This is a genomic window from Bradyrhizobium sp. 159, from assembly GCF_023073795.1.
Classification (GTDB): Bacteria; Pseudomonadota; Alphaproteobacteria; order Rhizobiales; family Xanthobacteraceae; genus Bradyrhizobium.
In genome coordinates this window covers 111,012-167,232 of sequence record NZ_JADPKE010000050.1, presented here as the reverse complement: position 1 = coordinate 167,232, position 56,221 = coordinate 111,012, and the positions used below count along the sequence as shown (strand labels likewise).

Below are 56,221 nucleotides of genomic sequence, written 5' to 3'. Positions count from 1 at the left end.
CAAGTGCGAGCGCCGCGTAAGCATTGAAGGCGGAGGTCATGAGCCTCTCGGCGTAAGAAAGATTCTGCGCGGTATACGTCGAGCCCCCTGGAACGGGCTTTTGCCGTGAGCAGGTAACACGCGTGAGTGACGAACCTGCGACACCGATTGGAATGCGGACAGGACGATGACGCCGCCGAGGCAACGAAGCCGCCGCGCGGTCCCTCGCGTGGCGGCTCGAGATGCCGCGGTGCGTCGACACGGCGTCAGTTGATCCGCACCGACAGCTCGACGTCTTCGGAAAAGGCGGTGGACATGTAGCCGTTTCCGGGCTTGCGCACACGCCCCAGATAGTCGGGGCTGTCATCGGCGTTGTCGGCGACGATGATCGCGCCCGGCCTGAGATGGCCTTCGAGCAGATCCAGGATATCCGAGTAGAGCGCCTTGGCACCATCGAGCAGCACGAGGTCGATCGTATCGGGCAGATCGGCACTGAGCGTCTTCAGCGCATCGCCCTCGCGGATTTCCACGAGGTCGATTACACCGGCGGCCGACAGGTTGTCCCGCGCCCGCGCTGCCTTGGACGGCTCGAACTCACTGGTGATGAGGCGGCCGCCGCCATTGTCACGCAGAGCTGCGGCAAGATGCAGGGTCGAGATGCCGAACGAGGTGCCGAACTCGACGATTGCCCTGGCGCGGGAGCTGCGGGCCAGCATGTAGAGCAGGCTGCCGGTCTCGCGCGAGACCGCGAGCGGAGCGTCCCTCAGGCGTCCATAGAGGTCGCGATAAGCGGTCTTGCTGCGCATCATCCGCGCCCGGTCGGCATCGGACAAGTCGGCGATAGCGGCTAGCGTTGCGCCGCTTGCAGCTTCGGCCTCGTCGAACAGTCGATCCAGCAGCGGCGTAAGCGATGTGATGGTTGGGGTGGTCATTTGGCGTCTCCAGAGTTCGCGGCGAAGTGCGTGCTTGCGCGGAGACCGAAATACGACTAATTCGTCGCATTTCCTATTCGCATTGCTCGCAGGCACCGTGGCCGACCGTCGAAGCCGTTCAATTTCCTCGCGAAAACAGCCGCAACAGGCCCGCTCCACCGGGCTGGTGGCGGCCATCCTAGATGCCGCTGTTCAGGTCTTGGCGAAGGAGGGGGCGCAGCGTTTCACGACGGCGCGGGTGGCGGAGCGGGCCGGGGTGAGCGTTGGATCGCTCTACCAATATTTTCCGAACAAGGCGGCGATCCTGTTCCGCCTCCAGAGCGACGAGTGGCGGCGCACCAGCGAGCTCCTGCGCGGCATCCTGGCGAACCGGGCGAGGCCCCCGCTGGCGCGGCTGCGCGCATTGGTCCATGCCTTCATCCGCTCCGAATGCGAGGAGGCTGCGATCCGCGTCGCGCTCAGCGATGCCGCACCGCTCTATCGCGACGCGCCGGAGGCGCAGGACGCACGGGCGGCCGGCGAGGGCATCGTCGCGGCCTTCATGCGGGAGGCGCTGCCCAAAGCCTCGGATGCGACGCGCACCCTCGCCGGCGAGCTGATCACGATGACGCTCAGCGAGGTCGGTAGGAGTTTTTCAGAAGAGACGCGGAGCGAGGCGGAGATCGCAGCCTATGCTGATGCCATGGCCGACATGTTCTGCGCCTATCTTACAAGGCTGGCGCGGCGCTGAGGCATTGCCGGCACGTGGTGCCGCAATCCTGTAGCTAGGATGGTGGTGCGCTCTATCTCGGCTATGATTGCTGCACTTGCCTTGCGTAGTATTTGCCCCTACGGACCTCTGATGCTCGTCATCTCCATTCAAAGTCAGGTGGTCCACGGCCACGTCGGCAACAGCGCGGCTGCCTACGCCGTGCAGGCGGAAGGTGTGAATGTCGCGGCGGTGCCGACGACGCTGCTGTCGAACCATCCACGCTATCCGAGCCTGCGCGGGCGGGTGCTGGAGACCGAGCTGGTCGCCGATCTTCTCAGGGGCGTAGAAGAGCGCGATCTCGTCGACGAGGCGGCCGTGGTCGTCACCGGCTATCTCGGCTCGCCCGGCAATGCCGCCGTCGTTGCCGATTTCGTCGAGCGGGCCTTGGTGCGCAATTCGAATCTCGTCTATCTCTGTGATCCCGTGATCGGAGACGATGGTCGCGTCTATGTCGCCGATGGAATTTTGGACGTGCTCCGGCGCCGGCTGCTGCCGGCCGCGAACCTGACCACGCCAAACCGGTTCGAGCTCGAGCTGCTTGCGGGCCTCACGATTGCCGATGCGCAGGACCTGCGCGCGGCCTGCGCGGCACTCGCGGGACAGGCCGGCCTCGACGTCGTCGCCACCGGCTGCACGCTGGCGGACACGCCCGAAGGACAGTTGGAGACGATCCTCTGCGCCGAGGGCCATTTGTCGCGCTTTGCCACGCTGCGTCTGCCGATCCGGCCCTATGGCACGGGCGACCTTCTCACCGGCCTGATCGCGGCGCATCTCGCCAAGGGGCTGACGACGGAGGTGGCAGTGCGGCTGGCAGTCGAAACCATCTTTGCGGTGCTGGTGCGCACGCAGGAGGCCGGCACAGCCGAGATGCGTCTCGTGCCGCTGCCCACGCCGGCCCGCAAGCCGTAGCTTCAGGTCGCGCGTTTGCCGGCCGATTGCGCCGCCTTCTGCGATTTTGCCGGGCTCTTCTGCTCACGCATGGCCTGTGCTTTGGGCGGCTTTGCGTGGGCCGCAGCGCGCACTTTGCTGGGCTTCGCGTTGGCGGCTTCCTTGCGCTCCGCCGTGCCCCGGCGCGAGATGTATTCCTGGCCGTCGATCGGGCCGACATGCGGCGGATCGCGGCCGAGATAGGGCCGGCCGATGCCGAATGCCTTGCCGTTGGCATCGACCCACTTCCACAGGATTTCAGTCGAGACCCAGCGCTGCGCGCGATTGCTACCCTGGGTGCTGACGATGTCGGCGGCCATGCCGTGCCCGTAACCACCACGCGTGCTGCCGCCGTGATAGGAGCGGTCGGAGGCGGCCTTCAGGCCGCTCGCGATCGACTGGCGATAATCGTCACGGAACGCGCTGGTGATGCCCGGCGAGAGGCCGGCGGCTTCGGCGGCGAGCAGCGTCCGAAACAGCTTTCGCTTGAAGCTCTTGTCCATGCCGCCGATGACGTAATCCATCATCGACATGCCGGCATGCTCGGCCGCCTTGGGATCCTTCCAGCCGAAATCCTCGTCGACCAGCTTGGTGAAGCTGCGCATCACGGTCACCGTCTTGCCCTTGCGCTTGACGGTGACGGCGCGGCGTTCCTGCACCTTGATCGAATCCTCCTTAGGCGTGCGCTGGTAGAGCGCCCAGAGATAGCGATCGATGCAGGCGTCCACGACGAAGCATTCGTCGAGCACGGCGACGGTGTCCGCGGGTGGCGACGCCTTGCTTGCAACGGGGGCGGATCCGCTCGCGATCGTGGCGGGGGACAATGCGTCCGTGGTCACGATCTCGGTCGGATCGGCAGATGCGAGTTTGAAGGGCTCTGGCGCCGGCGCAGGCGGAGCCTCGCTGACGCTCGGTGCTGGTTCAAGCGAAATTTGAGGCGCGGGCGGCTCCGCCGACAATATCAGCGCGGGATCGGCCGACGCGAGCTGGACGGCGGGGGCAGGTACCTCCGCCTCCGGCGTGGCTGCCGCTTCGACCGTTACGAGGCTCGCCGCAGCCGCCGCAATGTCGGCGGTCAAGGCGACACCGTTCTCGATGGTCGCAGCGCGCGGGACGTCGGCGAGGTCGAGGCGACCGAGATCCTTCGCGCGCGAGACGGCAGCCGCATTGGCGCCGCTGTTCTCGATAAGCGCTGGCGCGTAGGCCGACAGGGAGAGCACCAGCCAAGCAGCGAGAACGGCCGAGGGGCATGAGACCGCCACAAGAAGAGACCGCCGATCATTCATGATCCCTGCCTCCAAACGTTCTGTTCGAACCAGTCTTGTTCGAACAGTCATGATGCAAACAGACTTGATGCAAACAGTCTTGCACGGAAAGGCACGCAGCGCGTCAATTGTTCGGAAGAGGGTGTGGCGGCGCAATGGCGTAAATCAACGAAAACGGGCTTTTCGAAGAGGTGTTGCGAAGTTGCAACGCGGGTTCCCTGGCGGTTCCATGTGCGGCTTCGCCGGAAAATCCGCAACCAGCCGGTTTGTCTTCAAATTGAGTGATCCGTATTTACTCAATCTTGGATTGCCGTAAGGCACTTTTCGCGCGCCCGCAATTTCTGGTAGCAATAGGAAGGCACGTCAGTGAAGTTGAAATGCAAATGGGCCGAATTCGTCGCCGATGAATCCGGCGCCACTGCGATCGAGTACTGTCTGATCGCGGCCGGCATCGCATTCGCGATTATCGAGGTCATCTATGCGCTCGGCACCAACCTTGTCGCAAAACTGCAATCGCTCGCGACCGCGCTGAAATAGGCGGTGAGGGGCTTTCGCGATCGGCTGTTGACAAGACGCCCTGACGCTTCGCGGCAACTTTGCGCACGGCCGTGCGTTGATCGGCCCATGAGCACGCATTCCTCGCTTCGTCCCATGGACGACTTCGATCCCACCGAGCCCGCCATCCTGCACGATCGTTTGTCCGACACGATCATCACCTGGACCGCCGAACAGGCCGATGACTACCGGAAGGCCAGCCGGCCACGTGAGGATGGAACCGTAGCTTGGAAGGCCTACCTCTTCGATGGTTGGGGCAACGTGCTCGGCGGCTGACCTCCGCCCGCAAAGCGCGATGGCCCGGCCGGCGTGATTCGGCCAAGGCTTTGTACGCATTAAGCATATCGCCATGCGCTGCGTGCGCTGTTGCAATGCAACAGCGGATGTCGCAATGCAGCATGACGCGCTTAAATGTGCTCTGAATCTTCCATCAGGAGCATCACCAATGAACAAGAAGACTTTGACGATCGCCGCCACCGTCCTGACGATCGCGGGCGCGACTTCGGCTTTCGCCGCTGAGCTGCCGACCTATGAGGCCAACGGATTTCCGGTCTCGCCCTTGCAGGTGCGCGTCCTCGGTGCGGCCCATGTCGAGCAGCAGGTCGCGGCGCCCACGACGGTTGCTTCAGCGCACCAAGTGAAGGTGCTCAGCCCCCGCAAGGTCAAGACCGCGGACGTCACGACGGGCGCAGCCCGCTGAGTTGACATCGCATGAAGGGCAGGCGGGTCTCGCCGCGCGCGCCATCCGCCCCCTCGTGCGACCATGAACGACGAAACTGGACGCGCGCGCAGGCTCGACGGCGAGCGGCCGTAGAGCTCGGCGAACGCGGGGTTGAAGCGGCGCAGGCTGCCGAAGCCGGCCTGGAACGCGATCTCAGTTATAGTGTGATCACCGGCATCGAGCAGGCGCTTGGCGCGTTGCACGCGTAGCGTCTTGGCAAGCGGATGCGGCGTGGCGCCGACCTTGCGCTCGAACAGCCGCGCCAGATGGCCGCGACGCAGCACGCATCGCGGCGCTGTTCACCGATGACGCCGAATGGATCGCGCCGCAGGGCAACGCCACCGCAATCGCGCTCGGTCACACCGACCACTTGGTGGGCGCGCGAAGCGATAGCGGCGGGGATGGGGAAAACAAGGGAAATCCGGCCTTTGCCGGGCTCGGCAAACTCCCATCATCGTGACGCAGCAATTGACGACGATGGCTTGCGCTCCTCCTTACCCGGCATAGGTAATCGGAAAGCGGATGTCCGCGTCACCCCCTTCCATGTAACATCACGGCATGAGCGAGATCGAAATCCTGTTCGGTGTCCTGCGCCAGTCGGCCGACGCGCCCGTCGTCGACATGCTCGAGCGCATGGTGCGGGAGGGGCCGGACCATGCCCTGTGCAAGATCAATGCGCTGCATCTGGCAAGGATGGCCAATCTCGGCGAAGAGCAGGTGATCGCGGGGCTGCTGCATGCGGTCGGGCTCGGCATCCTCGAGATGACCTGGAGCGTGATGTGCCCGAGCTGCGCCGGCGTGCTCTCGGCCAACAAGAGCCTGAAGACGGTCAACAGCCCGCAATATCACTGCGCCTTCTGCGCCGCCGGCTATGAGACGACGCTCGACAATCTGGTCGAGGTGACCTTCGCGGTCAGCCCGCGCGTGCGCAGGATCGCCGCGCACAATGCTGAGGACTTGCCGCTTGCCGAATATTACCGCCAGGTGTTCTGGAGCTCGGCGATCGAGCTTCCGCCCGACCTCGACGGCTTGCTTCGCGAGCTGACGCTGGAATCCGTCGACCTGCCGCCGGGCGAGCGCGCCATTCTCTCGCTGCAAGTGCAGCCGGGCATGCTGATCGTGTTCGATCCCGTGACCCACACCGCGCAGTACATCGAGGTGAAGGGCGAGGAGACGGCCGAGCGCCAGACCCTGTCGTTGATCTTGAACAGGACCGAGGTCCCGGTCGACGCCGTGATCCTGCGCCCGGGACCGCTGCGGCTGACGCTGGAGAACCGCACCGACGGCCGCGTGCTGCCGGCGGTGTGGGTGATGAACCAGCGGCTCGACGATCTCCTGACCCGGCGCAAGCCGAGCCTCACCGCAAAGCGCCTGCTCACCAACCAGACCTTTCGCGATCTCTATCGCACCGATACGCTCGCGATCGGCCAGCGCCTCAAGATTCTCAGCCTGACCTTCCTGTTCTCGGACCTGAAGGACTCCACCGGGCTTTACGAGCATGTCGGCGACCTCGTTGCCTTCGATCTCGTCAACGAGCATTTCCGCCTGCTGCAGGAGATCATCGCCTCCGAGCAGGGCGCGGTGGTCAAGACCATTGGCGATGCCGTGATGGCGACCTTCGAGACCCCCGATCGCGCCATCGCCGCCGCGATCCGCATGCGCGAGGCCATGAGCGAGCTCGGCGCCCAGCGTCAGCACCAAGGCCTGCTGCTCAAGATGGGCATTCACGAGGGCTCGTGCCTCGCCGTCACCCTCAACGGCCAGCAGGATTATTTCGGCCAGACCGTGAACATCGCCTCCCGCATCCAGAGCCTCGCCGCCTCGCGCGCGATCGTAGTCACGGAGGCGGTGGTCGACAACGCCGAGGCGCGGACGCTGCTGGAGGCCGGCGGCCTCAACCCGACGCGTCGCAGCGTCGCGCTGAGCGGGATCGCGGACAAGGTGTCGGTGTACGAAATCCCGTAAGACCGTCGCCCGGCGCGCAAGCGAAATCCGGGACTGCACCTGCGGCGCCATCCCGGATTGCGCGACGCTCCATTCGGGCTACGCTCGCTGCGCAACCGCGCAACGAGTCCATCATGACCTTCCTCCTCAACATCGACGTCCCCGACGTCGCGCAAGCGACGACCTTCTACACCGAAGCATTCGGCCTGACGGTCGGCCGCCGCTTCGGCGCCGACTTCGTCGAGCTCTTGGGCTGGCCGGCGCCGGTGTATCTGCTCACCAAGCAGGCCGGCACAATGGGCGCCGGCGGCGATCGCCGCCGCTACGCGCGGCACTGGACGCCCGTGCATATCGACGTCGTCGTCGATGATGTCGATGCCGCCGTCGAACGCGCGCTGCGCGCCGGCGCGATTCTCGAGGTTGTCGCAAGCGATGCGCCCTATGGGCGGATCGCGATGCTGGCCGATCCGTTCGGGCACGGCTTCTGTTTGCTGGCTTTCAGTGAGCGCGGATATGACGCGCTGCTCGGGGCTTAGGTCGAGCGGGGCGGGGCCGGTCAAAGCAAAGTTGTGAAAACAACCCCATGCACAGTAGAAAACATGAGGGATTTCAGAGTTCTGCGAGTCCGAATATTTTTCCCATCGGGCGAGCAGGGCACGTGCCACCGATGCTCCGGACTGACTTCGGCGATCCCGAATAGAGTTTGACTCGTCGGGCAAAACAGGGGCAGACTGGCATGATGGCGCCGGTGCGACGGAAGCTGGTGCGTCGCCAGGCCGTGGGGCGAGATGCCAAAAAAACTCAAAAGAAAACTGAAGTCCTATCAGACTTCGCTCGGCTTCTACGACCAGGCGGTCGCCGCGCCCTCGATGAAGGCAGCGCTGGAGGCGTGGGGCGCCAGCTCCAACCTGTTCCATCAAGGTGTGGCGAAAGAGACCGACGACCCCGACATCGTCGCCGCGACCATGGCAAGCCCCGGGGTTGTGCTCAGGCGTCCGGTCGGCTCGGACGGCCCGTTCACCGAAAGCGCCGAACTGCCGACTGACCTCGGCGACGGCGAGGCCAGGCCGAAACGTAAACCCAAGCCAAGCAAGCGTCCGGCCAAGACGGCAAAGACACCGTCCCGCAAGATTGACGATCGACAGGCGCGCGAGGCCGCCGCGGCGTTCGAGAAGGAAGAGCGGCGGCGCGAAGCCGAGCGCAGGAAAGAGGAGACCGCCCGCGCCGAGGAGCGCGCACGCCGCGACAAGGCGGTCGCGAGCACGCAGGCGGCGCTGGACAAGGCGAGGCGCGAGCACGAGGCTCGCACCGAAGAGATCGAAGCCGAGCGGGCTGCCCTCGATGAACGTGCGGAGGCGGAGCAGAGCCGGTGGGACAAGCAGAGGATGAAGCTGGAGGAGGCGGTGCGTCGGGCGCGGGAGTAGGCGGCTGGTGGCGGAGCGGCCGGATTCGCCAAAGCCGGCAGCGGGCGTTCGAGCAGGTCGAAAACGAATTAGGCTTGCCTTGCTTTGCGTCCTTGCGCACTCTGGCGGGAAGGAGGCCAACGCATGAAGACAATGACCGCCGCGTGTGCGCTCGGAACGGCCCTGGTGCTGTGCAGCCTTGGAACGTCAGGTGCTGAAGCCCGGGCGCGGAAGGCGCAAGTCGTTCGTGAACCCCAGCAGAGACTTATCGTCACGGCGCCCGTGCTCAGGCCAACGCCGTGGGATTACTATATCGTTCCACGATATCGCTATCGTCCTGAAGACGACCGGGTCGATCCATACGGCCCGCCACTGGTTTCGTCGTGGGTCCGCTATGAGGGATGGCGGTGGCCATACTGGTGGTGAACAACCATCAGATTCTGCGGCATGTGGTGATCGGCCATCGACGGACGCAGAACTGACCGGCTTGCGGTCGGCGGAAAACGCCGGCCGATGATAGGCCGCGCGCCGCATGCGCGGGCACAACACCCGGATTTCGCCACGCGCGCTCCGGGCCACGCTCACACAACCGCTTATTTCTCGCTCGACAGCTCGAGTCCCTGCGCACCTCCCATCTCCGCCACCCGCGATCAGAACAGGTTGAGCACGTCCAGGTTCAACATCGCTGCGTGCGACGTCAGCGATTAGGAAAATGGCAAACCTGAGACTGTCAAGGATTCATTGAGGTAGAATGACATTTATCCCCGTAATAAACCCAATGCTGTTAAGGGTTCGGGGTGCGTATTGGGAGGATCAATCATGGCAAGTGTTGAACAATTGCGCAGACGGGACGGAGTGAATCTGGTCCAACTCGAAGCGGACATTGCGTCGGTACGCTCGGGAAGCTCTATTACTTCCATTGCTCTGCCTGATTACGTCGAGCACACCGCGGGCGTGTCGCGCGTCGGCGCGCTCAGTGCAGAGGCGGTCATCCGCGACTACGAGTCTGCTGCAAAAGAGATCGAGGCCATGGGCACCGAGTTGATCGACGCCGCGCACAAATGCGAGGCGCTGACAGCCCAGGTCCATGATGCGATCGCGTTCATGCGAGAGACGGCGGCGGGGTATCGTGAAGAGGGACGGAGGATCTTCAAGCGCATCGAAGAATGCGCGCTGTTCACCGAGGACGTCCGCAAGACTTGCGAACAGGTCAAGCGTAGAATGGCCGAAGTCTCGGTAGGCCCGTCTTCCGACGAGGAGCTTGCGCCGCAAGAGCCCGAGTTGAGCGGGATCGCCGGACAGGTGACGATGAGCGAGATACGGTGAGGCGCGCGTAGAGCGTAGTTCGTAGGATGGGTCGAGCTCTTGCGAAACCCGTCGTCGCGCGCAGCGTCGTTAGTATCGCTTCCGCTCGTCGAGTTACGGCGGACAAGTCGCTCCGCCCATCCTACGGTCTGCGAAACGCATCATCTAATCGCCGTCATCCGCCGCAAGGCGCTGAAACTGCCGCTTCATCGCGTTGACCCTGGCGACGTAGCTTGCGACGAGGTGATCGCCGCAGCGCTCGCCGGCCAGCATCTGAAACTTGCGGCGCGCATAGGCTGTGGCGGGACCTGCGCCGCAGAGATGGATGAAGGCGGCCAGATCCTGCTTCTGTTGCGCGCCTGCCTTGAGATCGCCCGCGAGGGTGAGAACCAAGGCCACTTGGCGGTCCAGATACACCGATGCCAGCTCGACGGCATGGCTCGGGATCGCGCGGATGTAGAAGCTGTTGAACCCGCAAGCCGTCTCCGTGACTGCGTTGCCGCGGACACAGAACCGGGCCGCTTCAGCGAAGGCGGGATCGGTCATCTGGTAGAGACCGACGGCGCTGGAGGCCGGCCGGTAGATCGCGAGCGGATTGAAGCTCCATCGCCAGCGCCAATAGGTGCGCGCGACGGGATTGCCGGAACTTTCGACCTGCGCCAGCGCAGCCAGCAATTCCGGCGTGACGACAGCCGTGGAATAGGTGCGGAAGAGCGACCCGTAATTCGCCCACGTCTCCGCCGGCTCCTTGTCGAGGGCATGTCCGAGAAGGACGAACAACTCGGTCGGCTTGCGGATCAACTGATAGGCCATGTTCAGAAGCGCGATGGCCGCAAGCAGGATTGCGACGCCAGCCGCGATCCGAACCATCCGCGGTGATCGCACGAACGTCTTGCGCATCCACCGGGCGCCTCGCCGGAGCTTGCGAAGGCGAGAGAGGAGGCGCTTGCTTTTCTTTGGCATGCCGTTTCGGGAGTGCGACCAGCGCAGATGATGGACTTGGTTAATGCAATCTAGGCTATTTGTTTGAGCATGATCTTTGCGGAAAACCGCTGCGCACTTTCGCTCGCGGCTCCATGGCGTCAACATCAGCAAGGCGGAGACCGTCAACGGATTCGGAATCGCATCCTCTCTGACATCCACGGTCGAAGCTACCGGATCATGAAGCGCAGCACAGGTACTCCGGCATCGCGATCGAGGACGACGATCGCCGGCACAGCGTGTCATACAAGGTGTTCTGGACCTTCAAATCCAATCGCGCCTTCGGGAAAAAAGCCCGCCCTGCGGGCTCACCAATCCGGATAGCCGTAAGGTTCGACCATGTAGGGCGGCGGAGGCATCCAGGGGCCTCGCGGCGGTCTGGGCCGTCGGGGTTCGGCCGCTGATACGTGCGGCCGGGCATGCGCAGCCGCATCGTTGTTCGTCACGCTTCGCACGACGGGCTTCGCGGCTGCAGACGCGGACGAAGCGGTGAGTTGCGTTTGCAGCGCCTGGACCTGCGCGGCGAGGCGCGCATTGTCCGCGGCATCCTTCTCCTGCGCCGCCTTGAGCTGTTGAATGGTGTCGGCCTGCTCACGCTGGGTCTGCTCGTTGCGGCTTTTCAGTTGTTCAAGCTTCCCGTTGATGCTCGCAAGCTCGCTCGTGATGGCCTTGAGCGATTGCGCAAGATCAGACGATGACGGGTCAGGCGCTGTGGCGCCAGGCTTTGGGGCGCTTTCCGTTTCCTTAGCTATCGGCGGCGCGGGCATCGGGCTCGACTCATCCGCAGCAGCCAGTTGCACTGCCGGCGGCTGCGCCGGACTTTCCACCGCGGGCGGGGGCTTGCTCGCGGCCGACGGAACCCATCGTGCCATGATCGACGTGCTGATCGATTTGGCCTCATCGCGATATTGCGACGCGAAGGCGGCACCGAGAAGGCCGATTGCCAGCACCAGGCCGACCAAAGCGCGCACCATGGTCCGGTCTCCCTTCAAGCCGTGATCGCGAACCTTGGCATCAGGCGCGAGCGCCTTGCTTTCGGAAGTTGCGGCTGCCGTCGCACCGGCCCTGGCGTGCGAGGCCCGCTGGCCTTCGCTGTTGCGTTCCATTCCGGAAACCAGCCGGTCCAGCCGCGCAAGGTCTTCCTCTGCGCTCTTGATCCGGTCATAGGCTCGCGCCAGCCCGCCGTCGGCGCGCGCCTCGTCCGGCTTGGCGGTGTCAGGCTTGTCGGCATCAGGCTTGTGGGTATCAGGGTTGGGGTCGCTCGTTTCGCTCTCCATCCGGTCGGGCGTCAATGGGAGGCGGTCCGATCACTGGAAGGATAGGTCTCGCCGCTGTCCAACACAACGCGTGTGCAAAGGAAAAATTATGGCGGGCTCGGGAGCCGGGCGGAGCGAGGCCGCTAGCGTCTCCGGCGCATGAATTACGGTGACAGTGCACTTAATTGACACCGACCAAGCGTGAATCGAGCCGCAGATTCGGCAGGGCGGCGATGGCGGACGAATTTAGTGCACTGTCACCGCGATTCCTGCGGGTTGTCACAGGAATTCCTGCTTCCCCACATGTTCAGCGCGGCTTACGTCCGCTGATCGCGTGCGCGCGGGCGCTGCAGGTGATGCGGCCGTCCGCATCAGTGGGCAGGCGCGCCCTCACGCGCTGCATGAGTGCGGCGACGTCGGCCGCCGGCATGACCGCGATCACGGGTGCGGTGGAGGGGGCCTTCGTCTCGACATTCCAGAACTCGTCAAAATCCGCAAACGTCCGCTGCACGGTGATCTCGCGGGCCTCGATCTGCTGCAGCCCGCCGCGCTCCAAAGGCCCTGAAGCGCCGCTAGAGTGGACACTTCCATATGCGGCGGACGCGTCGGCGACAGCCCCATCGCGTACATCTCATCGAGGATCGGATCGAGCGGAAATCCGCCGCCCAGCATGTCCCACATGTAGGTCGCAACGAGGCCGCCGGGACGAACGATGCGCGCCAATTCCGCGACACCTTTCGAGGGGATCCGCACGAACACGAGAACCAATGCCATGACTGCGGCATCGAAACTTTCCGCCTCAAAGGGCAGTGCCATGGCACCGCCCGTTTGAAACACGGCCCCGCGCGCGCCGGGTCGCGTGCGGGCAAACGCGAGCTGTCCCTCGGACGGATCGATGCCCTGCACGGTGCTGGGCGCGCAGCGTGCAAGAATGAGCTCAGTGAACGCGCCATTGCCGCAGCCGACATCGATCCAGCGCAGCCCTTGTGGTGGCCTAAGCCAGGCGAGAAAGATCTCGCCGACCGAACGGCTCCAGACTCCCATCACCTGCTCATAGGCGGCGCCGTCATCGAAGCGAAGCTCGGCCATGGAACGGCTCTCTCGGCGTTTTTCCACAGGGCAATGTGGGCGGCGGCGAGGTTAACACATTGGTTATTTCTTTGCGGTCATTTTCGCGACCTCAGTCAGCGAGGAGGCACCATGTCCGACATCACCATTCCCGGCGGCAAGATCCGTTCCTTCGTCGAGCGGATCGAGAACCTCGACAGCGAAATGCAGGAGTTGAGCGAACAGAAGAAGGAAGTCTTCGCGGAAGCCAAGGGCGAAGGCTTCGACGTGAAAATCCTCAAGGAGATCATCAAGCTGCGCAAGGAAGATAAGAACGAGCGCGATGAGCGCGAAAGCCTGCTCGATCTCTACATGCGCGCGATGGAGACGGCGTCGCCGGAGCAGGCGAAAGCGGCGTGAGAGGATCGCGGTAATGCAAGGAGAGATAGCCGCGGCTTGCGGCTATCGATGCCCCAGAACGACGACGAACTGATCGATTTATAATGGGGCATTTGGTTCAATCTCGCTGTAATCCCGGCCATCAATAGCGGCCGCCGCTGCCCTTTTGCTGCGTGATCCAGTCCGACAATGTCTTGGGTTTCGCTTTCGCAGTCCGGCCCTGCGATGCCCTCGAATTGTCGCGGTCGCCTTTCGTCGGACGGCTGCGCGGCGCTTCCGTTGCGCCAGCGCCCTTCAAGGCAGCCGTCGATGCCCCCGCGGCTTCTTTCTCCAGGCGCAACTGTTTCAATCGCGCCATCTTGATACGCTCTGCCTCGACTTCGGGTCGCTCGGCGAGCAGGGGCTTGTGCTCAGCAAACTCCACTGTGACGACCACGCCGAGAATGGTCGTCTCGCCGAGCGCCTTGCAGGCTTCGAGCCGATGCAGTCCCTCGACTAGAACGAGGCGGTCTCCGTCGCGCCAAACGGAAATGGGAGCCTGCTGTCCGATGTCCAGAATACTTTCGGCGATCTCCCCGACGACCTCGGGCTTGATGGCTTTCTTCTGCTTCGTGGGAACGAAGATCTTCTCGATCGGGAAGCTTTCCGGTTTGGGCATAACTTGACTCCGCTGCTACCGGGCCCGTCGGAACCTGTGCCGGTGGGGTCGGGAGTTTAGGGGGGAAGGGCTCGACGGCAAAGACAATTTCGGCGAGATGCCGTGTGAAATGAGGGGCGCATGCGAAAATTATCCGTTACTTCTTCGATGCGTTCCAAATCTCTTGAGACTTCTCGGTCTCAAGTTTCGACAAAGCGTCGAAGTAGTTCGCAGCCTCGCGGGTGTAGCCACCCTTCTTCTCGCTATCTGCGGCCTGTTTTAGAAGCTCAGCCTTGAATACAGCGACCGCCGCGAGTTCTTTGTCCGACAACCACCCTCCCTTCTCCGGCATCCATTCGTCGATGACTTCCACCAAAGTCTTGTTCCCAACCGGTCCATAGCCCTGAAGTCGGCGTTGGTCTTCTTTGACCACGGCGTGATCAAGTTCGAATGAGCCATTGCTGCCTCGTTGGCTTTTTGGCCATTTGTGGCGTGTATCGCAGCGACGAGTTCCTTGTTTTTGAGGGTGGCGATTCCGCGAATTACCCTCGTATAGAGAAAGAAGAAATCTGCTTTGATCATCTTCAGCCAAGGGCGAATGATGACCGCCCGCTCGTCCGGCGTAACCTTCAGCTCAGCAAGCTGGTCATCGATGTCATCAAGTACGGCCTGCTTCTCCGCCGCGGTGGGCGTGCCCAAGCGGTTGCCCATGCGATCGTCAAATAGCTTGCACGGGCGCTTATCGCTGCGAGCTTTCGCACCCTTCCGATAATTTCTTCGGCTCGATCCAACGTCTCACGAAGCTCGACTTGAACCTCCCAGACCTTGAACGTTTTTATCTGCGACCAGAATAGGAAGATCCCGCACACCACAAAAGCCGTTCCCAAACCGGCCGCCGACTTCATGTTGCCTGACCAGGCTTGGAAAGCTGCCAGCAGGAGACAGCCGACACCCACTAAAAAGGCCACGAAGATATAAATTTCTCTGAGCTTTTCCATGTTATCTGCCGCCAATGGAAGCCTCATAAAAAAAGCCGGAACACAATCCGGCAAACCCTAAGTAGTAGTCTTGACGCTCATAAGCTAAGTCTGACGTTGCTTACGCCTCAATCAACAATTAGGTGGCGCTTGAGTGGGGTATCAAAGAGCGGCCTTTTGGCCGCCCTTTTTGGTTGTCCAGGACGAGCCCGGGCCTGAGATCGCTGGTCTCTTGCAACTCACGAACACCCCGTAGTACTTCCGCACGTATCACACTTCATGCAGGTGCCATTCCTCACCAAGGTGAAGTTGCCGCACTCGGAGCACATCTCGCCCTCGTAGCCCTTGGCCTTCGCTTCCGCGCGGCGCTCGGCCTTGCTGGGGGCGGCGGTTGCGGCGGTGCCGGCCTTGCTCCACTGGAGCTGCTCGAGCTTCTCTGTTGGCGATAGATCGTGGCTCGCTTCCTGCTTCAGCGCGACTGCGCCTTCGAGGGCGTCGCCGGCGCTGCGGGCGGTGGCGCCGTGGGAGGCGAGCGAGGTGACGCGGCTGCCGCCGGCAGGCGCGCTGTCGTTGCCCTGCGAGACCGCGGTCGAGCCGCCGCGCATCACGACGAGCTTGTCCGTGCGCGAGCGGGTAAGGCCGCGCGAGACCAGCTTGGTCGCGTGGTGGCCGCCGTCCTCGTCCGGCTCCTTGCCTTCCTCGACGCCCTTGCCGAGCGCGTCAAAGCCGGTCTCGTTGGGATCGACATGGGCGAGATCGAAGCGGCTGAGGTAGCTCACCGCGAGCTCACGGAAGACGTAGTCGAGAATCGAGGTCGCGTACTTGATGCTGTCGTTGCCCTGCACGGGGCCCGCCGGCTCGAAGCGGGTGAAGGTGAAGGCATCCACATATTCGTCGAGCGGCACGCCGTATTGCAGGCCGAGCGACACCGCGATGGCGAAGTTGTTGATGAAGGAGCGGAGCGCGGCGCCTTCCTTGTGCATGTCGATGAAGATCTCGCCGAGACGGCCGTCGTCATACTCGCCGGTGCGCAAGTAGACTTTATGCCCGCCGACGACGGCCTTCTGGGTGTAGCCCTTGCGCCGATCCGGCATCTTCTCGCGCTCGCGCATCACGATGATGCGCTCGACCAGCTTCTCGACGATCTTCTCCGACACCTGGGCGGCGCGCGCCGCCATAGGCTTTTCGTAGAGCTGCTCGACCGCATCGTCCTCGTCCTCATCGTCGCTAATGAGCTGCGAGTTGAGCGGCTGGGAGAGCTTGGAGCCGTCGCGATAGAGCGCGTTGGCCTTCAGCGCGAGCTTCCACGACAACATGTAGGCGGACTTGCAGTCCTCCACCGTGGCGTCGTTCGGCATGTTGATGGTCTTGGAGATCGCACCCGAGATGAAGGGCTGCGCCGCCGCCATCATGCGGATGTGGCTCTCGACCGAGAGATAGCGCTTGCCGATCTTGCCGCAGGGATTGGCGCAGTCGAACACCGGATAGTGCTCGGCCTTGAGGTGCGGAGCACCTTCCACCGTCATCGCGCCGCAGATGTGGACGTTGGCCGCCTCGATCTCGCGCTTGGTGAAGCCAACGGCCTGGAGCAGGTCGAAGCCGGGGGCTGCAATGGCTTCAGCGCCGATGCCGAGCTGGTCGCGGATGAAGTCTTCGCCAAAGGTCCACTTGTTGAAGGCGAACTTGATGTCGAAGGCGGTCGGCAGGGCTTTTTCGACCTTGGCGATGGCTTCATCGGTGAAGCCCTTGGTCTTCAGGGTCGAGGCGTTGATGCCCGGCGCGTTGGAGAGCGAGCCGTGGCCGACGGCGTAGGCTTCGATCTCCGCGATCTCGCTCTCGCGATAGCCGAGCGCGCGCAGCGCTGCGGGGACCGCGCGGTTGATGATCTTGAAGTAGCCGCCGCCGGCGAGCTTCTTGAACTTCACCAGCGCGAAGTCGGGCTCGATGCCGGTGGTGTCGCAATCCATGACGAGGCCGATCGTGCCGGTCGGCGCGATCACCGTGGTCTGGGCGTTGCGATAACCGTGCTGCTCGCCGAGGGCAAGCGCCGCATCCCAGGCCGCCTTGGCATGCGCGACCAGGTCCTGCTGCGGGCACGAGGCGTGGTCGAGCGGCACCGGGTTGACGCTGAGCGCCTCATAGCCGGAGGACTCGCCATGCGCGGCGCGGCGGTGGTTGCGGATCACGCGCAGCATGTGCGCGGCGTTCTTCTTGTAGCCGGGGAACGTGCCGAGCTCGGAGGCGATCTCGGCCGAGGTCTTGTAGGTGATGCCGGTCATCACCGCAGTCAGGGCGCCGCAGAGCGCGCGGCCTTCCTTGCTGTCATAGGGCAGGCCCATGGTCATCAGCAGGCCGCCGATATTGGCGTAGCCGAGGCCGAGCGTGCGGAACTCATAGGAGAGCTCGGCGATCGCCTTGGACGGGAACTGCGCCATCATCACCGAGATTTCGAGCACGAGGGTCCAGAGCCGGCAGAGATGCTCGTAGCCCTCGACGTCGAAATGCTTCGTCGTGGTGTTGTAGAACGTCAGCAGATTGGCGGAAGCGAGGTTGCACGCCGTGTCGTCCAGGAACATGTATTCCGAGCACGGATTGGACGCGCGGATGTCGCCGGACGCCTTGCAGGTGTGCCAGTCGTTCATCGTGGTGTTGAAGTGCAGGCCCGGGTCGGCCGAGGCCCAGGCGGCGTGGCCGATCTTCTCCCAGAGGTCGCGCGCCTTCAGCGTCTTCGTCACCTTCTTGGAGGTGCGAGCCGTCAGATTCCAGTCGCCGTCAGTTTCCACGGCGCGCAGAAAATCGTCCTTCAGCGAGACCGAGTTGTTGGAGTTCTGGCCGGAGACGGTGAGGTAGGCTTCCGAATCCCAGTCGGTGTCGTAGGTGTCGAACTGGATGTCCTTGTAGCCTTGCTTGGCAAACTGGATGACGCGCTTGATGTAATTGTCAGGCACCAGGCTGCGGCGCGCGAGCTTGATCTCGCGGCGCAGGGCAGGGTTCTTCTCGGGGTCGAAGCAATCGTCGCCCGAGCCTTCGCAATTGACGCAGGCCTTCAGCACCGCTTTCAGGTGCTTCTGGTTGATCTTGGATCCCGTGACGAGGGCGGCGACCTTCTGCTCCTCCTTCACCTTCCAGTCGATATAGGTCTCGATGTCGGGGTGATCGACGTCGACCACGACCATCTTGGCGGCGCGGCGCGTGGTGCCGCCGCTCTTGATGGCGCCGGCGGCGCGGTCGCCGATCTTGAGGAAGCTCATCAGGCCGCTCGAGCGGCCGCCGCCGGAGAGCTTTTCGCCTTCGCCGCGCAGGCGCGAAAAATTGGAGCCGGTGCCGGAGCCGTATTTGAACAGGCGCGCCTCGCGGACCCAGAGGTCCATGATGCCGCCCTCGTTGACGAGGTCGTCACCGACGCCCTGGATGAAGCAGGCGTGCGGCTGCGGGTGCTCATAGGCCGACTTGGACTTGGTCAGCTTGCCGGTGAAGGGGTCGACGTAATAATGGCCCTGGCCGGGGCCGTCGATGCCATAGGCCCAGTGCAGGCCGGTGTTGAACCATTGCGGCGAGTTCGGCGCGACCATCTGCATGGCGAGCATGTAGCGGAGCTCGTCGAAGAAGGCCTGGGCATCTTCCTCGGTCGAGAAATACTTGCCCTTCCAGCCCCAATAGGTCCAGCAGCCGGCGAGGCGATCGAACACCTGTTTTGCGCTGAGCTCGCTGACATAGCGCTCTTTCTCAGGCAGGACAGAAAGCGCCTCGGTGTCGGGCACGGAGCGCCACAGGAAGGAGGGGACGGATTCCTCTTCGACCTTCTTCAGGCGCGCGGCGACGCCGGCCTTGCGGAAATATTTCTGGGCGAGGACGTCGGAGGCGACCTGCGACCATTCGGTCGGCACCTCGACGTTCTCCAGCTTGAACACGACCGAGCCGTCGGGATTGCGAATCTCCGACGTGGTCAGCCGGAAATCGATTCCCGCATAAGGTGACTGTCCCGAAGTGGTGTGGCGCCGCTCAATCCGCATGGTCTTGCCCCGTCCTTAATCTTTGACCGAACCGCCTCCGTTCAGGCGTTCCGGTCGACATTTCGCTTCGCGAGTCCTTTTGGCCGTTCGGCCTCGGGCATCGCAGTTCAGCCGGTGAACCCGGCCCTTGTTCTCCCGACGCGATTGTTCGGTGCGCGCACCTCACATCCGCCGGCATGTCCAGGCCCATCCGCCCCCAAGGGAATGAGCCCGACATGCGTTCAACGCCCCGCCGTCACTTCAACCGTTGCCATGCGAGCCTGTTGCCGGCCCGTTCTGGCGCCCGAAACGTCCTCCATCAAAGGGCAGACAAGCCCTCATCCGCTGCCTTTGGCTGGCGGGCGGAGTGTTGATTTGCGAGACCCTTTGGGGGAGTGCCGGCGGGACGCAAACTCACTCGCGCCGAACGGACCGAAAGCTAGGACTCTCCGTTGCGCCCGTCAAGAACTAGTGCGAGTTCCTGAATCAAATACTAAATATGGTGGATTGTGGGGGATAACAGGGGTCTCGGCCGCGCCTGCTGTGGAGCCAAGTATCAGTGAGTCCTCAGGGATTCCCAACCAAAAAAATTTGCATGCCGCACTGTTCGCAACTCTTCATCCCGCTGTTCACAGGGCAGGTATATTTTTGGCCGATGGGATTGCGTCAGCGGGACTCACGTAGCCCTACGGAAGGTGAGGGCAGGCATGCCCCCCGAGGTGGTGGTTTGCGCAGCGAATCCGCGCCAAGCTGACCTTCGATTTTGCCGGACCAACCCCATGCATGATTCGACCCGCCGGGATGCGCGGCCGCGCATCGCCCCGGCCGGACTGATGTTCCTCGCGATCACCTCGATCGGCTGGGGCTTCAACTGGCCGGTGACGAAATTCCTGCTCGCCGAGCTGCCGCCGCTGACGCTGCGCGGGGTCACCGGCGTGCTCGGCGCGGTGCTGCTGGCGCTGCTCGCGGTCGTGCGACGGCAGAGCCTGCGGGTCGAGGGCGCGGTCTGGCCGCGCTTACTTACCGCCGCGGTGCTCAACGTCACCGGCTGGATGGTGCTGATGGGTCTGGCGCTGCTCTGGCTGCCGGCGAGCGAGGCGGCGCTGATCGCCTACACCATGCCGGTCTGGGCCTCGATCATCGCCTGGCCGGTGCTGGGGGAGCGGCCGACCCTCTTGCGCACGCTGGGGCTGGCAATGGCCTTTGCCGGTCTTGCCTCGATCATGGGCGGCAATGGCATTGCCGCCAGCGCGGAAAAGCTGCCGGGCATCATCATGGCGCTGTGCGGCGCGTTCGGCTTTGCCGTCGGCACGGTGTTCTCGAAAAAGTACCCGATCCGCCTGCCGCCGATCACGGCGGCGGCCTGGCAGATCGGCATCGGCTGCCTGCTGATCTCGATCATCGGCCTCCTGGTCGAGACCACGCATCTGTCGCGGGTGACGCCGCTCGGCTGGTGGCTCTTGGTCTATTCGACCGTGGTGCAGTTCTGCATCGCCTATGTCAGCTGGTTCGCCGCGCTCGCGCGCCTGCCCGCCTCTGTCGCCGCGATCGGCACCATGGCCGTGCCGGTCATCGGCGTCGTCGCCTCGGCGATCGCGCTCGGCGAGCCGCTTGGCGCGGGCCAGATCGCCGCGCTGATCTTCACGCTGGCCGCCGTGGTGCTGGCGACGCGCTAATTTTGGTTGCCGCGATCCCGCCGCCCAGCGCCTTCCGGATCATCTCCGCGAGCTGGTTACGGCGGTAGGGTTTCGTCAGCAGCAACACGCCGTCGTCGAGCTTGCCGTGGTGGACGATGGCGTTGTCGGTATAGCCGGAGGTGTAGAGCACCTTCAGCCCTGGCCGGCGCTTGGCCACCTCCTCGGCGAGCTCGCGGCCGCTCATGCCGCCGGGAATGACGACGTCGGTGAAGAGCAGATCGAACGGCTGGCCGGCCTCGATCAATTGCAGCGCGGCCCGGCTGTCGGGCGCGGCCACCGTCTTGTAGCCGAGGCTCTGCAGCTGCGCGGTGACGAAGTTGCGCACCAAGGTGTCGTCCTCGACCACGAAGATGGTCTCGGCGCCGCCTTGGGCCTGCGGCGCGACGGGAGTGGCCACATCAACCGTGCCTTCACCCGGCGGCAGATAGAGCTTGATCGTGGTGCCGTAGCCTTCTTCGCTGTAGATCTTGATATGGCCGCCGGACTGCTTGACGAAGCCGTAGACCATGGACAGCCCAAGGCCCGAGCCCTTGCCGACTTCCTTGGTGGTGAAGAACGGCTCGAATGCCTTCTGCTGGACCTCGGCCGGCATGCCGGTGCCGGTGTCACTGACGGCGAGCATCACGTAAGGGCCGGGCCGGACGTCCGGATTGTTCTGCGCATAGGCCTCGTCGAGCTCGACCCGGTGGGCCTCGAACAGCAACTTGCCGCCGTTCGGCATGGCGTCACGAGCGTTGATCGCCATGTTGAGCACGGCATTGGTGAGCCGGGACGGATCGATATGCGCCGTCATCGGCCCCTGTTCCAGCACGGTCTCGATCTGGATCTGCTCCCCGAGAGTGGGGCGCAGGAGCTTTGCGATATCCGCGACCGCGGCGCTGATCTCGACGTTGCGCGGCTGCAGCGGCTGCCTGCGCGCGAACGCCAGCAGATGCTGGATCAGGTCGGCGCAGCGCTCGGCGGCATCGTCGATCAGCCGCGCCGTGCGCTGGAGCTCGGGCTGGTCCTTCAGGCTCGCCACCAGCGTCTCCGTGTTGCCGGAGATCACGGTCAGCATGTTGTTGAAGTCGTGCGCGACGCCGCCGGTCAGCTTGCCGATGGCATCCAGCTTCTGCGACTGATAGAGTTGGCGCTCTGTCTCGCGCGAGGTGGTGGCGTCGTGATAAACCAGCACAGCGCCGGAGATATTACCTTGCCCATCCCGCATCGGCCGGCCGCTGATCATGAGATGGCGGGGAGAATTGTCGCTGTGCGGGCGGACGATCATCTCCAGCTCTTCGAACTGCTCGCCGCGCAGCACGCGCGTCGACGGCAGCTCGTCGGCCCTCAGCGGCGTGACGCCGTCGCCGTGAAACACATCGGACAGCGCGCGCAGATTGCGCAAATTCATGCCGGCACGATGCAACAACATGCGCTCGGCGGCCGGATTGGATAGCAGGACGGTGCCCTCGGCATCGATAACCAGCACCGCCTCCGCCATGCTGCGAAACGTGCTCTGGAGCACGTTGACCGACAGGCGCAGCTCGTCATGGGCTGCGACCAGATGCTCGGTGCGCTCGGCCACCGCTGCCTCGAGCGCCTCCTTGGCGGCCGTGGTCTCGGTCAGCGTGCTCTGGAGCGCGACAGTGGTCCGCCGGCTCTCGCGCATCACCAGCGCGACAAGGAGCAGGATCAGCACGGCGCCCGCAACGTCGATGCCGAGCAGCACGATGCCGGTGCGGCGCGAATCCTGGGAGCGCGCGGTGAGCAGGCGTTCTTCCTCGGCGCTCAGATGGTCGAGATTGCGCATCACCGTGTCCATGAGGCCGCGGCCCTCGGCCTTGCCGTTAAGTGCGGCAATGCCGGCCTGGTCGTTCTCAGTGCGCAGGCGCATCGCCGCGGCGGCGATCTCGATCCGGCGCAGCGCCAGCGGCTCCGTGCCCTCCAGCAGCGCGACCTGATCCGGATGGTCGCGCACGTCGCGCTTGAGCTCGGCGAGGGCCGGCGCGATCCGGGCGCGGACTGCCTGGAACTCATCGCTGAAACCCGCGCTGCGATAGAGCTCGTAGCCGCGCGCGGCGCTCTCGGCACGGCGCAGCAGCACGCGCAGGTCGGAGATCTTCTTCTGCACCTGGACGGCGTGGTTGACCCAGGCCGCATCGGACCGCGACTTGAAGTCGAGGGCGATCGAGGCTGCGGTGATGATCAGGAGGATGGCAAGTCCAGCACCGAGAATGACGCGCTGCGTTGGGATCAAGGGGCTTCTTTCTTGTCCTTCGGCTGTGCGCTCTCGGCGGCACCGGCGAGGCATTCCCGGATCGTGGTCAGCAGCGCGTCCGGGGTGAACGGCTTGCGCAGGCAGCGGGTCGCGCCGAGCTCCAGCGCCATGCGGAGAAAGTCGGGGGAAGGCGAGGCGGATGAGGCGAAGGCGTAGCCGGACATCGCGATCAGCGGCGTGGCCGGCGCGCGCTCGTGAAAGATGCGGATGGACTCGAAGCCGCGCATGTGCGGCATGAAGATGTCGACCAGCATCACGTCGAAAGCCTGTGTTTCGAGCGCAGCCAATCCCGTTTCTCCGCCGTCGGTCAGCGTGACGTCGAAGCCCTGACGTTGGAGGAGGACTTCGATGGTCGCGCCGACCATCGGATCGTCATCAACCACGAGAATACGCGGCATGACACTTCCCAGCAATCGAGGTCCCCACTGTGATGGTGATATCCGCGAATCGTGGGTCGGGTCAATTTTGGATTGGATGGCAATTGATATGCACGGCGCGGTGAATAAAGGTCCATTTGAATGAAGCGTGATCCGAAAGTGGCGCGAAGCAAGTGAAGCGCACGACCAATACGAGAAAAGCGCCGCATCGCTGCGACGCCTTTTGCTTCAAATGCCACAGATCGGCTTACGGGCAGGGATGCCGCTGGCCGTCATAGCCGAGATACGTACCCGATGCCGGGTCGTACGACTTGTAGCGCTGCGCGCAATAAGCGTACGAGTCGCCGCCGCTGTCTGGCACCACGGCCACTGTCGGCTCATCATAATAGCTGTCGTAGTAATAGGGGTCGTCATAATAGCCATAGCCGCCGCCGTAATAGGCGTACGAGCCGAGGCCGCCGATCGCCGCACCTGCCGCGAAGCCGGGCCAGAAGCCGCCGCGCCGATGATGCCAGTGGCGACCGCTCCAGTTGCTCCCGCCCTGCCAGTTGCCCGCGGTTGCGACGCTGCGGCTGCCGCTGAAGGACGGCGACATCGCGGGGCGGCTCACCGTGCCGGCCGCGAAACTGCCACCGCTGGGACGCATCGCAGTGCCGGCCGCGAAACTGCCGCCGCTCGGACGAACCGCTGCACCGGCCCCGAAATTGCCGCCACCGCCATGGAACGCGGCGCCGCCGCCGCCCATACGTGCACCGCCTCCGCCGAAATGAGCACCGCCACCACCGCCGCCACCGCCGACATGGGCGCCGCCCGCTCCGACCACGGCGGCACGACTCTGCGCGAAACTCGGGCTCGCCAAGGGAAGAACCAACGCCATCGCCGCGGCAGCACTCAGGTATTTCAGACTGTTCATGGTCAAACTCCTTTCCCGGAAGCAAACCCTATGAAAGCGTTGGGGTTCCTGGGATCACGCCGGTTTGCGTGCGAAAGAGAGCTTCAGCCGCTGCCGCTGTACCCGGGATGAATGGATCGCGGCCGCTTTGCGGCAGATCTTGCTCGGTAGCCGGATCTGCGGAGGCACCGACGCACCCTCCGAACTGGACATTTCGCCGTTCGGATGGCATCAGGACCCGAGGAAGCAGGGCCTTGCCGCATGAAACAATTCTTTCTCAAGTTCTTCACCTGGTGGAATGGCCAGACGTTTGGCACCCAGCTCTGGACCAAACGGTACGGCGAGCTGGTCGGCCAGGACGAGCAGGGCAATCTCTATTATCGCACTCGCGGCGGGGCGATTGATCCGACGCTCGGCTTCGAGCGGCGCTGGGTCGTCTATAACGGCTATGCCGAAGCGAGCCGCATCCCGCCGTCCTGGCACGGCTGGATCCATCACGTCGTCGATGTGCCGCCGACCGAGACCAACTATCAGCCGCGCGAGTGGGAAAAGCCGCACCAGCCGAATCTCACCGGTACGCCGAAGGCCTACCGTCCTTCGGGCTCGACCCTTGCCAGCGGGCGGCGGCCGAAGGCGACCGGCGACTATCAGCCCTGGACCCCGGCCAACTGAGCGTCTGCCCGGACGCGAATCTTTATCGCGACATTGGATGCACGCGCATCCGTTTCGCGCCGCTGGGGACAACGGGAACAGCGGGGATGCCGCCTGCGCCGGCGTTGCGCTCACGCCAGCGATGCGGCTCAATGGTCCCATCTTACGGAGATGGGAGACCATCGCGTTCGGTTCGGGCAACAGTTCGCGACTGTCCCGAGATGCAGCGGCCGCCGACCAGGACTCGATCGCGGAGATAGGCCCCCGGTCTGGAAGTTCGAAATCGCCCGATGGAATGTGCAGCCGCCGTAAGACAGGAAAGGCCGCTTGGGAAACCGAGCGGCCTTTTTCTTTGGGGGACCAGCACGAAGGTCACGTGCCCCAGACGCAGCGCAGCGCTACATGTTGGCCGCGTCGGGGACGCGAGAGCGCAGGCTACGCCATCCGCTCCGCTGCGCGCTTCACCGCCTCGAGCCGCCGCGCCTGGTTTTGCGCGCCGCGTTCGCGGAGCAGGGCCAGCACCTCGGCAGGCGCGGTGTCGGGCGAGCCTGAATTGAACGGCGGGGCGGGATTGTATTCCATCTGGAGCTGGATTGCTTCCGCCGTGGTGCGGTCGACCAGGATCGAGACCAGGGTCAGCGCGAAATCAATGCCGGCGGTGACGCCGCCGCCGGTGATGCGGTTGCGGTCGATGCAGACGCGTGTCCTGGTCGGCGTTGCGCCGAACTGGCTGAGCATCTCCATCGCGCTCCAATGGGTGGCGGCGCGGTAGCCCTTCAACAGGCCGGCGGCGCCAAGCGCCAGTGATCCCGTGCAGACCGAGGTGACGTATTTGGCGCCTTCGGCCTGCCGGCGCAGGAAATCGAGCACCTCCTCGTCGTTGAGCAGGTCGTTGGTGCCGCCGCCGCCGGGCACACAGATGACGTCAAGTTGCGGGCAGTCGGCAAAGGTCGTGGTCGGCGTCAGCGTCAGCACGGAATCGCTCGGCACGGGCTCGATCCGCTTCCAGATCAGGTGCAGCCTCGCGCCCGGAAGCATGGCGAACACCTGCAAGGGCCCGGTGAAGTCGAGCTGGGTGACACGCGGAAACACCAGGAGTCCGATCTGGAGCGGTGACGACATGGGAGCCTCCGAGAATGAGCTTGACGCCGGCAGGATCGCATGGTGCCCTTCCGTCCGAAATGACGTAATTCCCTCAGTTTCGGACATGACCATGATCGGCATCTTGATCTTCCCGGATTTTCAGTTGCTCGACGCGGCGGGCCCGATCTCGGCATTCGAGGTCGCAGCGCGCTGCACCGGCATGGCCCCGGGCATTCGCGTGCTGGCGGCGAAAGCGGGCCTCGTGCGCAGCTCCTCCGGGGTCGAGATGATGACGCGCGATTTCAAGTCGGCGAATGCGATCACGACCCTGGTCGTGGCCGGCGGCGCGGGCGTCGCGGACGCCGCGCGCTGTGAGGTCACGCGCGCCTTCGTGCAGCGGCTGGCGCGGCGGGGCGTGCGGGTCGCCAGCGTCTGCTCGGGTGCCTACGTGCTGGCCGAAGCCGGCCTGCTCGACGGGCGCCGCGCCACCACTCATTGGGGGCGGACGCGCGATTTCGTCGCGCGATATCCCAAGGTGAAGTTCGAGCCGGACCAGATATTCACCCGCGACGGCAATGTCTGGACCTCGGCAGGCATCTCCGCGGGCATTGATCTCGCGCTCGCGATGGTCACCGAGGACCACGGCGAAGAGATCGCGCAGCAGACCGCGCGCCAGCTCGTGCTCTATCATCGCCGCAGCGGCGGCCAGTCGCAATTCTCCTCGCTGCTGGAGCTGAAGGCGCCGAACGGCCGCTTCGGCGCACTGTTGTCCTGGGCGCGCGAAAATCTCGACGCGCCGCTGACGGTGGAGGACCTTGCCGATCGCGCCGGCATGAGCGCGCGACATTTCGCCCGTGCCTTTGCCGCCGAGACCGGCACGACGCCGTCCAAGGCGATCGAGCGGTTGCGGCTCGAAGCGGCACGCGAGCGCGTGCAGTCCTCGCGTGAGGCGATCGAGCTCGTCGCGGAAGTGACCGGATTCGGCGACCCCGAGCGAATGCGCCGCGCCTTCATCCGCGCCTTCGGCCAGCCGCCACAGGCGCTGCGGCGCGCGGCACGGGCAGGTTAGGGCGCGCGAGGACGAGGCCTCGCCGTGCGGTCCAACGCCTCGGCATTTGAAAGGCGACGGATACCGTGCCTGAGACGTCGGCGCGAGTTCTCGAAGACGTGCGGAAAGTTTGCGGCCGTCACGCCGCCGGCGCTGCCTCGACCTCGAGATTGAGTTGCCGATCAGGCGACACGCCAGCCGCCAGTCCGCGCCGAACTGGGGCTCCTCCGCCTGGTGTGGCGCCAGGGCTTCGTTCCGTTAACTGCGCAACAGCACCGCTTCGCGCAGCACGCGGCTCGAGCTTAAGACAGAGCCGATTCCCAGGACCATCAGCAGCAAGCCCAGCCAGGTTGCTGTCCAGCCCTTTCCTCCATCGCCCGCCTCCGCAGGGGGCATGCCCACCGGAATAGCCGGTGGCACCGAGGCGGCGGCCGCGTCGCGTACCGCCGCGAGGGGCTTCTCCACGTCAATTTGGAACGGCACGGCATGTTCGGACGTGAACTGGCCGGTGGGAAGAGCGGTGAAAGGTGCGGCTGGCATCACGGCCGTCGTGCCCGTGCCGACAACGAGAGCGGCATCAGCTACCTTGACTTCGCGTGCAGGCGGCGGCGGCTGGACCCCCTCTGCCGGTGCGGAGCGTTGCAACTCCGCGCGTGCATCAACCACCGGGCTCCGCCTGAGCCGCGCGGCATCGTTCTGGTCGGGATTGGCGCCGCGGTTGGCCGCGCGACGATGTGCCGGCTTTTGCACCCTCGTGACACCCTCGGCCAGGAACCAACATTTGCGATGGCCGTCCCGCCGATAGACCCAGTGTTGGCCCGCGCCGGGCGAGTCGCCGGGCCGCGGCAAGCATTCCGCTTGCACGGGAGGGCTTGCTGCGGGCTCGCGCGAAGCGTTACCGAAAAAGTCGGCAAAAGGGTTGGAAAACGCAGGTGTCGCTGCAAGAGCTCCAACAAGAACTAAACTCGTCAAGCAAAGCCGCAAATAACCGGACATCGAAAACTCCCGGTGTTGCGCCCCCCTACCAGTTCGACCCTTCGCGGCAAGATGGGCCGCGATGCGGCTCAAATCTGGCAGCGCCATGGATTCATTGTGTGCCCGCTGCGAGATCCTGAGCCGAATCCGAACGCGCTCCCAGCAGCTCACGCTTGCAAAATGCAGTGGCTAGTTCATGTGGTTGAGCCCCTCTTGCCGCCAGGCGGGTGGGCTAAATAGGTCAGCGGAAATGGCGCACTGAAGCGCATCAGGATTTGATTGCAGCGCTTGCGGACAGGTCGAGAATGCCCCGGGCTCACCCAATCCACGGAGATGCGCTGTCTCATCCGAGACGTTTGTCCGTGCTTTGGATATTGCGAATTAATCTTCGGCTCACAGCAAATCGTTTGAAGGCTAATGATCGCCGGTATAGCATGAGCTTTTAAAGGGGTTTGAACGTGCCGCCTTCGTTAATGTGCACTCAGCCCGCGGCATGCCACCTCGTCCCAGAAGTCAAGGCATCATGTCATCTTCCAACCGGATTGCGCTCTTCATCGACGGAGCCAATCTCTATGCCACGGCCAAGACGCTCGGCTTCGACATCGATTACAAGCGCCTGCTGAAGGAGTTTCAGAGCCAGGGGACGTTGCTGCGGGCGTTCTATTACACCGCCATCATCGAGGACCAGGAATACTCCTCGATCCGTCCCCTGACCGACTGGCTCGACTACAACGGCTACACTGTCGTGACCAAGGCAACCAAGGAATTCATCGACGCCTCCGGCCGCCGCAAGGTCAAGGGCAACATGGACATCGAGCTCGCCGTGGATGCCATGGAGCTCGCCGAGCATATCGACCAGATGGTGCTGTTCTCGGGTGACGGCAATTTCCGCTCCCTGGTCGAGGCCGTCCAGCGCCGCGGCGTGCGGGTCACCGTGGTCTCCACCATTGCCAGCCAGCCGCCGATGATCGCCGACGAGCTGCGCCGCCAGGCCGACGTCTTTACCGACCTCCTCGAGCTGCAATCCAAGCTCGGCCGCGACCCGTCTGACCGCCCGGCACCTCGCGAGCGCGAGTTGCGCTATCGCCCGGCACCAGGTCAGACCATCGCGGGACCCAAGGGAAATGATAGCTTGCTCGAGGAGTGAGCCCCGAACGAAACCGCTGGTGGAATGGCCGCCGGTAAGGCTCGGGTGCCGACGCACGTGGTCGTTCTTCGAGCTGGGCGCAGAGATGAGCATGGCGAATAAGCCCGGCATTTGCGCCGGGCTAAATCGCCAATAAGATTCAGGTTCTCAGCAACGGATCAATTAGAAAGGAGTTCGCGGGTGGCAGTCGGTTCGGTTTCTGACACTGGGATGCTCGCTCACGAGCTTGCATAGCTGTGTTGCCGCCCGGCACGCTCCGGCGGGGAGGCGCGATTGGGCGGAGATGCGCAATCGGCGCGCAACACGACCTAGTACTGAAGCATTCGAAATTGATGTGAAGCCAAAAGCGAAAATAGTTCACGCGTGGCACGCTGTCGGAACCTAATTAACTGCGACAAAATAACAAATTTAGTTATGTTCGATAATCGTGATGACTCCACCATAAAATAAAAAAATATGTTGGGGAAAACACGGGAGGTTGGAATGGAAGCTGCCCGCCGCTTTCGCGCAATGGCGTCACTTTGCCGGCAAACTGCCGCGCTTTACCCTGAGAGAAGCTGGAAATTGCTCGCAGAGGCAGAGTACTGGGAGCATCTGGCGACTGCAGCTTTAGCTCACTGAGTTTCGGCCTCGCGAATATTCACTTCGTTGGTGTTGGTGTTTTCGTCGACTTCTGAGTTCAAATCATATTCTGAGGCAGCAATGTCCAGCACTGGTCAGGTTTATACTTGCGCTGTCCTGCGCGAACGTCTGCAAGCGATCGTGGCGGAGCTTAGAGAAGTGGAGACGCTTCGAAGAAGGCTCCGAAACGTAGAAGCGAGAACAATCAGCCGAAGACGGCGTGCCAAAGTGGGCCGCAGATCAAGAGCCGTTTGAGGACGCTCAGTCACCGCAACGTTGAGGGCCGCGGGATACGCTCCGCCGGCGGCCTGCGAATTAAACATCTAAGCAGGTTGTGTGCGATTTAAACACTTAAACAGTGATGCGCGTTAACCGGCATTGTACTGAATGCCGCACTGAACGTCTGCTTCAGGTAGAGGGGGTCATTCGCAGCTAGGACCTCCGTCCAATTACGCGCGAAAGCAGACATCCGGAATTATGCGTTGCTTAAGTAGCGCTACTTGCCGTCGCCCCGTCGGAAGTATTTGCGCGCGCGGTCAATCGCCGCGCGATCGGCATCAGCATGTACGGCGCAAGATGAATCGGAAACTGCGTCAGCGCGAAATAGAGCCAGGTCGTCGCCGGCAGCGCGCCGGCGGTTGCTGCCAGCATCAGGCCCAGATTGCGCTGGGAGACCATTAGGCCGATCGCGAAGGCGCGCTCGGTGCCGATGCGACGGAAGATCAGCGTCGTCACGGCGAGCAGCGTGAAGTAGACCATAAACGCGAGCAGCGCGACGGCGATCGTGAACAGGGGATCGGCGATGAGGTCGGTGGCGACGTCGCCCATCACCGCAGAGGCGAACACCAGCAGGATAACGATGTTGAGGCCGTCGATCGGCCGCTTGTGGCGCTGGATCGTCTCGGTGCCGAACAGGCGACGGATGATCGTCGCGGCAAGCAGCGAGGCAGCGAGGATGCCGAGCAGCTTGAGGCCGAGCGTCAGCGGCGAGATGCTGAGCATGCCGCCGAGAAAGAGGCTCGCGAACAGGGACGCCGTGAAGGGCACGAGCGCGGTCGAGGTCACCAGCGTGACCAGCACCAAGGTGGCATCAAGGCCCATCAGCGCGGCGAGCGCCGGCGAGGCCATCATCGGCGAGGCCGTGCCCTGGAGCATCAGTGCAAGCGCAAGGCCGGGCGAGCTAGTGGTGAGCCCGGTCACGTAAGCGGCGAGGGCGACGATCAGCGGCACGCCGATCGTGGTCCAGGCGGTGGCAGCCGCGACCAGCGCCGGCCGGCGCAGATGTCCGTACAGCGCCACGAGATCGACGCGCATGAAGGAGATGCAGAGCAGAAGGAAGATCGCCTCGGTAACATAGGGGCGCAGGAGCGCGCCGAGCGGCGGCACGGCGACGGCGATGAACACGATGGCCGCCACCGCGCGGGTGCCCTGGCCGCCGAGCCATGTCAGCCCGCGCAGGGGGAGGGCGAAGAGGGATCGAAGATGAGAGGCCATGCAAGCGGCGTTCAGCCCAATCCCTTCAACCACGCGCCGATCTCGCGCGCGGCGACATTGGCCTCTCGCAGCAATTTTCCCATGGTGAAGAAGCCATGGAATTGGCCGGGATAATGCTTGTAAGTGACGGGCACGCCGGCCTGCTTGAGGCGCGCGGCGTACTCGGCGCCTTCGTCGCGCAGGGGGTCGGCGCCGGCGGTGAGTACGTAGGCCGGCGGCAGGCCGGCAAGGCTCGTCGCGCGCGCCGGCGAGGCGCGCCAGTCATGGATGTCGGCGGCGCCATTGAGATAGTGGTCGCGAAACCAGCGGATCACCGAATGGGTCAACAGCACGCTGGTCTCGGGCTCGCTGTGGGAGCCGTGCGTCATGGCGAAATCGGTCGCCGGATAGATCAGCACCTGTCCTGCGAGGGCGGGACCGTTGCCGTGGCGCGCGGCGAGCGCCACGACCGCGGCGAGATTGCCGCCGGCGCTGTCGCCGCCGATCGAGAGGCGCGAGGCGTCGATACCGAGCTCGCGCGCATTGGCGGCGACCCATCCGGTCGCGGCGATAGCGTCCTCGGGTGCGGCGGGAAACTTGTGCTCAGGCGCAAGGCGGTAGTCGACCGAGATCACGATCAGCGCGCCGTCGACCGCGAGCTGGCGGCAGACAACGTCGTGGGAATCGAGATCGCCGATCACCCAGCCGCCGCCATGGAAGAACACGAGCGCCGGCGACAGGCCGTCGTGCCGGCGCGGCTCGTTCGGCACGTAGAGGCGCGCAGGGATCACCCCATGCGGCGCCGGGATCGCGAGTTCTGCGACGCGGGCGAGCTCCGGCGGCTCGGGGTTGGTGGCAAAGCGCGCCTGCGAATAATAGGCGCGCGCCTCCGGTGCGGTCAGGGTCTCGTAGGCCGGGCGGCCGGCCTCCTGGAAGGCCTTGTAGACGGCAGCAGCATCGGGATCGAGCACAACGGGCATGGTAGCGGCCTTCTGGGTTTCCAGTTCTGGTTGGACGTCGTTTTCGCACGGCGATGCCCGCCTGCCGGGAAGGGGGTGTCTTCAGACTATCCCATCCAGAAACCGATCTGGCCAGTCGGCGCCGGGGCGGGGCAGGGATGCCGCCCTTCCCCCGCCGTATTCGCCGTGTTAACCGGAGGGCCTGCGAGCGGCGGTATCCCCTATAAAATGTCCAACGAGCCCGATTCGCTGTTGAAGCCGCGCGAGATGTTCAAAACCTTTTCCCTGACAGGCCTTGCGGCACTGCTGGCCGCCACCGTGTTGACAGTTGCGACGCCTGCGCAGGCGCAGATCGGCACGATCTTCTCCGATCCGCCGCCGCTGCGGCCGCCCGGCAACATTCCGCGCGGCCAGCCGCAGCCGCAGCAGATCCCCGACGACGACGAAGAGGTGCCGGAGCTGCCGCCGCAGGGTCGCGTGCTCCCGTCGCGCCCGATGCCGCCGCCTCCGGGCCGGCAGGGGAACGTGATGCCGGGGCCGGTCGAGACCCAGCCTCTGGCGCCGCCGCCGGGCTCGACCGTGGCTCCGCCGAACCAGCCGCCATCCGCGGCGATCGCTCCGCCCGGTCCGCAAGGTGCCCCAGCTGGGCCCGGTCAGCGCCAGCCGCAGCAGAAGGGCGCAGTCCCGCAGGCGCCGGCGAGCCTCCAGCCGGGCGACGAGGTCGTCACCGAGCCGCCGGCCCAGAAGATCGTGAACAAGAAGGCGACCTTCTCCGGTCTCGACAAGATCACCGGACGCATTATCAATTTCGACGAGGAGATCGGCGAGACCGTCCAGTTCGGCGCGCTGCGGGTCAAGACCGACGCGTGCTATACGCGGCCGGCAACGGAGGCCACCAACACCGACGCGTTCGTCGAGGTCGACGAGATCACCTTGCAGGGCGAGGTGAAGCGCATCTTCTCGGGCTGGATGTATGCCGCAAGCCCCGGTCTGCACGGCGTCGAGCACCCGATCTACGACATCTGGCTCACCGACTGCAAAGAACCGCAGCAGACCATTGCGACCGCAGCGCCGGATCCCGCGGCCAAGCCGGCCGCGCCACCGCCTGCGCAGAAGAAGGCTGCGCCGAAGCAGGCCGTGCAGCAGCGTCCGCCGCAGCCCTTGCCGCCACCTCCGCAACAGCAGCCCGCGCCGCCGCCGCCGCCACAGCAGCAGCCGGGCCTGTTCAATTTCCCGGGCTTCAGCCGGTAAACTCAGTGATTATTGCCGCGAGGCGATGATATCGAGCGCGCGTGCGCCCGGGATCGGTTCGCCCGCAGAGAGCCTCAGGAAATCGCCGGGCTCGCCTGCGAGCGCCTTGTCGAGCAGCGCGGTGTAGCGCCGCCGCGAAATCTCGATCGCGCCGAAGCTCTTCAAGTGCTCGGTGACATATTGCGTGTCGAGCAGCTCGAAGCCGCCATGGATGAGCCGCGCGACCAGATGCACCAGCGCGACCTTCGAGGCGTCGCGCGCGGTGTGGAACATGCTCTCGCCGAAGAAGGCGCGGCCCAAGCTGACGCCGTAGAGCCCGCCGACGAGGTCGTCGCCTTGCCAAGCCTCGACGCTGTGGCAATGGCCGAGCTCGTACAGGCCGCCATAGAGGTCGCGGATGCGCTTGTTGATCCAGGTGTCCTCGCGCCCGGCCTGCGGCGCCGCGCAGCCGGCGATGGTCGCCTTGAACGCGGTGTTGACGGTCACGCGAAACGTATCCGAGCGCACCGTGCGGGCGAGGCGCGAGGCGACGCGAAATCCCTCGAGCGGGATCACGCCGCGCAGCTCCGGCTCGACCCAGAACAGGGTCGGATCGTCGGCGCTTTCCGCCATCGGAAAGATGCCGCAGGCATAGGCACGCAACAGCACGGCCGGCGTGATTTCAGACGAGGCAGAGTCGCGAGACGTCATGGCGCGCGACAATAGCAGGATCGCAATGCGGTTGCGATGGGTGACGCAAAGCCTCGCGCCCGTCAGCCCGCGGCGGCGTGGTTGGTCTTACCCGGGGCCGTGGGTACGCGGCGGAACCTGAGTACGATGCGGGTCCCGGAATGGGCGGGATCACGCTCGATGGAGGCGTCGAGCTTGGCGGCCATGGCCGCGACGATGCGCTGGCCCATGCCGGTGGAGCGCGGATCCGCCTTGCCGTTGTCGCCGACACCATCGTCGGTGATCGACAGCAGGAGATCGTCGTTGTGCGAGGTCAGCTCGACATGGATCGGGCCGGCGCCATCGGGATAGGCATATTTCACCGCATTCATCACCAGCTCGTTGACGATGATGCCGACGGCGACGGCGCGGTCCGGATCGATCTCGATCGGCTCGGCCTTCAGCGTCAGGCGCGACATCCGGTTGCCTTCGGCCGAGCGCCTGAGATCCTCGAGCAGCGAGTCCAGATACTGGTTCAGAACCACGCTCTTCAGGTCCTGCGAGGTGTAGAGGCGGCGGTGCACCTGCGCAACCGCGGCGACGCGACCCATGGCATTGGTCAGCGCCGCCTTGACCTCGTCCTGCGCGGCGGAGCTCGCCTGAAGGTGCAGCAGCGAGGCGATGATCTGGAGAGAGTTGCCGACGCGGTGATTGACCTCGCGCAGCAGCAGCTCGCGTTCGGCGGCGAGCGCCGCGTAGCGGTCGCGCGAGGCGTGGATCTCGGCTTCGGCTTCCTCGCGTGCCCTCTGCAATTCGGCCTGGCGCAGCGCGCCTTCGGCGGCGACGTGGAGGAGCGGGATGAAATCGCCCTGGACGTCCTTGACCAGGTAATCGGCCGCCCCGGCCTTCAGCGCGGTGACCGCGATGCTGGAATCCTGCGACGCGGTGACGAACACCACCGGGGGCGCGTCCGGGATCGCCATGATCTGCTCGAGCGTCTCCAGCCCGTCGAGGCCCGGCATGTACTGATCGAGTGCCACGACATCGATGCCGCCCTCGGCGCCCGCGCGGCGGATGCGCTCAAGGCCTTCCTCGCCGCTCGCGGCATGAACGACCCTGTAGCCGCGCCGCGTCAGGCCGCGATCGACCAGGCGCGCCAGCGCGTCGTCGTCGTCGATGTAGAGCAGTGTTGGCGTGTGCTGATTCATGTGGCGGCGGGCGGGACCTGGATGACCGAGAAGAACAGGCCGAGCTGCCGGATAGCATTGGCGAAGTTCTCGTAGTTGACCGGCTTAGTGACGTAGACGTTGCAGCCGAGCTCGTAGCAGCGCTTGATCTCCTGGGTATCATCGGTGGTGGTCAGCACCACCACGGGCGAAGCCTTCAGATATTTATTCTCCTTGATCTGCTTCAGGATGTCGATCCCGGTCATGTCGGGGAGGTTGAGGTCGAGCAGGATCAGCAGCGCATTGCCCTTCTGCACGAGCCCGGAGCCGTCGGCACCGAACAGGTGCCTCATCGCGTCCGTGCCGTTGGCAAAGGAGACGATCTCGTTGTTGACGCCGGACCTTCGGATATTGCGCTCGATCAGGCGGGCGTGGCCCTCGTCGTCCTCGATCATGATGATGGTAACTGGCTGAGTCATCGATCTGCGTTCCGGTTGCTCACGTTCCAGGCGATCGGCAGCGTGATCGTGAAGGTGCTGCCAGCGTTCAGTTCCGATGATACCGACATGGTGCCGCCGAGGCGACGCACAAGTGCACGCACATGTGCAAGACCGATGCCCTGGCCGGGCTTGTCCTGGGTTCCCGCGCGGCGGAACAGGTCGAATATCCGCTGGTGATCCTTCGGATCGATGCCACGGCCGTTGTCGCTGATCTCGAAGATCGCGTAGCCGAGTTTGGTGCGCCCGCGGATTCTGATCTCGCCGGGCACGCCGCTCTTCAGGTATTTGATGGCGTTGTCGATCAGGTTGGAGAAGATCTGCTCGAGCGCGAGGCGGTCGCTGACGAGGTTTGGCAAGGGCTCGACGTGAATCTCAGCCTGTGCCTCGGCGGCCTGGTGCGCCAGCGTCGACACGATGGCTCCGATCAGTTCGCTTGTATCGATTTTCACCGGCTCGAATTCGCGGCGGCCTTCGCGGGTGAGGTTGAGGATGGCGGAGATCAGCCGATCCATCTTGGCGATCGACGTCTTGATGAAGCCGAGCGCCTCGGAGAAGTCCTCCGAAAGCTGCTTGTCGGCGCCTTCGAGCACGATCTCGCCGGAAGCGGGCGGCGGCCCGTCGGCGGGGACATGGGTGAGACCGCCGATACGACGGAAAATGTCGCCGCCGAGCTCTTCGAGCTCGCTGGTAAAGCCCATGATGTTGACGAGTGGCGAGCGCAGATCATGGCTGACGATGTAGGCAAAGCGCTGAATCTCGTCATTGGCTTCGCGCAGGTCCGCGGTGCGCTCATCGACGACAGTCTCGAGGTTGGCATAGGCATCGCGCAGGCGGTTCTCGGCCTCGTCGCGGGCCCGCGCCGAACGCCGCACCAGCCAGATTGAGATCATCGCCAGCAGCACGACGAGGCCGGAGCCAATGCCGGTCATCGATGCGGCGAGGGTCTGGCTGCGGTCGGAATTGACCGTGCGGAGGCGGAACAGCCGTTCCTCTTCCTGAAGCATTCCGGTCGCGATTTCGGCGATCGCGGCCGTGGCGTCGGTAGAGGCGAACTCGCGAACCAGCGCTGTGGCCTTCTCCGGCTGATCCTGGCGGATGAAATCGATCTCCTGCGCCAATTGGCCGAGCCGCGTCTCGATCGCCGAGCTCAGCTTGTCGATGCTTTTGCGTTGTTCCGGATTATCGCCGATCAGGTGCGTAAGCCTGTCGAGGGCAGGTACGATGGCCGCTACGGCTTTGTCATGGTCGGCTTTGAAATCCGCCCCTCGCGTCAGCAGGTAGGCCCGGGCGGCGCTTTCGGCACGCCGGATTTCCAGCAGGAGGGCGTTAATCTGGTTCTCCGCCTCGATGGTGTGGATGACCCATTTGCTGTCATCCCTGGCCTTGTTGACGAGGTAAACGGAGCCGGCGCTGATCACGGTCAGCACCAAAAGGCCCGCCGAGAACAGCAGGATCTGCCAAAATGCGCGCCGTCGCTGCGCCCAAGCCTTCACGACGGTCTTAGGTTCAGCAGAAATCAAATCGCCCCCTTGGAACTGTCCCCGCGGTCCAGAACGCAATCAGGGCCAAACGGTTCCAGAGGCAGGAAGATTATCTGGGGATAGGTTCCGCCTTGCCGGCCAGGTACTGTTCCAGCCAGTGGATGTGATAGTCGCCGTTGATGATGTCGTCCTCGCGCACCAGCGCGCGGAACAACGGCAGCGTGGTCTCGATGCCCTCGACTACCATCTCGTCCAGCGCCCGGCGCAGTCGCATCAGGCATTCGGCGCGCGTCTTGCCGTGCACGATCAACTTGCCGACCAGGGAATCGTAATAGGGCGGGATCGTGTAACCCTGGTAGACGGCGGAATCGATGCGGACGCCGAGGCCGCCGGGCGGATGGTATTGCAGGATCCGGCCGGGCGAGGGGCGGAAGGTTTGCGGATTCTCGGCGTTGATGCGGCACTCGATCGCGTGGCCGATGACCTGGACCTCGTCCTGCCGCGCCGGCAGATCCCCGCCCGCGGCGATGCGAATCTGCTCCAGCACGAGGTCGATGTCGGTGATGCTCTCGGTGACGGGATGCTCGACCTGGATGCGGGTGTTCATCTCGATGAAGTAGAACTCGCCGTCCTCGAACAGGAATTCGATGGTCCCGACGCCGAGATATTTCATCTCGCGCATCGCTTTCGCGCAGGTCTCACCGATCTTGGCGCGCGCAGCCGCGGCAAGTACCGGCGAGGGGCCCTCTTCCCAGACCTTCTGGTGGCGGCGTTGCAGCGAGCAGTCGCGTTCGCCGAGATGAATGGCGCCGCCGCGGCCGTCGCCGAGGATCTGGATCTCGATGTGACGCGGCTTCTGGAGGTATTTTTCGAGGTAGACGGAGGCGTCACCAAAGGCGGACTTGGCTTCGTTGGCCGCTGTCGACAGCGCCACCTGGAGGTCGGTCTCGCTGTGGGCGACCTTCATGCCACGGCCGCCACCACCGGCCGCAGCCTTCACCAGCACGGGGAAGCCGATCTTCTTCGCGATCGAAAGCGCATCGTCATCGGGACCGACGGCGCCGTCGGAGCCGGGCACCACGGGGATGCCGAGGCGCTTGGCGGTCTTCTTGGCCTCGATCTTGTCGCCCATCAAGCGGATGTGCTCGGCTTTTGGGCCGATGAAATGCAGGTTGTGCTCTGCGAGGATTTCCGCAAAGCGCGCGTTCTCGGACAGGAAACCGTAGCCGGGATGCACCGCATCCGCGCCGGTGATCTCGCAGGCCGCGAGCAGTGCGGGCACGTTGAGATAGCTGTCCTTCGAGGGTGGCGGCCCGATGCAAACGCTCTCATCCGACAGGCGCACATGCATGGCGTCGGCGTCGGCGGTGGAGTGCACCGCCACGGTCGCAATCCCGAGCTCCTTGCAAGCCCTGAGGATGCGAAGAGCGATCTCGCCGCGATTGGCTATGAGGATCTTGTCGAACATGATGTCCTTATGGGGACGGAAAGCGACAGGGCGGCAACCGCCCTCAACGTTATTCGATGATGACGAGCGGCTCGCCGTATTCGACCGGCTGGCCGTCCTCGACCAGGATCTGTGTCACCGTGCCGGCGCGCGGTGACGGGATCTGGTTCATCGTCTTCATGGCTTCGATGATCAGCAGCGTCTGGCCGACCGAGACCTTGGTGCCGACTTCGATGAACGGCTTGGCGCCGGGCTCCGGCGCCCAATAGGCGGTACCGACCATCGGCGAGGTCACGGCGCCGGGATGTTTCGACAGGTCGGTCGCGGCCGTTGCGGGCGCGGCGGCGGCCGGCTGCAGCGTGGCGGGAGTGGCTGCCACTGGCATCGGCATGGTTGCAGCAACGCTGACATTGCGGGCGACGCGCAGGCGCAGGCCGGCACGTTCGATCTCGATTTCGGTCAGGCTGGTCTCATCGAGCAGCAGGGCAAGCTCGCGAATGAGCGCGGAATCCTCGCTGGAAAACTTTGCGGCTGCTTTGTCGTCTGGCTGGCGCGCCATGTTGTTTGATCCGAATGTTCTGTTGGAAAGGGGGCGTCAGGCTTTGGGTTTGATGCCGAGCTTGGCGGCAAGACCCTGGATGGCGAGGCGGTAGCCCTCGATGCCGAAGCCGCAGAGCGAGGCGAAGGCCGCGCGCGCGGTGTAGGAGTGATGACGGAAGCTCTCGCGGGCGTGGATGTTGGTCACGTGCACTTCGACCGTGGGAATCTGCACCGCGAGCAGTGCGTCATGGAGCGCGATCGAGGTGTGGGAGTAGCCGCCGGCATTGATGATGATGCCCTTCATCTTGCGCGCATGCGCCTCGTGGATGAAATCGATCAACTCGCCTTCGCGGTTGGACTGCCGGCAGTCGGCCTTGAGGCCGAAGCTCGCCGCCGTCTGTCGGCACAGTGCCTCGACGTCAGCCAGCGTCGCATGGCCATACTTTTCGGGCTCGCGCGTCCCCAGCATGTTGAGGTTCGGCCCGTTGAGGACGAGGATCGTGTCGGTTGCAGGTTCAGCCATTCCAATCCCGGGAGAGGTGCTTCGGCGTGGCGGGGTTATAGGTAACAAAGCGGGCGAGGGGAAGAGTTGAAGGGCCTCCCCGCTGGCTTCAAGGACCTCATCCAGTGCGCAAAAAGCTGTGCGGAAGCTGCGGAAATTGCTTGTTAACCAGTCCAAAGCATGGCTGCCGGCCGAACGCAAAGGGGCGGGCCTCGCTGCCCGCCCCTGAGGTTGCCGTGATCCGGTCTTAGACGTTCAGGACAGCCACGATCTCGTAGGTGTCCGGATTGATGATCACGATCTCATCGCGAACCAGGACGTACTTATAGGTCCGCCACTCCGGATAGATCGTCACGACCCGCGACGGCAGGGCGTGCAGCGTAATGCCCTCGCGCGGAATGCGGGTGCCGACCGACACCTGGAAGTTCACATTCGTCACGGGGGCGACACGCTCCTCGCGGATCACGGACGTGATCTGAGTCCGCTGCTCGGTCGAGAGTTTCGCAGCGGCGCCTGCCTGGCCGACCGTGGTCGAGGTCGAGCTCTGGCCCTGCGCGTTCTGGGTCGAGCTGGTGCCGGCCTGACCCTGCGCGTTCTGGGTGCTGCTGGTGCCGGTCTGACCCTGAGCATTCTGGTTGGTGCTCGTGCCGGTGCCCGGACGGTTCTCGGCATTGTTGGTCGAGGTGCCGCTCTTGCTGCCCTCAGCCTTCATGTCCTTCTGGTCCTTGCTGCCGGATTTCGTCGAGTCCTTGCTCGTGTCCTGGCTCATGCTCTTGGACTTGTCCTGCTGGGACTTGTCCATCTGGCCCTGCGCGCGTTCGTCGGTGCGCTGGCCCTTGGTCGCGCCAGACTTATCCTCGGCCGCGTTCTTGTTCATTGCGCCGCCGGAGTGCTCGTCCTTCATCGCGCCGGAAGACTTGTCCTCAGAGCTTCGATCGGACTTCATGCTGGAGCCGCCGGCCTGGCCGACAGTTCCCTTCTCGGCGCCAGAGGACTCCTTGCCCATGGAGCCGCGCTCAGCGGCGCCGCCCGAGGGCTGCGAGTGCTGCATCTGCTGCGAGCCACCAGCGCCGCTATCGCGGCCCGTGGTGTTTTGTGCGTTCGCCAGACCGGTGCCCGCGACGAGTGCGACTGCGGCAACCGAGATCATAAAGCGGTTCAACATCGAAATTCTCCTCACGTGTTCTTTGCGTCATTGCCCGCGCCGACAACGAAAGGAGATTTGAGTTGTTCCGGAACTTCGCCTGTTCCGCAGCATTTGTTTCTTGAATACCAGATGAATGACCTTGCACGAAGGCGCCACTGTTCGGCGCACGGAAAAGGCCGGCTTTTCAGCCGGCCTTATTCCGTGTGCGAGTTGTGAAGGGCGCGATTGGCAAGTCGCCTCTTCAACAAGTCGCCTTGCCGCAGCGGGCAATGCCGATCTTTTCCCTGAGGCTTTCGACCCCGACGGCGCCGATCACGATCTGCTTGCCGATCACGTAGCTCGGCGTGCCGTTCATGCCCATCGCTTCGGCGAGCTTGAAATTCTCCTCGATGGTGGCGCGCACTTCGGGGCTGGCGATGTCCTTCTCGATTCTGGCCGTGTCGAGACCAGCCTCCTTGGCGGCCTGAATCGCGCGCGCCTTGTCCGCCGCGCCGCGACCGCTGAGCAGTCTCTGGTGGAAGTCGAGATATTTCTTGCCGGAGGGATCTTGCATGCGCACGGCGACGGCGACCTGGGCCGCCTCGACCGAGCCTTGGCTCAGCACGGGAAATTCCTTCAGCACGACCTTCAGCTTCGGATCGCTCTTCATGAGGTCAAGCATGTCGCCCATGGCGCGTTTGCAATAGCCGCAATTGTAGTCGAAGAATTCGACGAAGGCGACGTCGCCGTCCTTGTTGCCGAGCACGACTTGGCGCGGCGAGTTGAAGATCGCGTCGGCATTCTGCGCGATGCTGGCCTCGTGCTTCTGGGTTTCGGCCGCGGCCTGGCGCTTGCCGAGCTCGGCCATGGCCTCCTCGAGCACCTCGGGATGGCTGACGAGATAATTCTTGATGATTGCCTCGATGTCGGTGCGCTGGGCATCGGAGAAGCTGTCGGCCGACGCGGGCGCGGCTGCGCCGAACAAGGCGAGCGCAAACAGCGCGGGAGCTAGCAGGCGCAGCGAAGGCATGGGCAAATCCTCTTATCCAAGGCAGGTTTCGGTAAAACGTCGCGGCGGACTAAAGCTCGATGTCGTGACGTCGTGGTGTCGGGCGTCGATTGCGTTGCGTCAGTTGCGGGGCGGCTTGGCCGCCAAGATGTCGTCGGCCTTGACCCAGCCGGGTGTGCCGACAGCGAAACGGGTTTTCGCGCGCGTGGCGAGCTCGCGGGCGGTCTTGTTGTCACCGCGCAAGTAGGCGGCCTGCGCCGACGCGAGATCCGCCTCGGCATAATCTCCCTTTCGCCCATAGGCCATCGCGAGCTGGGTATAGCCGAGCGCGGCCTCGGGCTCTCGTGCCACCGCGGCGCGGAGAATCCGAACGGCGTCGTCGGTGTAGGCCTTATTATCGGTTCCAACCAGAGCCTGCCCAAGTAACATCTCGATGAGGGGTGCATTGTTCGAAAGCTGCACCGCCTTGCGCAGGGGAGCTATCGCCTCGGCGGGCTTGCCGCTCTCCAGCAAGGCCTGCCCGCGCACCTCGTAGAAATACGGATTGTTCGGCTGGACCTGGATCAGCGCGTCGATCTGGGTGAGCGCGCTGCGCAAGTCCCCATGCAGATAGGTGCTGATGGCACGGGCATAGCGCGCCGGCATGCTGTCGTTGGTCTGGGGATAGCGGCGGTACACCGTCTCTGGCCGCTCCATGAACGCCGAGATCTTGGCGCGCACCATGTCATGGCGGAGCTGGAGCGCGGGATCGTCCTTCTTGTCCCAATAGGGGCTTGAGCTTGCGAACTCCTGGAGCGAGGCGACGCGCTCGGCCGGCATCGGATGCGACTGCAGATAGGGATCGGCGCCGCGCGCGGCGAACAGGCTCTCGCTGGTGAAGCGCTTGAAGGTCTCGTACATGCCCTTCGGCGACTGCCCCGTCGCGGTGAGGAATTTCACGCCGGCACGGTCGGCGTTCTCCTCCTGCTGGCGCTGATAGGACAGCAGCGTGCGGCGGATCATCTCCTGCGGGCCGGCGATCGCGGCCGCGCCGGCATTGGCAAGGCCGTTGTTGCCGGCGCTCGAGCTGCGGGTGCTGCCGGCTGCGATCGCGCCGGCGCCGAGCAGCATCGCGATGATCATCTGGGTCTGGGCCGTGGCGAGCTGCTCGCGCAGCTTGGACAGATGGCCGCCCGCCAGATGCCCGGTCTCGTGCGCGAGCACGCCGATGATCTGGTTCGGTGTCTCCGACTGGAGGATCGCGCCCCAATTGACGAAGATGCGGCGGCCGTCCGCGACGAACGCGTTGAACGAGCCGTCGTTGATGATCACCATCTGGATGTTGTGCTTCTCTAAACCGGCGACGCGCAGGATCGGGCGGGTATATTCGCGCAGGAGCTGCTCGGTTTCGGTGTCGCGTAGGACCGGCGGCCCCTTGACCTGCGCACGCGCAGCCGAGAACGGCGTCAGCGCGATCGCCGCGGCCGTGGTGAGGGCAGTGAGGGCGGAAGCCTTCTTGCGCGATGCGATCTGGAGCAACATCAAGCGGTCTGGGTCAACGGTCTTGGTCAAGCAGTTTCGTGATTGGTTTTTGGCGATTGGCGGCGGACCGGATACGCGATATGCCCTTGTGAACCGTACCCCTTATGAGCCGTACAATGCGGCTAGTCTGGGGCGCAAGCGCTCCGTTTTCCTGACCGGACGGGCCGGTCTGCCAGCGAAATAGCGGAAATCGATGCACGATGCGACATTGAGGAACCGGTTGGCGCAGTGGCTCGAGCCCTCCCGCCGCAGCGATGTTCCCCCGTTCATGGTGATGGACGTCATGGCCGCGGCGGCCCGAATCGAGGCCGCAGGTGGCCAGGTCATCCACATGGAGGTCGGTCAGCCCGCGGCCGGCGCGCCCAGGACCGCGATCGCGGCCGCCCATGCCGCGCTCGAAGCGGGACGGATCGACTACACCTCCGCACTCGGCATCCCCTCACTGCGCGAGCGCATCGCGCGGCATTATCGCGATGTCCATGGCTGTGACGTCAGCCCCGAGCGGATCGTGGTGACGACCGGCTCCTCGGGCGGATTTATCCTTGCCTTCCTGTCGATGTTCGAGCCCGGCGATCGCGTCGCGGTGACCGTGCCGGGCTATCCACCCTACCGCCACATCCTTACCGCGCTCGGCTGCGAGCCGGTGCTGATCGAGACCACGAACGAGACGCGCCACGCGCTCACCGGCGAGGCGCTGCTTGCCGCCCATCGCAAGGCGCCGCTGAAGGGCGTGCTGGTCGGCAGTCCCGCCAATCCGACCGGGACCATGATGCACCGCGAGGCGCTCGCTAGCCTGATCGCAGCCGCGCAGGATGCAGGTATCCGCTTCATTTCCGACGAGATCTATCACGGGCTCGATTATGCGTTTCCGGCCGTGACGGCGGCGGCGCTGTCGGAGCACACGCTCGTGATCAACTCGTTCTCGAAGTATTTTTGCATGACGGGCTGGCGCGTCGGCTGGATGGTCGTGCCTGAGATCCTGGTGCGGCCGATCGAGCGGCTCCAGCAGAACCTCTCGATCTCGGTGCCGTCGCTGTCGCAGATCGCGGCGGAGGCCGCCTTCGACGGCGCGGCCGAGATGGAGGAGATCAAGCACGGCTATCAGGAAAACCGGCGTATCCTGATCGATGGATTGCCGAAGGCTGGACTGACGAGATTCCTGCCGGCCGACGGCGCCTTTTATCTCTATGCCGACGTCTCCGACTTCACCGCCGACAGTTTCGAGTTTGCCAAGCAGATGCTGGAGCAGGCCCATGTTGCGGCGACGCCCGGCCTCGATTTCGATCCCATTCACGGACGCTCGTTCGTTCGCTTTTCCTACGCGCGTTCGCCCGAAGAGATGCAGGAGGCAGTTGACCGGATCGCCCACTGGCTTAAATAGCCGCGAGTTTTGACCAGCCTTCCGGAGTTCATCTTGTCTGAACGATCTGCCGCGCCCGCTGCCACGTCGCATTCTCCTCTCGCCGCATTGATGTGGCCGATCCGGCCGGGTGAAACCGTCGGCGCTTTGCGCGCCTTCGTGCTGATTGCGCTCGGCACCGCATTGATGGCGCTATCAGCCAAGGTCAGCCTGCCGCTGCCTTACGTGCCCATGACATTGCAGACGCTGGTGGTGTTGATGATCGGCGCTGCCTATGGCTGGCGCCTTGGCAGCGCAACCATGATTGCCTACCTCGCCGAGGGCGCGCTGGGGCTTCCCGTATTTGCCGGCCCGGTAGCCGGAATCGCTCCGCTGGTCGGGCCGACCGCGGGCTATCTGTTCGGTTTTGTTCTGGCAGCTTTCGTGACCGGCTGGCTCGCCGAGCGCGGCTGGGATCGCAGCGTGGTGCCGCTATTTGCGGCAATGGCCGTTGGCCATATCGTCATTCTCGCCGCCGGGTTTGGCTGGTTGGCCTTCGGCCTCGGCCTCGGTGCCGCGAAGGCCTGGCAGGTCGGAATTGTGCCGTTCATTGCGGCTTCGCTGGTGAAGAACGCGCTCGGCGCGGCGTTGATGCCGGCTGCGCGCCGGATCGTCGATCGCCGCGGGTAATACGCGCAGCAATGACCAGTTCCAATTGACAGGGCCGGCCAAGTTGATCTTGGCTGGTCCGATAGTTTGAGGGGGAGTGAAACGATGACGACGACAACGATCGCGGAGGCGCCGGTCGCGCCGCCTGCGGCCAAGCCGTGGTACAAAGTTCTCTATGTTCAGGTGCTGATCGCGATCGTGCTCGGCGCCATCGTCGGCTGGTTGTGGCCATCGCTCGCCACCAACGAGTGGATCAAAGCGCTCGGCGACGGCTTCATCAAGCTGATCAAGATGGTGATCGCTCCGATCATCTTCTGTACCGTCGTCTCGGGCATCGCCCACATCCAGGATGCCAAGAAGGTCGGGCGCATCGGCGTCAAGGCGCTGGTCTATTTCGAAATCGTCTCGACCTTCGCGCTGGTGATCGGACTCGTCATCGGCAACTTGGTGAAGCCCGGCGCGGGCTTCGGCAGTGGTGCAGCAAACGAGGCGGCTGTCGCAAATTACGCTAAGCAGGCCGCCGGTCAGAAGTCGGTCGACTTCGTGCTGCACATCATTCCCGACACCGTGGTCGGCGCCTTCGCGCAAGGCGAGATCCTCCAGGTGCTGCTGTTCTCGGTGCTGTTCGGCTTTGCTTTGATGAGCCTTGGCGAGCGCGGCCATACCATGCGCAGCTTCATCGACGATGCCGCGCATGCCGTGTTCGGCGTCATCTCCATCGTCATGCGTGCAGCACCGATCGGCGCGTTCGGCGCGATGGCCTATACGATCGGCAAGTTCGGCACCGGCGCCATCCTCAACCTGGTCGGGCTGATCGCCACGTTCTACCTCACCGCGGCGTTGTTCGTGTTCGTCGTGCTCGGCATCATCGCGCGCATGGCGGGGTTCTCGATCTTCAAGTTCCTGGCCTACATCAAGGACGAACTGCTGATCGTGCTCGGCACCTCGTCCTCGGAAAGCGCGTTGCCGTCCCTGATGGAGAAGCTGGAGCGGCTCGGCTGCTCCAAGTCGGTTGTCGGCCTCGTGGTGCCCACCGGCTACTCGTTCAATCTCGACGGCACCAACATCTACATGACGCTGGCAACGCTCTTCATTGCGCAGGCGCTCGGTTACGATCTCTCCTTCAGTCAGCAGCTCACGATCCTCGTCGTGGCCATGCTGACCTCGAAGGGCGCCTCCGGCATCACCGGCGCGGGCTTCATCACGCTCGCGGCGACGCTCGCCGTGGTCGATCCGCGGCTCGTCCCGGGCATGGCGATCGTGCTCGGCATCGACAAGTTCATGAGCGAGTGCCGCGCGCTGACCAATCTGTGCGGCAACGGCGTTGCCTGCGTGGTCGTCGCCTGGTGGGAGGGTGAGCTCGATCGCGACAAGCTCAACGCCAACCTCTCCAAGCAGATCGATCCGACCGACATGGAGACGGCGATCACGACGGACTGATCTGCGCGATGCGCCGCCGGGCTTCGAAGTCGTAGGGCTGGTCGAGACTCCTCGGTCAGCCCTTTTCCTTTCGGCGCATCCGAGTAAGGCGCCCGTCGACAGCTAGAACCGCTCTGGCCGGTAGGGCGCCGGATCGATCGCCGGCGTCTCGCCGCTCATGATTTCGGCGAGCAGGCGTCCTGTCGCGGGACCCAGCGTAAAGCCCTGGTGGCCGTGGCCGAAATTCATCCAGAGGCCCGGATGTCGCGGAGCTTGCCCAAGCACCGGGAGCATGTCGGGCGTGCAGGGGCGCGTGCCGAACCACGGATCCGGCTCGACCCGCTTGCCGAGATCGATCAGCTCGCGCGCGGAGGCTTCGGCGCTGGCGAGCTGCACCGGGGTTGCCAGCGCGTCCATGCCGGTCAATTCCGCGCCGGTGGTGATGCGGATGCCCTTGGCCATCGGGCCCATGGCGTAGCCGCCGCCCTTGTCGACGAGGGGCAGGTCGAGCGAGGCGCCGCCGCTGTAGTGCATGTGGTAGCCGCGCTTGCGGACCAGCGGAATGCGATAGCCGAACTTGTGCAACAGATCGGGTGACCACGGGCCGAGCGTCACGACGGCGTGGGCCGCGTCGAGACGTCCCTGGTCCGTATCGACGGACCAGCCGGTTGCGGTCTGCCGCAGGCTCTGGGCGTCACCGAGCACAACGGTGCCGCCGAGGCGCTCGAACAGCTCGGCATAGGCCGTGACGAGGGCACCTGGATCGGACACGGTCCAGGTGTCGAGCCAATGGATCGCGCCGGGGAGATCGTCGCGCAGGATCGGCTCGGCCTTGGCAAGCTCGCTGCCGGAGAGCACGCGGAAATTCACGCCGAATTCGCGCTGGTCTTCCTCTGCGGTCTTGATCGCGAGATCGAATGACGCAGGGTCGCGATGCAGCATGCGATAGCCGGCGCGGCGGATGAGATTGTCGGCGTGGGCCTCGCGAATGAGGATGTCGTGCTCAGCCGTCGCATAGGCGATCAGCCGGGCCCAGGCCTCGATTGCCTCGCGATGCCGCTTCGGCGCCGAATGCCACCAATAGCGGAGCAGGGGCTCGATATGGAGATGAAGCGACGATAGGCTGTAGCGCACGTCATTGGTGCGGCCGGTCGCAATCTTCAGCAGCGTGGCGAAGTCGCGCGGCATCGGATAGGGGCGGACCGCTTCCGCCTGGATCATCCCCGCATTGCCGTAGCTGGTCTCGCGGCCCGGCTCCCTGCGGTCGACCAGCGTGACGGACCAGCCGCGCTGCCGCAGGTGCAGCGCCGCGCTGACGCCGATCATGCCGCCGCCGAGAACGATCGCGCTTTGCATTGGCAGATTTCTCCTGTCAGGCTGGTTGTGGGCGAGGTCGGGTCAGTCCCAGGCGAGGAAGCCTGGTGCGGCCGACAGCGGCGGCGCCGCGGCGAGCCGCGCCGGATCGGTCACGTCGGTCGTTTCGAAGAAGCTCTGATTGGCGCGAGCACTGGAATCGCAAAGCTTTGACAACGCCATTCCCATTCAAAAAGCGATCTAGCATATCGGAAACGGCCGGGCAGGTGATCAGCGCGCATAGGAGCGCATCGAAACAAAAACGCCCGGCTGTGCCGGGCGTTTTGCATTGGATGCTCGGCTTTATTCGCCGCCACCGAAGCGGCGCGACCACCAGCCGGCACGGCGCGGGGCGGCCCGAGTTTCGTTTGCGGCTTGCGGTGCGGGCTCAGCTGCTGGGGCGGGCGCAGCAACCGGTTCGGTCGCCTGCGCAACCGGTGTTACGGGCTCGGGCTGGCTGTTCAGCAGGAAGCTGACCTTTTCCCGGACGGTGGAGCGGCGTCGCGCGGCCTTGTCGTCGGCGGGCTCTTCGACCGGCGCTGCAGTCGTCGCTGCGGGAGCGGGCTCGGCTGGTACCTCGCTCTGCGCGTCGGCGCGCGATGCAGGCTCCGCCGCCCGCGGTTCGGCCCTGTGTTCGGGCTCTGCGATCGAAGGCGCGGCCTCGTTGCTGAAGCCATCGAAATCGGCGACGGCGTCGGTTGCTTCCGGCGGCGCGTTGGCTGCGAGCTCGTCGCCGATGGAGCCGGCGAGACCTTCCTCATTGCCACCGCGACGACGGCGTCCGCCACGGCGACCACGCCGGCGGCGGCGATCGCCGCTACCCTGCTGCTCGCCGCGGGCCACCAGTTCCTCGCCTTCCTCGCCGTCCTGCTCGGACTCGGAGTCCTCTTCGCCTTCGCCGGCTGCCGTGGCGGCCTCAGGAAGCGTGTGTGCGCTATCCTCGCGCAAATCGCCGTCGCGCTGGCCACCGCGGCCGCGGCGGCGGCGGCGGCGCTTGCGGCGCTGACCGTCCTGCTCGACGGCTGCCTCGCCGGCAGCTTGTTCCTCGCTGAGACCTTCGGTCTCCTCGGTCTCGATCTCGGATTCCAGCTCCGGATCGAACTCCTCGTCCTCATAGGCCTCTTCGACCATGGGCGGCGGGCTTGCAGCCGCCTGCGCCGCGAGCAGCGCCTTGGCAGCTTCCAGCGTATGCACCTGCTCGCCGCGGTCGATCACATAAGCGTGAGGTCCGCTGACGCTGGGATCGGCGATGACCGACAGCGTGACCTTGAAGCCGTTCTCGAGGTCGCGCAGATGACCGCGCTTGTGGTTCAGCACGTAGAGCGCCACGTCGGTGCGGGTGCGGACCACGAGATTGTGGGTCGCGCCCTTCATCAGGATCTCTTCGAGGCCGCGCAGCAACTGGAGCGCCACCGAGGAGACCGAGCGGACATGGCCGGTGCCGCCGCAATGCGGGCACGGATCGGTCGAACTCTCCAGCACGCTGGCGCGAATGCGCTGGCGCGACATTTCCAGCAGGCCGAAATGCGAGATGCGGCCGACCTGGATGCGCGCGCGATCCTGCCGCAGGCAATCGGACAGCTTGCGTTCGACCGCGCGGTTGTTGCGCTTCTCGTCCATGTCGATGAAGTCGATGACGATCAGGCCGGCGAGGTCGCGCAGGCGGAGCTGGCGTGCGACCTCTTCGGCCGCTTCCAGATTGGTCTTGAGCGCGGTGTCCTCGATATGGTGCTCGCGGGTCGAACGGCCCGAGTTGACGTCGATCGAGACCAGCGCTTCGGTCTGGTTGATGACGATGTAGCCGCCGGAGCGAAGCTGCACGGTCGGCGAGAACATCGCATCCAGCTGGCTTTCGACCCCCATCCGCGAGAACAGCGGCTGGCCGTCGCGATACTGCTTCACCGCGCTGACATTGGCGGGCATCAACATCTTCATGAAGTCGCGCGCTTCCCGGTAGCCGGCCTCACCGGCCACCTGGATCTCGTCGATCTCCTTGTTGTAGAGGTCGCGCAGCGAGCGCTTGATCAGCGAGCCTTCCTCGTAGACGAGGGTCGGGGCCTGCGACTTCAGCGTCAGGTCGCGCACGGTCTCCCACATCCGGATCAGATATTCGAAGTCGCGCTTGATCTCGGGCTTGGTGCGGGCGGCGCCGGCGGTGCGCAGGATGATGCCCATGCCCTCGGGCACGTCGAGATCCTGCACCACTTCCTTCAGACGGGAGCGATCCTGCGCGCTGGTGATCTTGCGGCTGATGCCGCCGCCGCGCGCGGTGTTGGGCATCAAGACGGCATAGCGGCCGGCGAGCGACAGATAGGTCGTCAGCGCCGCCCCCTTGTTGCCGCGCTCTTCCTTGACGACCTGCACCAGCATCACCTGGCGGCGCTTGATGACTTCCTGGATCTTGTACTGGCGGCGCGGACGGAAGGTGCGCTCCGGCACTTCCTCCAGCACGTCGTCGCCGCCGACGGATTCGACGACTTCCTCTTCGGCTTCTTCGTCCTCGTCGTCGTCCTCGTCGTCTTCGCCGGCTGCTTCTGGGGCCTCGGCGTGCGGCGCCTCGACGCTCTCGCCGGCGGCGTAAACGGCATCGGCCGGCTCGGCAGTAGAGGTCACGGTCTCGGCCAGAGCCTCCGCGTGCACCTCGAAGGCGACGGCCTCCTGCGGCTCGGCACCGGTCTCGGCCGCAACTACGGGCTCGACGCCGACGGCCGCGACAGGCGCGGGCGTCGCCTCGGTATGATCATGGTCGTGATGATCGTGCTCACCGTGATGACCATGATCGTCATGATCGTGGGCGTGATGGTGATCGTCATCATGGGCATGATGATCGGCGTGATCATGATCGCCATGACCGTGTTCGTGATGATCGTGGCGGTCGTGCTCGTGATACTCGGCATCGGTGTGCAGGTGCTCGCCTTCGTGCGAGGCGCCCTCGCTCAGCGCCGGCTGGAGCTCGCCCTCGACCGGCTGGGCCGCGGGATCGCCGCCGGCATCGAGGCCTTCGACGATGTCGCTGCGGACGCGTTCGCCATGACCGCGGCGGCGGGCGTTGCGGTGGCGCGAACGGCGGCGGCCATGGGAGCGGTTCTCGCTCTCTTCCTCGGCCTCGCGATGGGCCTGTTCCTCGGCCTCGATCAGCGCCTGCCGGTCGGCGACCGGGATCTGGTAGTAATCAGGATGGATTTCGCTGAAGGCGAGGAAGCCGTGGCGGTTGCCGCCATATTCGACGAAAGCGGCCTGAAGCGAGGGTTCGACCCGGGTGACCTTGGCGAGGTAGATATTCCCGCGCAGTTGCTTGCGTTGTGCGGTCTCGAAGTCAAACTCTTCGACGCGATTGCCGCGGACCACGACGACCCGGGTCTCTTCCGGGTGGGTGGCATCGATCAACATCTTGTTGGGCATGTCTTAACTCTTGGCGGCGGCGGGCGCGATTCACCGTGGGCGCGTATCGCGCCGCCGGGTGACGCGACGGTCCACCTGATTCGGGGGTGAGGGGAAGGCCGAAACGCCGTCTCTTTCGCCTTGCCGAACCGGAAGCTTCAGGACCAATGCGGCGCGCGGGATTTTCAATCCGCAGCGTCGCGAATGGTCCTTCAGAGTTCGTCGGCACAGTCTGGCGCATCAAGCGTCGGCCCGTATGAAACATTGGGCGGCGAGGCCGCCCCTCAATCAGTTGCTGCTGGCCAGGCATGGCGCGAGCGCGCTCGCCTTGGGATCACGAACCGCTCCCTTGGGATCAAGGGCTCGGGTAATGGGTCACGTCGCTGTCAGAACCGCCCGGGTGACGTGAGTGGTAACCCAGGACCGTCCGCCGCCGGAGCTTGACCCGCTCCCTCTCGTTGCCGCGCACCGCGCTGGTCTTGGAGGGGAACGGAAAACGCTGGAATTCCCAAACGTTGAGAGTTCCGGCGCTGCACCGGGAGGCTGAATGCGACACAACCGGAAATATCGGCCGTCAGCAGTCCGTACATACGAGGAATGAGCCATCCGTGCAAGGGAGCGTCGCACGGCGGTCACAGTCAGCGAGTTTCGCGCATCCGTCATTAAGGATCGTTTAACCCTGTGGTTCTATTGCGTTAAAAGGGCTGCTCGGAGGCACGGAATCGGTGGCGAGCCGCACAAATCAAAGGGTTTTGCTGGGATGCGTGCTGCTGTGCGCCGCGGCATTGCCATGTGCTGATTCCTCCCGCCTGAGCGCAGCGGAAAGCCAGCCGCAACCCTCTGTTGCGGTGGCGAATTTTCCAATCGCCTCGGCCGCCCGTCTGGCCGGCGACGGGAAGCAGACCCGCTTCATCCTCGACATCGACCAGACCGTTACCTTCCGTGCCGTGACGCTCGCCGACCCCTACCGCGTCGTGGTGGACGTGCCGCAAGTCAATTTTCAGCTGCCCGCCGGTACCGGCAGCGGGGGCCGGGGGCTGGTCAAGGCCTTCCGCTATGGGCTCGTCATGCCGGGCGGCTCGCGAATCGTGTTCGACCTGACCGGACCGGCGAAGATCACCAATTCGTACGTGGTCGACGCAGCCAACGGCCAGCCGGCCCGGCTCGTGGTCGAACTGGAGGAGGTTGACCGGGCCGCCTTCGTGCCGTCACCCGCGCCCGAACACCGACCCGAGCTGCGGCCCGCGATCGCCGAAGCGCCGCCTGCCGCGGTTCCCGCTACGGCAACTCCGGATGCCGCACAGCAGAAGGCCGATGGCCGTCCGGTGGTCGTGATCGATCCCGGCCATGGCGGCATCGACAATGGCACGCAGTCGAGTGGCGAGAGCGAAAAGAACCTGGTGCTCGCGTTCGGCCTTGCACTACGCGACCGGCTGGAAAAGGCCGGCAAATATCGCGTGGTCATGACGCGGGACGACGATACTTTCATTCCCCTCAATGACCGGACCAAGATCGCCCGCAATCTCAAGGCCGCCTTGTTCGTCTCCATTCATGCCGATGCGCTGCCTCGTGCCGAGGGTGACGCGCAAGGCGCGACCATCTACACGCTCTCAGACAAGGCGTCCGACGCCGAGGCCCAGCGGCTCGCGGACGCCGAGAACCGGGCCGACGCGATCGCCGGCTTCAACCTCGCGGAGGAGCCGACCGACGTCGCCGACATCCTGATCGACCTCACCCAGCGCGAAACTCGCACCTTTTCAAACCGTTTTGCCCGTCTCCTGATGGGGGAAATGAAGTCGACGGTGCGGATGCACAAGCATCCCCTGAAATCCGCGGGCTTCCGGGTGCTGAAGGCGCCCGACGTGCCCTCGGTGCTGGTCGAGATCGGGTATGTCTCCAATAAGGGGGACCTTGAGCACCTGGTCTCCGAGGGTTGGCGGTCCCGCGCCGTGGGCTCCATGGCGCAGGCGATCGACGGGTTTTTGACAAAGCGGATGGCCACGGCCGGATCTTCGAATTGAAAGGGTTTTTCCGTCTCGCCGCAAAAGCCCTAGTTTGGCCACAGCGGGCGCTTTATAAAAATGCCGCAGGGGGGTCCGGAATCGGAGAGAATCCCGCTCGGCAAGCGTCTAAAATCCGGCACTGATGTGATTGCGTAAGCCGGTGAATGCGCGACGTAAGGTTGGCCCCTGTTTGGGGTGCCAAGGGCACTGATACTGGGCTGATCCAGAATTTGAACGGATAAACACATAATGCGCTTGCTGGTGCGGTTCATGGGCTTCCTGTTCGCCGCGGGAACAGTGGTGTTCCTTGTCGGTGTAGGGGCCGTGGCAGGCCTGATCTGGCATTTCTCCAAGGACTTGCCGGACTATTCTCAGCTTCAGGATTACGAACCGCCGGTGATGACACGCGTGCACGCGGTCGACGGTTCGCTGCTCGGCGAATACGCCAAGGAGCGACGGCTGTATCTGCCGATCCAGGCGGTGCCGAAGCTCGTGATCAACGCGTTCCTGGCAGCCGAGGACAAGAATTTCTACGAGCATGGCGGCATCGACTACACCGGCATGGCGCGCGCAGGTCTGGTCTACATCCAGAACTACGGCTCGAACCGGCGTCCGCAGGGCGCCTCCACCATCACCCAGCAGGTCGCCAAGAACTTCCTTCTGACCAATGAGGTCTCCTTCGCCCGCAAGATCAAGGAAGCCTTGCTGGCGATGCGCATCGAGAAGACCTACTCGAAGGACAAGATCCTCGAACTGTATCTGAACGAAATTTATCTCGGCCTTGGCGCCTACGGCATCGCGGCGGCGTCGCTCGTCTATTTCGACAAATCGGTGAACGAGCTCACCGTTGCGGAAGCCTCCTATCTGGCGGCACTGCCGAAGATGCCCGCGACCCTGCATCCGGTGCGGAACCGCGACCGTGCCGTCGAGCGCCGCAACTACGTGGTCGACCGTCTGCTGGAGAACGGCTGGATCAAGCAGGCCGACGCCGAGAAGGCGCGCAAGGAGCCGCTGGCCGTCACCAGCCGGTCCAATGGCGCCCACACGTTCGCCGGCGAATATTTCGCCGAGGAAGTCCGCCGCGATATCTTCGAACGCTATGGCGAGAAGAAGCTGTATGAGGGCGGTCTCTCTGTCCGCACCACCCTCGATCCCAAGATTCAGGTCATGGCGCGCAAGACCATGGTCGCCGGCCTCGTGAACTATGACGAGCAGCAGGGCTATCGCGGCGCCATGAGCAAGCTGGATATTTCGGGCGACTGGGGCGTGAAGCTTGCCGAGATCAAGTCGCTCTCCGACATCTCGCCATGGCGTATGGCGGTGGTGCTGGAGACCAGCGACCAGTCGGCGCGCATCGGCTTCCAGCCGAGCCGTGAACTCGGCGGCGCCGTGAGCAAGCAGCGCGAGACCGGCCTCGTCACACTCGACGGCGTTCGCTGGGCGCGGGCCGTGCAGGGCGGCACAAAGGGCAAGACGCCGACGGCGGTGTCGCATGTGCTCCAGCCCGGCGACGTCATTTATGCCGATCCGCTCTACAAGGACGGCCAGCCCGTCGAAGGCCAGTACCGGCTGCGTCAGATCCCAGAAGTGTCGGGCGCGATGGTGGTGATGGACCCCTGGACCGGCCGTGTGCTCGCGATGGTCGGCGGCTTCTCGTTCGATCAGAGCCAGTTCAATCGCGCCACGCAGGCCTATCGACAGCCGGGTTCGTCGTTCAAACCGATCGTCTATTCGGCCGCCCTCGACAACGGCTATACGCCGTCGACCGTGGTGCTCGATGCGCCGATCGAAATCGACCAGGGCCAGGGCGCCGGCGTGTGGCGGCCTGAAAACTTCTCCTCGGGCAAGTTCCAGGGGCCGGTGACGCTGCGCAACGCGCTGCGGCAGTCGCTGAACACCGTGACGGTGCGCCTCGCGCAGGACATCGGCATGCCCCTGATCGGTGAATATGCCCGCCGCTTCGGCGTCTATGACGAGCTGCCGAACTATCTGTCCTACGCGCTCGGCGCCGGCGAAACGACGGCGATGCGCATGGTCACGGCGTACTCGATGCTCGCCAATGGCGGCCGCCGGGTGAAGCCGACTTTGATCGACCGCATCCAGGACCGCTACGGCCACACCATCTTCAAGCACGACCAGCGCGAATGCCGCGGTTGCGACGCGCCGGGCGGCTGGAAGAACCAGCCCGAGCCGCAGCTGATCGACCGCCGCGAGCAGGTGCTGGACTCCATGACCGCCTATCAGATCACCGAGCTGATGGAAGGCGTGGTTCAGGCCGGTACCGCGACCGTGGTCAAGGAAGTCGGCAAGCCGATCGCAGGCAAGACCGGCACCACCAACGAGGCCAAGGACGCTTGGTTCGTCGGCTTCTCGCCCGACGTCGCCGTCGCCATCTACATGGGCTACGACAAGCCGCGTCCGCTGGGTAAGGGCAATGCCGCAACGGGCGGCCATCTGGCAGCTCCCATAGCACGCGATTTCCTCAAGCTCGCGCTCGCCGACAAGCCCGCCGTTCCGTTCAAGGTGCCGGCCGGCATCAAGCTCGTGCGCGTCGCGGCCAAGACCGGCATGCGCGCCGGCCCCGGCGAGACTGGCGGAACCATCCTCGAAGCCTT

51 protein-coding genes and 1 pseudogene (2 of these 52 only partly in view) are annotated in these 56,221 nt (G+C 64.5%); 20 read left to right on the top strand and 32 right to left on the bottom strand.

Annotated features, from left to right (window positions below; all coding sequences use genetic code 11):
- A protein-coding gene (locus IVA96_RS13365; protein WP_247277275.1) for a multidrug efflux SMR transporter crosses the window boundary here: on the bottom strand, positions 1 to 40 show its 5' end (the start). Its footprint begins 305 nt before the window's first position; the window shows 40 of its 345 coding nt (coding positions 1-40); its start codon is at positions 38 to 40; its stop codon lies off the left edge, out of view.
- Positions 41 to 245: 205 nt separating this feature from the next.
- Positions 246 to 911, bottom strand: coding sequence for a class I SAM-dependent methyltransferase (locus IVA96_RS13360; RefSeq protein WP_247417726.1), 666 nt, complete (start codon positions 909 to 911; stop codon positions 246 to 248).
- Positions 912 to 1,008: 97 nt separating this feature from the next.
- Between IVA96_RS13360 and IVA96_RS13355 the strand changes: the two genes are divergently transcribed.
- Together IVA96_RS13355 and pdxY are read left to right on the top strand one after the other, a co-directional pair.
- Positions 1,009 to 1,641 (top strand): TetR family transcriptional regulator, encoded by a 633-nt coding sequence (locus tag IVA96_RS13355; RefSeq protein ID WP_247417724.1) that lies wholly within the window; start codon positions 1,009 to 1,011, stop codon positions 1,639 to 1,641.
- 111 nt (positions 1,642 to 1,752) lie between these two features.
- Positions 1,753 to 2,571: a pyridoxal kinase gene (gene pdxY / locus IVA96_RS13350; protein WP_247417721.1), complete on the top strand. Its 819-nt coding sequence runs from the start codon at positions 1,753 to 1,755 to the stop codon at positions 2,569 to 2,571.
- 2 nt (positions 2,572 to 2,573) lie between these two features.
- On the opposite strand, the gene IVA96_RS13345 is transcribed toward pdxY, so the two are convergent.
- Entirely contained in the window at positions 2,574 to 3,875 is a 1,302-nt protein-coding gene (locus IVA96_RS13345) for a hypothetical protein (protein ID WP_247417719.1), read from the bottom strand.
- Between the two features lie 345 nt (positions 3,876 to 4,220).
- Here IVA96_RS13345 and IVA96_RS13340 point away from each other — a divergent pair, with 345 nt between their 5' ends.
- The 3 genes from IVA96_RS13340 to IVA96_RS13330 all read left to right on the top strand — a co-directional run bounded on the left by IVA96_RS13340 (position 4,221) and on the right by IVA96_RS13330 (position 5,109).
- Entirely contained in the window at positions 4,221 to 4,391 is a 171-nt protein-coding gene (locus IVA96_RS13340) for a Flp family type IVb pilin (protein WP_247417717.1), read from the top strand.
- An 87-nt stretch (positions 4,392 to 4,478) separates the two neighbouring features.
- Positions 4,479 to 4,685, top strand: a complete 207-nt coding sequence (locus IVA96_RS13335) for a hypothetical protein (protein ID WP_247297183.1) — start codon at positions 4,479 to 4,481, stop codon at positions 4,683 to 4,685.
- Between the two features lie 169 nt (positions 4,686 to 4,854).
- Positions 4,855 to 5,109, top strand: coding sequence for a hypothetical protein (locus IVA96_RS13330; RefSeq protein ID WP_247417714.1), 255 nt, complete (start codon positions 4,855 to 4,857; stop codon positions 5,107 to 5,109).
- Between the two features lie 80 nt (positions 5,110 to 5,189).
- Here the strand turns inward: IVA96_RS13330 and IVA96_RS13325 are convergent.
- Positions 5,190 to 5,399, bottom strand: a pseudogene (locus tag IVA96_RS13325) (helix-turn-helix domain-containing protein); the annotation flags it as partial.
- A gap of 289 nt (positions 5,400 to 5,688) precedes the next feature.
- Between IVA96_RS13325 and IVA96_RS13320 the strand changes: the two are divergent.
- The 4 genes from IVA96_RS13320 (at position 5,689) to IVA96_RS13305 (ending at position 9,803) form a co-directional block, all read left to right on the top strand.
- On the top strand, positions 5,689 to 7,095 hold the full coding sequence (locus IVA96_RS13320; RefSeq protein WP_247417711.1) for an adenylate/guanylate cyclase domain-containing protein: 1,407 nt from the start codon (positions 5,689 to 5,691) through the stop codon (positions 7,093 to 7,095).
- Between the two features lie 113 nt (positions 7,096 to 7,208).
- Positions 7,209 to 7,610: a VOC family protein gene (locus IVA96_RS13315; protein ID WP_247417709.1), complete on the top strand. Its 402-nt coding sequence runs from the start codon at positions 7,209 to 7,211 to the stop codon at positions 7,608 to 7,610.
- 252 nt (positions 7,611 to 7,862) lie between these two features.
- Positions 7,863 to 8,498, top strand: coding sequence for a cell envelope biogenesis protein TolA (locus tag IVA96_RS13310; protein ID WP_247417707.1), 636 nt, complete (start codon positions 7,863 to 7,865; stop codon positions 8,496 to 8,498).
- A gap of 798 nt (positions 8,499 to 9,296) precedes the next feature.
- Positions 9,297 to 9,803 carry a hypothetical protein gene (locus IVA96_RS13305; protein WP_247277264.1) on the top strand — a complete coding sequence of 169 codons (507 nt, stop codon included), beginning with the start codon at positions 9,297 to 9,299 and terminating at the stop codon, positions 9,801 to 9,803.
- Positions 9,804 to 9,947: 144 nt separating this feature from the next.
- On the opposite strand, the gene IVA96_RS13300 is transcribed toward IVA96_RS13305, so the two are convergent.
- The 4 genes from IVA96_RS13300 to IVA96_RS13285 all read right to left on the bottom strand — a co-directional run bounded on the left by IVA96_RS13300 (position 9,948) and on the right by IVA96_RS13285 (position 13,063).
- A complete protein-coding gene (locus tag IVA96_RS13300; protein WP_247277263.1) occupies positions 9,948 to 10,745 on the bottom strand; it encodes a transglycosylase SLT domain-containing protein in 798 nt (265 codons plus the stop codon).
- Positions 10,746 to 11,071: 326 nt separating this feature from the next.
- Positions 11,072 to 12,040 (bottom strand): hypothetical protein, encoded by a 969-nt coding sequence (locus tag IVA96_RS13295; protein WP_247417794.1) that lies wholly within the window; start codon positions 12,038 to 12,040, stop codon positions 11,072 to 11,074.
- A gap of 286 nt (positions 12,041 to 12,326) precedes the next feature.
- A complete protein-coding gene (locus IVA96_RS13290; protein ID WP_247417800.1) occupies positions 12,327 to 12,575 on the bottom strand; it encodes a hypothetical protein in 249 nt (82 codons plus the stop codon).
- The gene (locus IVA96_RS13285) at positions 12,458 to 13,063 is read right to left on the bottom strand and encodes a class I SAM-dependent methyltransferase (RefSeq protein ID WP_247417791.1); all 606 of its coding nucleotides are present in this window, start codon (positions 13,061 to 13,063) and stop codon (positions 12,458 to 12,460) included. Before IVA96_RS13285 ends, IVA96_RS13290 begins: the two co-directional genes overlap by 118 nt.
- 156 nt (positions 13,064 to 13,219) lie before the next feature.
- Here IVA96_RS13285 and IVA96_RS13280 point away from each other — a divergent pair, with 156 nt between their 5' ends.
- A complete protein-coding gene (locus IVA96_RS13280) occupies positions 13,220 to 13,486 on the top strand; it encodes a DUF2312 domain-containing protein (RefSeq protein WP_025575662.1) in 267 nt (88 codons plus the stop codon).
- Between the two features lie 121 nt (positions 13,487 to 13,607).
- Here IVA96_RS13280 and IVA96_RS13275 read toward each other — a convergent pair whose 3' ends face one another.
- The 4 genes from IVA96_RS13275 to IVA96_RS13260 all read right to left on the bottom strand — a co-directional run bounded on the left by IVA96_RS13275 (position 13,608) and on the right by IVA96_RS13260 (position 19,092).
- Positions 13,608 to 14,123, bottom strand: coding sequence for a ParB N-terminal domain-containing protein (locus tag IVA96_RS13275; RefSeq protein WP_247417705.1), 516 nt, complete (start codon positions 14,121 to 14,123; stop codon positions 13,608 to 13,610).
- A 136-nt stretch (positions 14,124 to 14,259) separates the two neighbouring features.
- The gene (locus IVA96_RS13270; RefSeq protein WP_247417703.1) at positions 14,260 to 14,535 is read right to left on the bottom strand and encodes a hypothetical protein; all 276 of its coding nucleotides are present in this window, start codon (positions 14,533 to 14,535) and stop codon (positions 14,260 to 14,262) included.
- 196 nt (positions 14,536 to 14,731) lie between these two features.
- The gene (locus IVA96_RS13265; protein WP_247417701.1) at positions 14,732 to 15,100 is read right to left on the bottom strand and encodes a hypothetical protein; all 369 of its coding nucleotides are present in this window, start codon (positions 15,098 to 15,100) and stop codon (positions 14,732 to 14,734) included.
- 218 nt (positions 15,101 to 15,318) lie between these two features.
- Entirely contained in the window at positions 15,319 to 19,092 is a 3,774-nt protein-coding gene (locus IVA96_RS13260) for a vitamin B12-dependent ribonucleotide reductase (protein WP_247417699.1), read from the bottom strand.
- 758 nt (positions 19,093 to 19,850) lie between these two features.
- On the opposite strand from IVA96_RS13260, the gene IVA96_RS13255 reads away from it, so the two are divergent.
- A complete protein-coding gene (locus IVA96_RS13255; RefSeq protein ID WP_247417697.1) occupies positions 19,851 to 20,747 on the top strand; it encodes a DMT family transporter in 897 nt (298 codons plus the stop codon).
- Here IVA96_RS13255 and IVA96_RS13250 read toward each other — a convergent pair.
- From IVA96_RS13250 to IVA96_RS13240, 3 genes are all read right to left on the bottom strand, one after another.
- The gene (locus IVA96_RS13250; RefSeq protein WP_247417694.1) at positions 20,713 to 23,004 is read right to left on the bottom strand and encodes a CHASE3 domain-containing protein; all 2,292 of its coding nucleotides are present in this window, start codon (positions 23,002 to 23,004) and stop codon (positions 20,713 to 20,715) included. The genes IVA96_RS13255 and IVA96_RS13250 overlap by 35 nt on opposite strands.
- The gene (locus tag IVA96_RS13245; protein ID WP_247277257.1) at positions 23,001 to 23,423 is read right to left on the bottom strand and encodes a response regulator; all 423 of its coding nucleotides are present in this window, start codon (positions 23,421 to 23,423) and stop codon (positions 23,001 to 23,003) included. Before IVA96_RS13245 ends, IVA96_RS13250 begins: the two co-directional genes overlap by 4 nt.
- A 226-nt stretch (positions 23,424 to 23,649) precedes the next feature.
- Positions 23,650 to 24,315 (bottom strand): BA14K family protein, encoded by a 666-nt coding sequence (locus IVA96_RS13240; protein ID WP_247417691.1) that lies wholly within the window; start codon positions 24,313 to 24,315, stop codon positions 23,650 to 23,652.
- 240 nt (positions 24,316 to 24,555) lie between these two features.
- Between IVA96_RS13240 and IVA96_RS13235 the strand changes: the two genes are divergently transcribed.
- Complete coding sequence (locus tag IVA96_RS13235) at positions 24,556 to 24,966, top strand: NADH:ubiquinone oxidoreductase subunit NDUFA12 (RefSeq protein WP_247277255.1); 411 nt, start codon at positions 24,556 to 24,558, stop codon at positions 24,964 to 24,966.
- Positions 24,967 to 25,380: 414 nt separating this feature from the next.
- Here IVA96_RS13235 and IVA96_RS13230 read toward each other — a convergent pair whose 3' ends face one another.
- The gene (locus tag IVA96_RS13230; protein WP_247417688.1) at positions 25,381 to 26,067 is read right to left on the bottom strand and encodes a DJ-1/PfpI family protein; all 687 of its coding nucleotides are present in this window, start codon (positions 26,065 to 26,067) and stop codon (positions 25,381 to 25,383) included.
- 91 nt (positions 26,068 to 26,158) lie between these two features.
- Between IVA96_RS13230 and IVA96_RS13225 the strand changes: the two genes are divergently transcribed.
- Positions 26,159 to 27,097 (top strand): GlxA family transcriptional regulator, encoded by a 939-nt coding sequence (locus IVA96_RS13225; protein ID WP_247417687.1) that lies wholly within the window; start codon positions 26,159 to 26,161, stop codon positions 27,095 to 27,097.
- Positions 27,098 to 27,334: 237 nt separating this feature from the next.
- Here IVA96_RS13225 and IVA96_RS13220 read toward each other — a convergent pair whose 3' ends face one another.
- Complete coding sequence (locus IVA96_RS13220) at positions 27,335 to 28,072, bottom strand: hypothetical protein (RefSeq protein ID WP_247417684.1); 738 nt, start codon at positions 28,070 to 28,072, stop codon at positions 27,335 to 27,337.
- A 502-nt stretch (positions 28,073 to 28,574) separates the two neighbouring features.
- On the opposite strand from IVA96_RS13220, the gene IVA96_RS13215 reads away from it, so the two are divergent.
- The gene (locus IVA96_RS13215) at positions 28,575 to 29,198 is read left to right on the top strand and encodes an NYN domain-containing protein (RefSeq protein ID WP_247277251.1); all 624 of its coding nucleotides are present in this window, start codon (positions 28,575 to 28,577) and stop codon (positions 29,196 to 29,198) included.
- Between the two features lie 1,107 nt (positions 29,199 to 30,305).
- Here IVA96_RS13215 and IVA96_RS13210 read toward each other — a convergent pair.
- Positions 30,306 to 31,313 (bottom strand): Na+-dependent transporter, encoded by a 1,008-nt coding sequence (locus IVA96_RS13210; RefSeq protein WP_247417682.1) that lies wholly within the window; start codon positions 31,311 to 31,313, stop codon positions 30,306 to 30,308.
- 11 nt (positions 31,314 to 31,324) lie between these two features.
- A complete protein-coding gene (locus tag IVA96_RS13205) occupies positions 31,325 to 32,272 on the bottom strand; it encodes an alpha/beta hydrolase (RefSeq protein ID WP_247417679.1) in 948 nt (315 codons plus the stop codon).
- 207 nt (positions 32,273 to 32,479) lie between these two features.
- Between IVA96_RS13205 and IVA96_RS13200 the strand changes: the two genes are divergently transcribed.
- Complete coding sequence (locus tag IVA96_RS13200) at positions 32,480 to 33,502, top strand: DUF2155 domain-containing protein (protein ID WP_247417676.1); 1,023 nt, start codon at positions 32,480 to 32,482, stop codon at positions 33,500 to 33,502.
- Positions 33,503 to 33,511: 9 nt separating this feature from the next.
- Here IVA96_RS13200 and aat read toward each other — a convergent pair whose 3' ends face one another.
- The 10 genes from aat to IVA96_RS13150 form a co-directional block, all read right to left on the bottom strand.
- Positions 33,512 to 34,192 carry a leucyl/phenylalanyl-tRNA--protein transferase gene (gene aat, locus IVA96_RS13195; protein ID WP_247417675.1) on the bottom strand — a complete coding sequence of 227 codons (681 nt, stop codon included), beginning with the start codon at positions 34,190 to 34,192 and terminating at the stop codon, positions 33,512 to 33,514.
- A 62-nt stretch (positions 34,193 to 34,254) separates the two neighbouring features.
- Positions 34,255 to 35,358 carry a histidine kinase dimerization/phosphoacceptor domain -containing protein gene (locus tag IVA96_RS13190; protein WP_247417672.1) on the bottom strand — a complete coding sequence of 368 codons (1,104 nt, stop codon included), beginning with the start codon at positions 35,356 to 35,358 and terminating at the stop codon, positions 34,255 to 34,257.
- Positions 35,355 to 35,795 carry a response regulator gene (locus IVA96_RS13185; RefSeq protein ID WP_247277245.1) on the bottom strand — a complete coding sequence of 147 codons (441 nt, stop codon included), beginning with the start codon at positions 35,793 to 35,795 and terminating at the stop codon, positions 35,355 to 35,357. The genes IVA96_RS13190 and IVA96_RS13185 overlap by 4 nt, the downstream gene beginning before the upstream one ends.
- Positions 35,792 to 37,309, bottom strand: coding sequence for an ATP-binding protein (locus IVA96_RS13180; protein WP_247417788.1), 1,518 nt, complete (start codon positions 37,307 to 37,309; stop codon positions 35,792 to 35,794). Before IVA96_RS13180 ends, IVA96_RS13185 begins: the two co-directional genes overlap by 4 nt.
- 97 nt (positions 37,310 to 37,406) lie before the next feature.
- Positions 37,407 to 38,765 (bottom strand): acetyl-CoA carboxylase biotin carboxylase subunit, encoded by a 1,359-nt coding sequence (gene accC / locus IVA96_RS13175; RefSeq protein WP_247417669.1) that lies wholly within the window; start codon positions 38,763 to 38,765, stop codon positions 37,407 to 37,409.
- A gap of 49 nt (positions 38,766 to 38,814) precedes the next feature.
- Positions 38,815 to 39,303 carry an acetyl-CoA carboxylase biotin carboxyl carrier protein gene (gene accB / locus IVA96_RS13170; protein ID WP_247277243.1) on the bottom strand — a complete coding sequence of 163 codons (489 nt, stop codon included), beginning with the start codon at positions 39,301 to 39,303 and terminating at the stop codon, positions 38,815 to 38,817.
- Positions 39,304 to 39,339: 36 nt separating this feature from the next.
- On the bottom strand, positions 39,340 to 39,807 hold the full coding sequence (gene aroQ / locus IVA96_RS13165; protein WP_247417666.1) for a type II 3-dehydroquinate dehydratase: 468 nt from the start codon (positions 39,805 to 39,807) through the stop codon (positions 39,340 to 39,342).
- 226 nt (positions 39,808 to 40,033) lie between these two features.
- Positions 40,034 to 40,951 carry a DUF1236 domain-containing protein gene (locus IVA96_RS13160; protein WP_247277242.1) on the bottom strand — a complete coding sequence of 306 codons (918 nt, stop codon included), beginning with the start codon at positions 40,949 to 40,951 and terminating at the stop codon, positions 40,034 to 40,036.
- A gap of 223 nt (positions 40,952 to 41,174) precedes the next feature.
- Positions 41,175 to 41,942 carry a DsbA family protein gene (locus IVA96_RS13155; RefSeq protein ID WP_247417664.1) on the bottom strand — a complete coding sequence of 256 codons (768 nt, stop codon included), beginning with the start codon at positions 41,940 to 41,942 and terminating at the stop codon, positions 41,175 to 41,177.
- A gap of 99 nt (positions 41,943 to 42,041) precedes the next feature.
- Positions 42,042 to 43,442, bottom strand: a complete 1,401-nt coding sequence (locus IVA96_RS13150) for a M48 family metalloprotease (protein WP_247417785.1) — start codon at positions 43,440 to 43,442, stop codon at positions 42,042 to 42,044.
- Positions 43,443 to 43,635: 193 nt separating this feature from the next.
- On the opposite strand from IVA96_RS13150, the gene IVA96_RS13145 reads away from it, so the two are divergent.
- From IVA96_RS13145 to IVA96_RS13135, 3 genes are all read left to right on the top strand, one after another.
- Entirely contained in the window at positions 43,636 to 44,823 is a 1,188-nt protein-coding gene (locus IVA96_RS13145; RefSeq protein ID WP_247417662.1) for an aminotransferase class I/II-fold pyridoxal phosphate-dependent enzyme, read from the top strand.
- A gap of 90 nt (positions 44,824 to 44,913) precedes the next feature.
- Positions 44,914 to 45,471, top strand: coding sequence for a biotin transporter BioY (locus IVA96_RS13140; RefSeq protein WP_247417783.1), 558 nt, complete (start codon positions 44,914 to 44,916; stop codon positions 45,469 to 45,471).
- A gap of 84 nt (positions 45,472 to 45,555) precedes the next feature.
- Complete coding sequence (locus IVA96_RS13135; protein WP_247277239.1) at positions 45,556 to 46,890, top strand: dicarboxylate/amino acid:cation symporter; 1,335 nt, start codon at positions 45,556 to 45,558, stop codon at positions 46,888 to 46,890.
- A gap of 102 nt (positions 46,891 to 46,992) precedes the next feature.
- Here IVA96_RS13135 and IVA96_RS13130 read toward each other — a convergent pair whose 3' ends face one another.
- The 3 genes from IVA96_RS13130 to IVA96_RS13120 form a co-directional block, all read right to left on the bottom strand.
- A complete protein-coding gene (locus IVA96_RS13130; protein ID WP_247417659.1) occupies positions 46,993 to 48,225 on the bottom strand; it encodes an FAD-binding oxidoreductase in 1,233 nt (410 codons plus the stop codon).
- Positions 48,226 to 48,267: 42 nt separating this feature from the next.
- Positions 48,268 to 48,405 (bottom strand): hypothetical protein, encoded by a 138-nt coding sequence (locus tag IVA96_RS13125; protein ID WP_247277237.1) that lies wholly within the window; start codon positions 48,403 to 48,405, stop codon positions 48,268 to 48,270.
- A 120-nt stretch (positions 48,406 to 48,525) separates the two neighbouring features.
- Complete coding sequence (locus tag IVA96_RS13120) at positions 48,526 to 51,624, bottom strand: ribonuclease E/G (RefSeq protein ID WP_247417657.1); 3,099 nt, start codon at positions 51,622 to 51,624, stop codon at positions 48,526 to 48,528.
- A 704-nt stretch (positions 51,625 to 52,328) separates the two neighbouring features.
- Here IVA96_RS13120 and IVA96_RS13115 point away from each other — a divergent pair.
- Both IVA96_RS13115 and IVA96_RS13110 read left to right on the top strand, forming a co-directional pair.
- Positions 52,329 to 53,624, top strand: coding sequence for an N-acetylmuramoyl-L-alanine amidase (locus IVA96_RS13115; protein ID WP_247417655.1), 1,296 nt, complete (start codon positions 52,329 to 52,331; stop codon positions 53,622 to 53,624).
- A 231-nt stretch (positions 53,625 to 53,855) separates the two neighbouring features.
- Positions 53,856 to 56,221, top strand: the 5' portion of a protein-coding gene (locus tag IVA96_RS13110) for a penicillin-binding protein 1A (RefSeq protein ID WP_247277234.1). 136 nt of this gene lie beyond the right edge of the window; only the first 2,366 of its 2,502 coding nucleotides appear in the window; the start codon lies at positions 53,856 to 53,858; its stop codon lies beyond the right edge, outside the window.

Bases quoted from the DNA above. Each gene is read 5' to 3' on its own strand.
- IVA96_RS13360 (WP_247417726.1), bottom strand. From the start codon at position 911: ATGACCACCCCAACCATCACATCGCTTACGCCGCTGCTGGATCGACTG.
- pdxY (WP_247417721.1), top strand. From the start codon at position 1,753: ATGCTCGTCATCTCCATTCAAAGTCAGGTGGTCCACGGCCACGTCGGC.
- IVA96_RS13345 (WP_247417719.1), bottom strand. From the start codon at position 3,875: ATGAATGATCGGCGGTCTCTTCTTGTGGCGGTCTCATGCCCCTCGGCC.
- IVA96_RS13335 (WP_247297183.1), top strand. From the start codon at position 4,479: ATGAGCACGCATTCCTCGCTTCGTCCCATGGACGACTTCGATCCCACC.
- IVA96_RS13330 (WP_247417714.1), top strand. From the start codon at position 4,855: ATGAACAAGAAGACTTTGACGATCGCCGCCACCGTCCTGACGATCGCG.
- IVA96_RS13320 (WP_247417711.1), top strand. From the start codon at position 5,689: ATGAGCGAGATCGAAATCCTGTTCGGTGTCCTGCGCCAGTCGGCCGAC.
- IVA96_RS13315 (WP_247417709.1), top strand. From the start codon at position 7,209: ATGACCTTCCTCCTCAACATCGACGTCCCCGACGTCGCGCAAGCGACG.
- IVA96_RS13310 (WP_247417707.1), top strand. From the start codon at position 7,863: ATGCCAAAAAAACTCAAAAGAAAACTGAAGTCCTATCAGACTTCGCTC.
- IVA96_RS13305 (WP_247277264.1), top strand. From the start codon at position 9,297: ATGGCAAGTGTTGAACAATTGCGCAGACGGGACGGAGTGAATCTGGTC.
- IVA96_RS13300 (WP_247277263.1), bottom strand. From the start codon at position 10,745: ATGCCAAAGAAAAGCAAGCGCCTCCTCTCTCGCCTTCGCAAGCTCCGG.
- IVA96_RS13295 (WP_247417794.1), bottom strand. From the start codon at position 12,040: ATGGAGAGCGAAACGAGCGACCCCAACCCTGATACCCACAAGCCTGAT.
- IVA96_RS13285 (WP_247417791.1), bottom strand. From the start codon at position 13,063: ATGGGAGTCTGGAGCCGTTCGGTCGGCGAGATCTTTCTCGCCTGGCTT.
- IVA96_RS13280 (WP_025575662.1), top strand. From the start codon at position 13,220: ATGTCCGACATCACCATTCCCGGCGGCAAGATCCGTTCCTTCGTCGAG.
- IVA96_RS13275 (WP_247417705.1), bottom strand. From the start codon at position 14,123: ATGCCCAAACCGGAAAGCTTCCCGATCGAGAAGATCTTCGTTCCCACG.
- IVA96_RS13265 (WP_247417701.1), bottom strand. From the start codon at position 15,100: ATGGAAAAGCTCAGAGAAATTTATATCTTCGTGGCCTTTTTAGTGGGT.
- IVA96_RS13260 (WP_247417699.1), bottom strand. From the start codon at position 19,092: ATGCGGATTGAGCGGCGCCACACCACTTCGGGACAGTCACCTTATGCG.
- IVA96_RS13255 (WP_247417697.1), top strand. From the start codon at position 19,851: ATGCATGATTCGACCCGCCGGGATGCGCGGCCGCGCATCGCCCCGGCC.
- IVA96_RS13245 (WP_247277257.1), bottom strand. From the start codon at position 23,423: ATGCCGCGTATTCTCGTGGTTGATGACGATCCGATGGTCGGCGCGACC.
- IVA96_RS13240 (WP_247417691.1), bottom strand. From the start codon at position 24,315: ATGAACAGTCTGAAATACCTGAGTGCTGCCGCGGCGATGGCGTTGGTT.
- IVA96_RS13235 (WP_247277255.1), top strand. From the start codon at position 24,556: ATGAAACAATTCTTTCTCAAGTTCTTCACCTGGTGGAATGGCCAGACG.
- IVA96_RS13230 (WP_247417688.1), bottom strand. From the start codon at position 26,067: ATGTCGTCACCGCTCCAGATCGGACTCCTGGTGTTTCCGCGTGTCACC.
- IVA96_RS13225 (WP_247417687.1), top strand. From the start codon at position 26,159: ATGATCGGCATCTTGATCTTCCCGGATTTTCAGTTGCTCGACGCGGCG.
- IVA96_RS13220 (WP_247417684.1), bottom strand. From the start codon at position 28,072: ATGTCCGGTTATTTGCGGCTTTGCTTGACGAGTTTAGTTCTTGTTGGA.
- IVA96_RS13215 (WP_247277251.1), top strand. From the start codon at position 28,575: ATGTCATCTTCCAACCGGATTGCGCTCTTCATCGACGGAGCCAATCTC.
- IVA96_RS13210 (WP_247417682.1), bottom strand. From the start codon at position 31,313: ATGGCCTCTCATCTTCGATCCCTCTTCGCCCTCCCCCTGCGCGGGCTG.
- IVA96_RS13205 (WP_247417679.1), bottom strand. From the start codon at position 32,272: ATGCCCGTTGTGCTCGATCCCGATGCTGCTGCCGTCTACAAGGCCTTC.
- IVA96_RS13200 (WP_247417676.1), top strand. From the start codon at position 32,480: ATGTCCAACGAGCCCGATTCGCTGTTGAAGCCGCGCGAGATGTTCAAA.
- aat (WP_247417675.1), bottom strand. From the start codon at position 34,192: ATGACGTCTCGCGACTCTGCCTCGTCTGAAATCACGCCGGCCGTGCTG.
- IVA96_RS13190 (WP_247417672.1), bottom strand. From the start codon at position 35,358: ATGAATCAGCACACGCCAACACTGCTCTACATCGACGACGACGACGCG.
- IVA96_RS13185 (WP_247277245.1), bottom strand. From the start codon at position 35,795: ATGACTCAGCCAGTTACCATCATCATGATCGAGGACGACGAGGGCCAC.
- accC (WP_247417669.1), bottom strand. From the start codon at position 38,765: ATGTTCGACAAGATCCTCATAGCCAATCGCGGCGAGATCGCTCTTCGC.
- accB (WP_247277243.1), bottom strand. From the start codon at position 39,303: ATGGCGCGCCAGCCAGACGACAAAGCAGCCGCAAAGTTTTCCAGCGAG.
- aroQ (WP_247417666.1), bottom strand. From the start codon at position 39,807: ATGGCTGAACCTGCAACCGACACGATCCTCGTCCTCAACGGGCCGAAC.
- IVA96_RS13160 (WP_247277242.1), bottom strand. From the start codon at position 40,951: ATGTTGAACCGCTTTATGATCTCGGTTGCCGCAGTCGCACTCGTCGCG.
- IVA96_RS13155 (WP_247417664.1), bottom strand. From the start codon at position 41,942: ATGCCTTCGCTGCGCCTGCTAGCTCCCGCGCTGTTTGCGCTCGCCTTG.
- IVA96_RS13150 (WP_247417785.1), bottom strand. From the start codon at position 43,442: ATGTTGCTCCAGATCGCATCGCGCAAGAAGGCTTCCGCCCTCACTGCC.
- IVA96_RS13145 (WP_247417662.1), top strand. From the start codon at position 43,636: ATGCACGATGCGACATTGAGGAACCGGTTGGCGCAGTGGCTCGAGCCC.
- IVA96_RS13140 (WP_247417783.1), top strand. From the start codon at position 44,914: ATGTGGCCGATCCGGCCGGGTGAAACCGTCGGCGCTTTGCGCGCCTTC.
- IVA96_RS13135 (WP_247277239.1), top strand. From the start codon at position 45,556: ATGACGACGACAACGATCGCGGAGGCGCCGGTCGCGCCGCCTGCGGCC.
- IVA96_RS13130 (WP_247417659.1), bottom strand. From the start codon at position 48,225: ATGCAAAGCGCGATCGTTCTCGGCGGCGGCATGATCGGCGTCAGCGCG.
- IVA96_RS13125 (WP_247277237.1), bottom strand. From the start codon at position 48,405: ATGGCGTTGTCAAAGCTTTGCGATTCCAGTGCTCGCGCCAATCAGAGC.
- IVA96_RS13120 (WP_247417657.1), bottom strand. From the start codon at position 51,624: ATGCCCAACAAGATGTTGATCGATGCCACCCACCCGGAAGAGACCCGG.